Origin of the sequence: Mesorhizobium sp. B3-1-7 (genome assembly GCF_006439385.1) — a bacterium.
GTDB lineage: Bacteria > Pseudomonadota > Alphaproteobacteria > Rhizobiales > Rhizobiaceae > Mesorhizobium.
The window spans coordinates 55705-111382 of record NZ_VFTL01000016.1; the positions used below are offsets into that span (position 1 = coordinate 55705).

Here is a 55678-nt window from a genome sequence, read left to right on the forward strand (position 1 = left end):
GCACCGGCGAGCGGCGGCTGAAATCCGACCTGCGCGTCGATGCCTACGGCACCGTCGACGAGGCCAATGCCTGCATCGGCATGGCCCGCCTTCACACCGGCGCGGCGCATCCCGCGATCGACGCCATGCTGTCGCGCATCCAGAACGATCTGTTCGATCTGGGAGCCGACCTCGCCGTGCCGGACGACGGCAAGCCCTTGGAATACGAGCCGCTGCGCATCGTCGCCGCCCAGACCGACCGCGTCGAACAGGACATTGACGCGCTCAACAAAAGCCTGCAGCCGCTGAAGTCCTTCGTGCTGAACGGCGGCACGCCGGCGGCCGCCGCGCTCCATCTGGCCCGCACCGTGGCGCGCCGCGCCGAGCGCCTGATGGTGGCGCTGGCGCAGGATCCGGCCGAGCATGTCAACCGCGAGGCGCTCAAATACATCAACCGTGTCTCGGATTTCCTGTTCGTCGCCGCCCGCGCGGTCAATGACAATGGAGAGGCCGACGTGCTATGGGTGCCAGGCAAGAACCGCTGAATTTGGGGGCGGGAGGGTCCGATGTTCATCCCGCTTTACGACACCAACAGGCTGCGTCACATCCGCCTGCAATATGTGACGATCGGCCTGATCGTGGCGAACGTGCTCGTCTATCTGGCGACCACGCTTGGCGGTGAAAATTTCACCAATGCCGCGGTTCTCGGTCTCGGCTTCATCCCGTCGGTGGTTCACGACAAGGTCGAGCTCTCGCCCGAATTCGTCGTCATCCCCGAGAGCCTGAGCTACCTTACCTATTCCTTCCTGCATGCCGACATCTTCCATCTCGGCGGCAACATGCTGTTCCTCTGGGTGTTCGGCGACAATGTCGAGGATGCGCTCGGCCACATACGCTACCTGATCTTCTATCTCGCCTGCGCCGTCGCCGGCGCCTTCTTCCAGGGGTTGGTGGCCTGGGATTCGCAGGTGCCGTTGATCGGCGCCTCGGGCGCCATCGCCGGCGTCGTCGCCGCCTATCTGATTCTCTACCCCCGGGTGAAAGTCTGGGTGTTGGCCTTTGCCCGCATTCCGCTGCGCATCCCGGCCTTCATTCCGCTGATCCTGTGGATCCTGTTCCAGATCGTGATGTTTGCCGCGGGCGGCGAGGACCAGATCTCCTGGGCCTGCCATATCGGCGGCATCATCGCCGGATCGATCCTGGTGCTGGTGCTGCGCAGCCGCGGCGTGCCGCTGCTGGCCGGCGCCGACGGCGAGCCGGATCCGACGCCCAACGTCCAGCAGCCGCCTGTTCCTGTCGAACCGGCCGCTGGCGACCCGGCCCGGCCGGCGTCGCAATGGGGCCGTGGAGCAGCGACGTCCCGCGACTGAACCGATTTGGGTGTGTCGTGGGATATTGACGCGCCGATTTGCCGCCACTACGGAAACGGCACCGTTGGGCGGATATTCCGCCCGTAATGTCGGCTTTCGACAACTCTGACAGGGCGCACGCTGGTATAGCGCCCCGACTATCTCAGGAGAGGTGACAGGAAAATGAAGATCCTTGTGCCCGTGAAGCGGGTTGTGGACGCCAACGTCAAGGTCCGGGTGAAAGCCGATGGACTGGGCGTTGAGCTTGCCAACGTCAAGATGGCGATGAACCCGTTCGACGAGATCGCGGTCGAGGAAGCCATCCGCATCAAGGAAGCCGGCAAGGCGGAAGAGATCATCGTCGTCTCGGTCGGCCCGCAGCAGGCGCAGGAGACGCTGCGCACCGCGCTCGCCATGGGCGCCGACCGCGCCATCCTGGTCAAGACCGACGAGCAGACCGAGCCGCTGGGCGTCGCCAAGGTACTGAAGGGCGTGGTCGAGGCGGAGGCGCCCGGTCTCGTCATCCTCGGCAAGCAGGCGATCGACGACGATTCGAACCAGACCGGCCAGATGCTGGCGGCACTGCTTGGTTGGTCGCAGGGTACCTTCGCGTCCAAGATCGTGCTCGAAGGCGATCATGCCAAGGTGACGCGCGAAGTCGATGGCGGCCTGCAGACGGTGGAATTGAAGATGCCGGCCATCGTCACCGCCGACCTGCGCCTCAACCAGCCGCGCTATGCCTCGCTGCCCAACATCATGAAGGCAAAGAAGAAGCCGCTCGACGAGAAGAGCCCGGCCGACTACGGCGCCGACGTCAAGCCGCGCCTCAAGGTGGTCAAGACCGAGGAACCGAGCGGCCGCAAGGCGGGCGTCAAGGTGAAGTCGGTGGCCGAGCTCGTCGAGAAGCTCAAGAACGAAGCCGGCGTGCTCTGAGCGGTCAGGAAAGGATAAAGAAAATGGCAATTCTCCTCATCGCCGAACACGACAACGCAAGTCTTTCCGACCAGACGGCAAAGGCGCTGTCGGCCGCGCTGCAGATCGGCTCCGATGTCGACGTGCTGGTGGCCGGCAAGGGCGCCAAGGCTGCCGCCGACGCCGCCGCCAAGCTGAAGGGCGTCCGCAAGGTGCTGCTCGCCGAGGCCGACGAGCTTTCGGAACGCCTCGCCGAGCCGACCGCGGCTCTCGTCGTCTCGCTGGCTGGCGGCTACGACACGATCGTCGCGCCCGCCACCTCGTCGGGCAAGAACGTCGCGCCGCGCGTGGCGGCACTGCTCGACGTTGCCCAGGTGTCCGAGATCATCGAGGTCGTCTCGCCCGACACCTTCAAGCGGCCGATCTATGCCGGCAACGCCATCCAGACCGTGCAGTCGACCGACGCCAAGAAGGTCATCACGGTGCGCACCGCATCCTTCTCGGCGGCGCCGGAAGGCGGCTCGGCCTCGGTCGAAACGGCCAACGCCGCCGCCAATCCGGGCCTCTCCTGCTTCGTCGAGAACAAGCTCTCCGAGAACGATCGGCCGGAACTGACTTCGGCCAAGATTATCATCTCGGGTGGCCGCGCGCTCGGCTCCTCGGAGAAGTTCCAGGAAGTCATCCTGCCGGTCGCCGACAAGCTCGGCGCCGCCGTCGGCGCCTCGCGTGCCGCGGTCGACGCCGGCTACGCGCCGAACGACTGGCAGGTCGGCCAGACCGGCAAGGTGGTCGCGCCCGACCTCTACATCGCCGTCGGCATCTCCGGCGCCATCCAGCACCTGGCCGGCATGAAGGATTCGAAGGTGATCGTCGCCATCAACAAGGACGAGGAAGCCCCGATCTTCCAGGTTGCCGACTACGGCCTGGTCGGCGATCTCTTCGTCATCCTGCCGGAGCTGCAAAAGGCGCTTTGACGCAGCCGGTTCCGGCATATTAAAATCCGAAGGGTGGGGTAGACGAAGTCGCCCCGCCCTTTTAGTTTGCACTGCACAAAAAGCGGGCCATCAAGGCCTGAAGCCAATCCGGCGGTTTTGCGTCCGGATTGCAGGAAATAAACAAATAGGAGCGTTTCCGCGCTTCAAAGAAGCGGAAATGCTCAGGACGGGATCGGGGTAATGAGCAAGATCGAGACGATCGGCATTGTCGGCGCGGGTCAGATGGGTGGCGGTATCGCCCATGTCTCGGCGCTCGGGGGCTACAAGGTCCTGATCCACGACGTGTCGCCCGACCGGATCGAGAAGGGCATCGCCACCGTCAGCGGCAACATGGCGCGCCAGGTCGGTTCCGGCAAGCTGGAGGAGACGGCGCGCAACGAAGCGATGGCGCGCATCTCCGCCGCCCCGGCCATGGCCGACCTCGCCACCGCCGACCTTGTGATCGAAGCGGCGACCGAGGACGAGACGGTCAAGCGCAAGATCTACGCGCAGCTCTGCCCGCAGCTCAATCCGGAAGCGATCCTGGCGACAAACACCTCGTCGATTTCGATTACCCGGCTTGCCGCCCAGACCGACCGTCCGGAACGCTTCATCGGCATACATTTCATGAACCCGGTGCCGGTGATGAAGCTGGTCGAGCTGGTGCGCGGCATCGCCACCGAGGACCAGACCTTCGAGGCCGCCAAGACCTATGTGAAGCACCTCGACAAGACGATCACCGTTTCCGAGGATTTCCCCGCCTTCATCGTCAACCGCATTCTGCTGCCGATGATCAACGAGGCGATCTACACGCTGTACGAAGGCGTCGGCACGGTCGATGCCATCGACACCGCCATGCGGCTCGGCGCCAACCACCCGATGGGACCGCTGCAGCTCGCCGACTTCATCGGCCTCGACACCTGCCTGTCGATCATGCAGGTGCTGCATGAGGGCCTTTCGGATTCGAAATACCGCCCCTGCCCGCTGCTGGTGAAATATGTCGAGGCCGGCTGGCTCGGCCGCAAGACCGGCCGCGGCTTCTACGACTATCGCGGCGACCATCCGGTGCCGACGCGCTGATCTTCGCCGGCTGAACCCTTTCGGCGCGGCTCAGGAGGCCGCGGCAAGCGGCGGAGGTCGCACGACGCCTTTCGAAACATCCTCGGTCGAAACTTCGTCGGGTGCCGCCGAAACGCAGCCGCGTCCTGCCGCCTTGGCGGCATAGCAGGCGGCGTCGGCGCGGGCGATGATCTCGTCCACTTCGCCGCAACCGGCGCGGATCGGCGCGAGCCCGATGCTGGCGCCTATCGAATGCGGGCGCCCGTCCCAGCTGAAATTGAGGTTGCGGATGGCGTCGATGACAGAGCGCGCCGCGATCGGCCCGCGCGCCGCGGCGCCCGATTTGAGGATGACAGCGAACTCGTCGCCGCCGAGCCGCGCGACGATGTCTTCCGGGCCAAGCACATTGCGCAGGGTGTCGGCCACGCGCTTGAGCAGCGCATCGCCCGCGGCATGGCCGCCGGTGTCGTTGACCGCCTTGAAGTGGTCGAGGTCGACGAACATGAACTGATGCTCGCCGCCATTGAGACGGCACTGGTCGACCAGTTCCTCCATAGTGCGGATGAAGCTCGAGCGGTTGGCGAGCCCGGTCAGCGCGTCATGAGCGGCGGCGTAGGCCAGCTGGCGCTGCAGGGCGCGCGCGTCGGTGAAATCCTGGAAGACGATGACGAGGCCGCAGAACTCGTCGCGGTCGTTCATCATCGGCGACACCACTTGGCGGATGCTGCAGCGCGTGTCGTCGCGCCGGACAAGGACAGCCCGCGTGTTCTGGTCGCAGTGCGGCCGCTCGCTCGTCGAAGGGCGCGTCAGCCCGATCCTCTGCCCGCTTTCCTCGTCGACCGCCCAATAAACATGGCCGAGCACCTTGCCCATAGCCTCGCCAACGTCAACTCCGGTGAGCTTTTCGGCAACCGGGTTCATGAAGGTGACGCGATTGGCGGCATCGGTGCAGATCACCGCGTCGCCGATCGACTGCAGCGTCACCCTGAGACGTTCCTTCTCGTCGGCCAGCATCGCCGCCGAGACCATCAGCCGCGCCTCGGCCTCTTTGCGCTCGGTGATATCGGTCAGGCTGCCGATGGCCTGGACCAGCCGGCCCTCGCCGTCACGCTCGATCACCTTGCCGCGGTCGAGGATCCAGACCCAGTGGCCGTCCTTGTGCCGCATCCGGAACTCCGCCTCGAAAAAGGCCGTCTCGCCGGCAAGGTGCGCGCGATCCGCCTCGGCGACGCGCTCGCGATCGTCGGGGTGGATCATGGTCAGCCAGCGGTCGGGGTCGCCGTCGAGCTCGCCGTCGGCATAGCCCAGCATCTTCACCCAGGTTTCGGAATAGGTTGTGCCGCCCTTGCGCATATCGAGGCTCCAGATGCCCTGCCCGGCACTGGTGAGCGCGAAATTCCATCGAGTCTCGGCCTCGGCGATGCGCGCCTCGGCCTGCCTGCGGGCGTCGATGTCCTCGATCTGCGACACCAGATAAAGCGGCTTGCCTGTGTCCTCGTCGCGGATGACCGAGCCGGCAAGTTGCGCCCAGACCGGGGTCCCGTCTTTCCTGAGGTAGCGCTTTTCGAAATGGTAGGAACTGATCCGGCCTTCCCGCACGTTCATCATCGTCTCGCGGCCGATCGAAAGATCGTCCGGATGCGTGATCTGCGGGAAGGTCAGCGCCTCGATCTCGGCGCGGCTGTAGCCGAGCATAGCTGCGAAGGCAGGGTTGGCCTGCTGGATGCGACCGTCGAGGCCGACAATGGCGACGCCGATCGCCGAATCCTCCATGGCACGGCGGAAGCGCTGCTCGCTCTCGGCTATCTGCCGGCGATCGTCGACGATGCGGTGAATGAACAGCGCCGACAAAAACAGCGTCGCGGCGGTGATGGCGACCGATATCTGCAGGCAGGGCCTCAGCGCATCGGCGCCCAGTTCAAGGCGCGGCAGCAGGATCGACACGGCGGCGGCAACCAGGCCGACCGCCAGCAGACCCTGCGCAGCGTGCCTGTCGGCACGGAGGCCTTTCCAGTTCAACCACGCCACGATGCGATCCCACCCAACACGCAACTGCACGTTGCCACAACCCTGGCGGATCGGTTTTAAGGAATGGTTGCGTGGACGTTGGCGATCACTCCGCTAACCGGCAAACAATTGCCGGCATGCTTAAGGTACTGTTTCCAAACTGTACCGAAGAATCGGTGTGTGGCGGCTACCAGCGCACGAAGAGCCGGCCGCCGATGGCTCCGAGCAGCGTCAGGAAGGCGATCGCGACCGTATACCAGGTAGCGACGAAGAGCGGTGAATCGTCGAAGCAATGCGCGGCATAGAAGGTTGCCGCGAGCCCGCCCGCGAGCAGGCCGGCGACGGCGCCGGCAAGCACCGGCCGCGTCGGCGCGCCGTAACGCAGCATGCCGAGGAAGATCGCCAGCGGACCGATGCCGATCAGCGGGATGAAGCTCATGCAGATCATCATGTTCGTGCCGACGAGCCGCTTGCCCCAATCGGCCTCGGGCACGACAAATAGCTCGAGGATCACGGCCAGCACGACCAGAAGCGGCGCGGCAATCATCCAGGCCATTGCCCGCCTGGTCGAAGCACCCGGCATCGACAGCGCGCGGATCAGCGCGAAGGCGCTGACCGCAAGCACCATCGTGAACAGGAATTTCGACATGAAGCGCATCGTGTGCATGGCCAGCATGATGTCGGGGCGCGGCCCGATGGTCCCAAAGAAAACCACCGCCGCGATCACCACGGCCACGCCGACCGCCAGCCACCAGGCCTTGCCCATCGGCATCGCCTTGTCGCGGGCATCGGCGTCGAGCGCCTTGATGAGATCCTCGGTCCTCATGTCACTGTCGTCCAAATCTTTTTGCGATCGCGGCGAGGCCGCGATGCAGCGAGACCCGCACCGCCGTCTCGCTGATGCCGAGCTTGGCCGCCGTCTCGCCGATCGACTGCCCGTCGACCGAGATCGAGGAGACGACCGAGCGTTGCGCGGGCGGCAACCCGTCGAGCGCCCGGTTGATATCGCGCTCGCTCACCGTCTCCGTCTCCGGCTCGGCGAAGGTTTCGGCGATCTCGTCGATCTCGACCTCGATGCGCCGCCCGCGCCTGCGGAACGCGTCGATCAGCTTGAAGCGGGCGATCGCATAGATCCAGGGCAACACCGGCGCATCCGGCCGCCAAGTGTGGCGTTTCACATGAATGGCCAGCAAGGTTTCCTGCACGACATCCTCGGGGTCGACCCCGCCTTGAACGATTTTGCGCCGGACAAAGCCGCGAACGAGGGTGGCGACCCGGTGCAGAAAGTCGGCATAAGCCCTTTCGTCTCCACCGATCGCGGCCCTGAGCAGCCGGGAAAGCTCGGCCTCGTCCTTGCCGGTCACAAGAGTTTACCCCCAGATGTTCGCGTCTCGGCCTTGGTTTGTTACGTGGCCGGCGAAATAATGTCCAAGCCAAACTACCGCAAAATCACGAAAGTTTGCGGCACGGCGACCGATTGAAGCAGGGTCACAATGTTGACTACAATAATCAGGTATTGATAGGTGCAGCCGTGCCCGAACCCCTGTCTCCAGATTTGAGGATGATGCCCATGAAGATTGCCCTTTCCACGCTCGCCACCGCGCTGGCGCTCGGCCTGATCGCCGCCCCGGCCATGGCCGAGGATCAAGGCATCATCGTCTACAATGCCCAGCATGAGAGCCTCGCCAAGGAATGGGCGGCGGGCTTCACCAGGGAAACCGGCATCAAGGTCACGTTGCGCAACGGCGGCGACAGCGATTTCTCCAACCAGATCGTCGCCGAGGGCGCGGCCTCGCCGGCCGATGTGTTCCTGACCGAGAATTCGCCGGCCATGGCGCTGGTCGAGGCGGCCGGCCTGTTCGCGCCGGTCGACGCCGATACGCTGGCGCAGGTTCCGCAGGAATACCAGCCGTCGAGCGGCAAGTGGGTCGGCGTCGCCGCCCGCAGCACCGTCTTTGCCTACAACAAGGACAAGCTCAAGGAAGACCAGTTGCCCAAGTCGCTGCTCGATCTTGCCGATCCGAGCTGGAAGGGCCGCTGGGCCGCTTCGCCGTCCGGCGCCGACTTCCAGGCCATCGTCAGCGCGCTGCTGCAGATCAAGGGCGAAGCCGCCACCTCCGACTGGCTGAAGGCGATGAAGGCGAACTTCACCGCCTACAAGGGCAACTCGACGGTGATGAAGGCGGTCAATGCCGGCGAGATCGATGGCGGCGTGATCTACCACTATTACTATTTCGGCGATCAGGCCAAGACGGGCGAAAACAGCGGGAATGTCGCCCTGCACTATTTCAAGAACCAGGACCCGGGCGCCTTCGTTTCGGTGTCGGGCGGCGGCGTGCTGGCTTCCAGCAAGCATCCGAAGGAAGCCCAGGCATTCCTGAAGTGGGTGACCGGCAAGGGCGGCCAGGACGTGCTGAAGACCGGCACGTCCTATGAATATGCGGTCGGCAAGGGTGCCGAATCCAACCCTAAGCTGGTGCCGCTCCCCGACCTGCAGGCGCCGAAAGTCGATCCGGCGACGCTGAATTCCAAGAAGGTCATCGACCTGATGACGCAAGCCGGCTTGCTTTAGTTCGCGTTGGTCCTAAAAGGGCAAACGACCGTGCTCCCGCGGCAATTCGCCTTCCGCGGGAGCGCTTTTGTTTGGAGATGGCTTCGTCGATGACGATCGACTGCGCTTCGATCCGCCTGAGTGGCACATCGCACCGCTTCCGCCGGCAGGCGGAGGCGATCCGGCGGCCTGCCTGATGCAGTCGGCGATCGACATGACGCCGGCAAGACTGCCGGCGGCCGGGATGAAGAAGCACCGGTCCATCTCGTGGATCACGCTCGCCGCCGCTCTGATCGCGCTTATCGCGCTGCTGCCACTCGCCTTCATCGTCTGGGTGGCGATCCAGACCGGCTGGGATACCGTGGCGGCGCTGATCTTCCGCCCGCGCGTCGGCGAATTGCTGGTCAACACCGTGCTCCTCGTCGTTGTCGCCGTGCCGATCGCCATCGTGCTGTCGGTGGCGCTGGCCTGGCTGACCGAGCGCAGCGACCTGCCAGGTAACCGCTGGTGGTCGTGGCTTTCGGTCGCGCCGCTCGCCATTCCCGCTTTCGTGCACAGCTATGCCTGGATCAGCTTCGTTCCGGGCCTGCACGGGCTGTGGGCCGGCGTGCTGGTCTCCGTCATCGCCTATTTCCCTTTCCTCTACTTGCCGATCGCCGCCGCGCTGCGCCGGCTCGATCCGGCGCTGGAGGACGCGGCCGCGGCACTTGGTCTTGATCCTTGGCGGGTTTTCGCGCGCGTCGTGCTGCCGCAGCTCAGGCTCGCCATCTGCGGCGGCTCGCTGCTGGTCGGCCTGCATCTGCTGGCCGAATACGGCCTCTATGTCTTCATCCGCTTCGACACCTTCACCACCGCGATCGTCGACCAGTTCCAGTCGACCTTCAACGGTCCGGCGGCCAACATGCTGGCCGCCGTGCTGGTGGTCTGCTGCCTTTTCCTGCTCGCTCTCGAGGTGATGATACGCGGCGAGGAGCGCTATGCCCGCGTCGGTTCCGGCGCCGCGCGCCAGCAGCAGCGCGCTCGCCTCGGCCGCGCCACCTTGCCCTGCCTGCTTTTGCCGGCGGGCGTCGCGCTGCTGTCGCTCGGCGTGCCCTTCGTCACGGTCAGCCGCTGGTTGATCGCCGGCGGCACGGAAGTCTGGCGTTGGGACGAGATCGGCCTGGCGCTCGGCCAGACGTTGTTCCTCGCCATCGCCGGCGCGGTGCTTGCAACGATTGCCGCCATGCCGATGGCCTGGATCTCGATCCGCGCGCCGGGACGGCTGCAGCGACTGCTCGAGAGCTGCAACTATATCGTCGGCGCGTTGCCGGGCGTGGTCATCGCGCTGGCGTTGGTGACCATCACCGTGCGCGTCGCGCTGCCGCTCTACCAGACGCTGTTCACCATCCTGTTCGGTTACGCGCTGATGTTCCTGCCGCGCGCGCTGATAAGCTTGCGCGCCTCGATCGCACAGGCGCCGGTGGAGCTGGAGCGCGCCGCTTCCAGCCTCGGCCGTCCGCCGGTCAAGGCGCTGTGGTCGACGACAATCCGTCTGTCGGCGCCGGGTGCGGCGGCCGGCATGGCGATGGTGGCGCTCGGCATCACCAACGAGCTCACCGCCACCCAGATGCTGGCGCCCAACGGCACCCGCACGCTGGCGATGGCCTTCTGGTCCTACAGCGGCGAGATCGACTACGCCTCCGCCGCCCCTTATGCGCTGATCATGGTGGCGATGTCGTTGCCGATGACCTGGTGGCTCTACGTCCAATCGAAGCGGATGGCCGGACGATGAGCTTTCTCGAACTCAGTGGCGTCGCGAAGAATTATGGCCCGGTGGCGGCGCTCGCCGGCGTCGACCTGACTGTCGAGAGCGGCAGCCGCACCGCGATCGTCGGGCCGTCCGGCTGCGGCAAGACGACCTTGCTCAGGCTGATCGCCGGCTTCGAGGCGCCGGACCGCGGTCGCATCGCGCTCGACGGCAAGGTGCTCGCCAATGGCGGCGCGGCCGTGCCGGCGCATCGCCGCGGCATCGGCGTCGTCGCGCAGGACGGCGCTCTGTTCCCACATCTCACCATTGCCGACAATATCGGTTTCGGCATCGCTCGGAATGCCGATAGACGAGCCGAGCATATCGTCGAGCTCGCCTACATCGTCGGACTGGACAAGGCGATCCTGAAGCGGCGGCCGCACGAGCTTTCCGGCGGCCAGCAGCAGCGCGTGGCGCTTGCCCGCGCCATGGCCATGAAGCCCAGGCTGATGCTGCTCGACGAGCCGTTCTCGGCGCTCGACACCGGGCTTCGCGCGTCGATGCGCAAGGCGGTGGCCGAGCTTCTGGAAGAGGCGGGCATCACCACCATACTGGTCACGCACGACCAGGCCGAGGCGCTCTCCTTCGCTAGCCAGGTGGCGGTGATGCGCGACGGCCTGTTCTCGCAGGTCGGCACGCCGCGCGAGCTCTATTTCCAACCCAGGGACAGGATGGTCGCCGAGTTCCTCGGCGACGCCATCATCGTGCCGGCGAGGATCGCGGACGGTTTTGCCGTGTCGCGGCTCGGCCGCATCGCGGTCGACACAAAGGAACGGCGCGATGTCGCGCGCATCATGCTACGGCCCGAGCAGGTCCTGCTCAAGCGGACCTCGCGCGAGGGCATGTCCGGCACGCCGGACATGCTATTCGGCGAAGTGACGGACTGCGAGTTCGCCGGCTCGGTCTGCACCGTCGCGGTGCGGCTGCTCAACAGCCCGGATCCGCCCGATGCCGCCGCCATCGGCAACACGCCGCTCATCCTGCGCAGGACAGGCATGGACGCGCCGGCTGTAGGCGAGATCGTGCGCCTCACCTTCACCGGCAAGGCGCATGTCTTTGCTTGATCTCCGTCTTGAGAATAATGCAATATTGCATTATTTTTAGCGCTTGAGCAATTCCAGGAAAAGTGTGAGCGGTTTTCCGTCAGGAATTGCGACAAAAGAAGGAGATAGAGCGGTTCGCCGTTTCCGTGAAACGGTGAACCACTCTAGCAGGCCACATCATGACGACATTGACGGTTACCGCACGGGGCCAGGTCACATTCCGGAAGGACGTGCTCAAGCACCTTGGCATCCAGCCCGGCGACAAGATCAGGCTTGATCTTCTGCCTGGTGGACGAGCGGAGCTGAAAGCTGACCAGGGCAAGGGCTCCTGGCAAGAGCTGAGCGGGATGCTCAAGGGCAAAACGAACGGCGCACGGCTTTCGATCGAGGAGATCAACGATGCGATCGCCGGCGCCGGTGCATCGAGCGGGATGCGCGGAATCGAGCGCAAGTGAAGATCAACCTCGACACCAACGTGCTGTTGCGCCTTGTTGTCGGAGACGACGAAGCGCAGCAACGGACAGCAGCCGAGACCCTGGAAGGGGCCGAGTTGGTCGCGATCAGCGTTCAATCGCTCTGCGAGTTTGTTTGGGTGCTGGATAGAAGTTACCGGGTTGCGCGGCCGGATATATCCGCTTCGATCCGCCGCATCCTCGATATGCGCAACGTCGTAGCCAACCGACCAACGATCGAAGCGGGCCTGGCTGTGCTCGACGCTGGTGGAGATTTCGCGGATGGCGTGATCGCGTTCGACGGTCAGTGGCTCGGTGGCGAAACCTTCGTGTCCTTCGATAGGAAAGCGGTAAAGCTGGTCGATGGGCAGGGAACGCCCACACTGTTGCTCGGGTGATTTCTACCGCACGCGCTGTCCCGTCGCCGGCGACCATAGCGGCCATTGCTCGAGGAAATCGCAGCTGTGGATGACGACGCGCTGGCTATCGATCAGGATGAGCGAATAGGCGGGCGGCGCCTGCTCGACAACCTCGTCGCCGACGAGATCGAGCATGAAGCGGGCATGCAGGCCGCGCTGCACCGAGAAGGGGATACCGGCGACGGTGCCGGCGATGTCGCGGTGGACATGGCCGAAGAAGATGTAGCGGACATTGCCGTGGCGGGTCAGCACATCGAGTAGCCGCTGCGGCTGTTCGAGCCGAGCGGGTCGAGCAGCGTGAGCCCGAGTTCTACCGGCGGATGATGCAGGAAGATATAGGCCGCCTTGCCTGCGGCCTCGCCAAGCCGTGCATCGAGCCAGGCAAGCCGGTTGTCGCACAACTCGCCGGTGACACGGCCTTCCGCCAGGCTGTCGAGAAAAACCAGCCGCCCTTCCGGCGTGTCGAAAACCGACTGCGCGAAGCCGTTGCCGTCGGTTCCATTCTCGGGAAAGGCGGCGATGAGATTGGCGCGCCGGTCGTGGTTTCCAGGTAATAGACGGTAAGGCACGGTGAGCCGGCTCAGCGCCGCCTTCAGGTCGGCATAGCTCTCGGCCTCTCCGTCATCGGTCAGGTCGCCGGTGAAGATGCAGAGCGTCGCATCGCTGTGACGTTGATTGATATGACCGATGCATCGATCGAGTCGTTCATTCAGGTTCGCGCCGTAGCGTATCTCGCGCCGACGGCCGAGATGGACGTCGGTGACCTGGATGATTTTCATTGCATGAACCCTCAAATCAAATTCACAACGTCGCCGGAGCCGGTTCCGGCACCGAGGCCTTGAACACGTCGAGCCTGCCACCCGTCTCCGAGGAGAAGAAGTGCAGGTCCGATTCGGCGAACTGCACGCCGATCGTGCTGCCCGGTTCGAGGTGGACGGTCTCCGACGTCACGATGGAGAACGGCGCGCCGTCGAGATCGACATAGACGACGCGGCCGGCGCCCAACTCTTCGATGAGATCGACAGTCGCCGCGAGCGCTCCCGGCATGCCCGGCGCCACCATGCGCACCGCCTCCGGCCGAATCCCGACCGCGACTTTCGCGCCCACGGGAACGCCCGTGCGCGAGACATTGAGCTTGCGGCTGCCGCCGAGCAATGACAGCCCGTCGAGCGTGACGGTGCCTTCGAGCATGTTCATCGCCGGCGCGCCGACGAAGGTGGCGACGAAGCGGCTTGCCGGGCGGCTGTAGACTTCCGCCGGCGTGCCGACCTGCTCGACGCGGCCGCCATTCATCACCACCAGCCGGTCGGCCAGCGTCATCGCCTCGACCTGGTCATGCGTGACGAAGACCGAGGTGGCGCTGAGGCGCCGGTGCAGCTTGCGGATCTCGGAGCGCATCTGCACGCGCAACTTGGCGTCGAGGTTGGAGAGCGGCTCGTCGAAGAGGAACACCTTCGGCTCGCGGATCATGGCGCGGCCCATGGCGACGCGCTGGCGCTGGCCGCCGGAGAGCGCCATCGGCTTGCGGTCGAGCAGGTGTTCCAGTTCCAGGACGCGGGCCACCGCCTGGACGCGCTGGGCGCGCTCGGCCGACGCAACGCCGGCTACCTTCAGCGAATAGCCGATATTCTGTGCCACGCTCATATGCGGGTAGAGCGCGTAGTTCTGGAACACCATGGCGCAGCCGCGCTCGCGCGGCTCGAGCCTGTTGACAACCGTGCCGTCGATCGCGATCGTGCCGTCGGAAATCTCTTCCAGCCCGGCGATCATCCTGAGCAGCGTGGACTTGCCGCAACCCGACGGCCCCAGGATGACGACGAATTCGCCCGAAGCGAAGTCGAGGTCGACGCCGTGCACGACCTGCGTCTTGGCGTAGTTCTTCTTGACGCCGCGAATGGTGATGGAGGCCATTTTTGTCTCCCTATTTTTCGGTGGCGATCAGGCCGCGCACGAACCAGCGCTGCATCAAGACCACGACGATCAGCGGCGGCAGCATGACGATCAGCGTGCCGGCCATTGCGATATGCCATTCCGGCGCGCCGCCGACATTGGGTATGAGCTGCTTCAGCTCGGTCACCGCCATCGCATGCGACTGGTCCGTGGTGATGAGCAACGGCCACAGATACTGGTTCCAGGCCCACAGGAACATGATGGTGCCGAGTGCCGCCATGTTGTTGCGCGACAGCGGCAGAAGGATATCGACGAAGAAGCGCAGCGCGCCGGCGCCGTCCATGCGCGCCGCCTCGGTCAACTCGTCCGGCACGGTCAGGAAGAACTGGCGGTAGAGGAAGGTGCCGGTGGCGGTCGCGACCAGCGGCAGGATCAGGCCGCTGTAGGAATTGAGCAGTCCCAGGCTGAGCGAAACCTGCACGCCCGAGACCTTTTCGATCAGCCAGGAGAGGCCGGTCAGGTCCATGATCGCCTGATAGGGCTCGAGCACGTTGGCGACCACCGCGTAGGTCGGCACGATGCGCACCTCGAGCGGCAGCATCAGCGTGATGAAGATCAGCCAGAACATCAGCATGCGGCCGGGATAGCGGAAATAGACGATCGAGAAGGCGGTCAGCGCCGAGATGATCACTTTGCCGGCGGCGACGCCAAACGCCATGATGAAGGAGTTGAGCAGCTTCGGACCGAGATCGGCGGTCGTCCACGCCGTCTTGATGTTGACCCAGAAATCGCTGCCCGGCAGCAGCGACATCGGCACGTCGTTGACGTCCTTCAGATTGTGCGAGGCGGCGATCGCGACGATAGCAAACGGCGCCACGCAGAATACGAAGCCCGCGAACAGGATCAGATGCGTGAAGAAATTGAGGATCGGGGTGCGCTCGACCATGGCCGCCTCACCGGTAATGCACGCGCCGCTCGATGAAGCGGAACTGAACGATGGTAAGGGCGATGATCAGCAGCATCAGGATGATGCTCTGCGCGGCGGCGCCTGAATAATCCAAACCTTTGAAGCCGTCGGAATAGATCTTGTAGACCATCAGATTGGTGGCGTTGGCCGGGCCGCCGGCGGTCATGATGTCGACGATGCCGAAGGAGTCCTGGAAGCTCTCGGTGATGTTGATGACCAGCAGGAAGAAGATCGTCGGCGTGATCAGCGGGAACTGGATATCCCAGAAGCGCCTGATGACGCCGGAGCCGTCCATCGCCGCCGCCTCGATCAGCGAGCGCGGAATCGCCTGAAAAGCGGCGAGGAAGAAGATGAAATTATAGCCGACATATTTCCAGGAAAAGGCGATGATGATCGAGGCCATGGCGTCGGCGCCGTCGAGGCCCGGGTCCCAGAAGCCGGGCCAGGCTCGGTTGACGACGGCCATGAAGCCGGCTTCCGGCGCCAGGATGAAGCGAAATGCCAGCGCAAGCGCCGGCGCGGCGATGCCGTAGGGCCAGATCAGCACCACGCGATACAGCCATGAGCCGGCAAGTTGCCGGTCGGTCAAGGCGGCGAGCACCAGCGCGATTGTCATCGCCAGACCCGTGCTGATGCCGGCGAAGATCATGCTGGCGGTGATCGAGTCCCAGTAGCTGGCGTTGGACAGGATCGAGCGGAAATTGTCGAGCCCGACCCAGATATTGCCGCCGCCCCAAGGCTGCTGCAACGTCAGCGACCAGTACACGGCCTGCCCGGCCGGCCAGTAGAAGAAGGTGAAGATCAGGAAAAGCTGCGGCACGGCGAACAGGATGCCGATCGTCCATTTGCTGAAAGTGACGCGTTTTTCCATCGATCCGCCGATGTCGTTGAACCGCCAACCCGCTCTCGCGGCACAAGACTAAAGCATGTCTCCCGAAAGTGGGAACCGGTTTCGGGACAAAGACATGCGTAAATCAAAACCCATAGGAAATGGCCGCCCGTCGATGCTCGGCGGGCGGCCGTTCCAGTATCCGGGATCAGGGCAGGGTCTTACCCGGATAGGTCTGCTGGAAGCGATCGAGGATCGCGTCGCCATTCTTGACCAGCGCGTCGAGGCCTTCCTGCACGCTGACCTTGTTGGCGAAGATCGCCTGCATCTGCGTGCCGAACTCGGCGCGGATCTGGGTGAAGTTGCCGAGGCGAACGCCGCGGGTGATGTCGGTCGGCTCCGACGCGGTCAGGCTGGCGATAGCCACTTCGCGGCCCTTATAGGGCGCCTTGTCGTAGAAGCCGTTGGACTTCATGAAATCGAAGCCCGACTTCGTCACCGGAATGTAGCCGGTGTTGGTCGACCAGAACAAAGCGGTCTTGGGGTCGTGGACGAAGTTGAGGAACGCGGCCGCGCCCTTATATTCGCCGTCCGACTTGCCCGACAGCACCCACAGCGAAGCACCGCCGACCAGCGAATTCTTGCGCTCGGTGCCGGCATAGACCGGCAGCTCGGCGACGTCCCAGTTCATGCCTTCCTTCTGCGTGCGGCCGACCGTGCCGTGGTCGCCGACCGAGGTCAGGATGAGCTGGCAGGTGCCGGTGGCGAAAGCCTGAACCATATCCTGGCCGAGATCCTTCGATTTGATCTTGACCAAGCCGGCGTCATACCACTTCTTGAGGTCGGTGACGTACTGGACGAACTTGGTCTTGTTGACTTCGAGGCGGGCGTCGAGGCCGTCATAGCCGTTGTTCTTGGTGGCGACCGGCTGGTTGTGCAGCGCCGAGAACTGCTCCATCAGCTGCCAGCTTTCATTGGCCGAGATGTTGATCGCCATCGGGCAATCATAGCCGGCGTCCTTCAAGGCCTGGAGGTCGGCGGCGACATCTTCCCAGGTCTTCGGCGCCTCGGTCTTGCCGATTTTGGCGAAGGCGTCCTTGTTCCAGTACATCAGCGCGGTCGACGAGTTGAACGGGAAGGACAGCATCTCGCCCTTCGACGTCGCGTAATAGCGCGCGATGCCTGGGAAATAGTCGCTGTAGTCGATCTTGTAGCCGTTTTCTTCCATCAGCTTGTCGGCGGGCTTGTAGGCGCCCGACAACATCATGGTGGCGGTGCCGACGTCATAGACCTGGACGACGGTGGGCTGCTTGCCGGCGCGGAAGGCGGCGATCGTGTTCTGCAGCGTGGCGTCGTAATTGCCCTGGCTGGTGCAGACGACCTCGTAGTCCTTCTGGGATTCGTTGAAGTTCTTGCACAGCGTATCGACGACGCGGGCGAGATCGCCCGAAAGACCGAACCAGAAATCGAATTTGACCGGCTCCGCAAAAGCAGGAACCGCGAGCGCGCTGCTGAGCGCGCCGGCGGCAAGGGCGGCAAAGCCCCGCTTGATGATCGTCATGGTTTTTCCCTCTTGATTGGCAGTGTGACAAGGGTTTTGCGCAAGTCCTTGCCCGCTCTCATAGAGAAGGTATGTGACAGTTCTGTTGTGGCCCCTGGACCGGTAAGCGGTTCCTGTGGACAGCCAGTCTCTCCTCCCCTGGCAGCGGTCGCCGGCATGAAAACGTCACATCGGCGCTCTAGGAAGCTAGGGCGCCTCGAAGCGCCGAAAAGGCCTTCCGTGATTAACCGGCTAACTGGATGAGAAGAGACATGCTGGTCCCGCAGCTCACGCACGTGCCTGTCGCCGCCCGCAACGCGATGCGGAACGGACCGCGCGACAGCGCCACCCATCTGCGCCACGCCGCCGCCGTTCCCGCCCTGGGCGAGATCGAGATCGGCGGCCAGGCGTCGCGCGGGAGCGTCGGCGGGAGCCTGACCGTCATGGCCTGGAACGTCGAGCGGCTGCGCCATGTCGATGCCATCGCCGCAACGATCGCCGGCCGGGCACCGGACGTCGTGCTGCTGTCCGAGGTCGACAAAGGCATGGCCCGCTCCGGCAACGGCCATCTGTTGAGCCGGCTTGCCGATCGTCTGGGCCACTCCTACGCCTATGGCGTCGAGTTCCTGGAACTCGGCACCGGCAATGAGACGGAGCAGGCGGCAAATGGCGACGCCGAGAACACGGAGGGCTTCCATGGCAACGCCGTAACCAGTGCCGTTCCGCTGCTGCGGCCTTTTCTCATTCGCCTGGACGCGGCCGGCGCCTGGTTCCTGCCGGAGCACGGCCAGCCGCGCATTGGCGGCCGCATGGCGCTTGGCGGGCAGGTGATGGTCGGCGACCATCGGGTCACCGTCGTTTCGGTGCATCTCGAAAACCGCACCACGCCTGCCGGCCGCGCCGACCAGACGCGCCATCTCCTCGACGCCATCGACAGGTATGACGCGGAGGCGCCGGTCCTGATCGGCGGCGACTTCAACACGCTGACCGCCACATACCCGGAACGCAATGACGATCCTGCGGCGTGGCTAAAGCGCGTTGCCGCCGAACCGGACCGGCTGATGTATCCGGAGCGCCATGAGTCTTTGTTCGCGGTGTTTGCCGAGCATGGCTACAACTGGAAGACGGCCAATGCTTTCGACAAGCCCACCCAGCGGCGCGCGGTCGGCGACTTGACGCCGGCCGGCCATATCGACTGGTTCTTCACCCGCGGCCTCACGGCAAGCGCGCCGGCGACGCTGCCGGCGGTATTGCCGGACGGCAGCCCGAGCGCCGATCACGAGGCGCTGGTGGTCACGGTGCGGGTGAAGTAACGGCCTGCCGGATCGACACAATCGATCCCGAGATCGTTCCGGCGCATCAATACAACCTGGAAAGCACGCAATGGTTGCGGGCAGCATAATCGATTCTTCAGCCGTCCGGCCCTAATCAATCATGTTGCCTTGATTGATGGGGGAAGATCAGGTGAAGCAAGATGCTGACCGTCTATAATTGCATCGTGAACGAGCACGACCTGAGACTGGTGGCACTGGCCGCGCTCATTTGCGGAATCTCCTGTTTCTCCGCCGTCAACCTGCTTCGCCATGTCGACCAATCGACGAACCGAAACCGTCATGTGTGGTTGCTGATTGCAGCCGCGTCGACCGGCTTCGGCATATGGGCGACGCACTTCATCGCCATGATCGCCTTCACGCCGGGAATACCCAACGCCTACAACGCCGAGCTTTCGGTGGCTTCGCTGGCGATGTCCGTCATCCTGACCGCGGCCGGTATGTGGATCGCGACGGTGCGCCGTAGCATCGACCACTACCTCGTCGGCGGCGCCGTGCTCGGCATCGGCATTGCGGCGATGCATTATACCGGCATGGCGGCTTTCGAGGTCGAAGGCCGGATCGTCTGGAACCGGCTGCTGGTCGCCGCGTCGTTGGCCTCGGGCGTAACGCTTGCCGCGCTCTCCATGCTTGTCGTGCTTCGCCGGCCGTCCACACAGGCGACGGTCGCCGGCGCTGTCCTGCTCACGCTGGCGATCTGCACGCTGCATTTCATCGCCATGGCCGCCGTCTCGATCTATCCGGATTCCTCGATCGAGATCTCGAAATTCACGATTGCGCCGATGTCGCAGGCCTTTGCCGCCGCGGCGGCAAGCCTCGTCATCCTGGTGCTGTCGGCCACGGCGCTGTGGATCGACCTGCGCTTCCGCCGCCACAGGACAGAGGCGGAGCGTATGCACGGTCTCGCCAATGCCGCCGTCGAAGGCCTCATCGTCTGCGACGGCAGCCGCATCGTCAGCGCCAATGACAGCATCGCTGCGCTGAGCGGCATCGCCGCCGGCACGCTGAACGCGATGACGCTAGGCGACCTGTTCGGCGAGCGGATTGCTTCCGCCGTCGCCGCCGGCAACGGGCAGGCGCAGGAGGTCGACCTGCGCGGCCAGGACGACAGCCGGATTCCGGTGGAACTGATCGCCAGGAGCATCGATTATTGCGGCAAGCCGCACCTGGTCGTTGCCGTCCGCGATATTCGCGAGCGCAGGAAGGCCGAGCAGGAGATCATGCGCCTCGCGCATTACGACCCGCTCACCGGGCTTGCCAATCGCCGCAGCTTCACCGGCCGCCTGGAAGCCGAGATCGCCGCGTCCGCGGAAGGCGGCAAAGACGGCCAGTTGGCGCTCATGCTTCTCGATCTCGACCGGTTCAAGGAAGTGAACGACCTCTTCGGCCACGCCGCCGGCGACGCCGTGTTGCAAAAGGTGGCTCACTGCGCCTCCGGCGTGCTGCGCCACGGCCAGATGCTGGCCCGGCTCGGCGGCGACGAATTCGCCATCATAGCCCCCAGCCTTCCCGACCCGCAGGCGGCCGGCCGCATTGCCGAAGCGGTGCTTTCGGCGCTGCGTCAGGAAAACCGGCTGTCGCCCGGCGGCATGATTTCGGCCAGCATCGGCATCGCGCTCTACCCGCTCGACGCCGACGAACAGGCGGCGCTGATCAGCCATGCCGACACCGCGCTCTATCGCGCCAAGGCCGAGGGCAAGGATACGTTCCGCTACTTCGAGGCCTCGATGGGCGCCGAGGCGCGAGACCGGCGCATCATGGAGCAGGACCTGCGCCAGGCCGTGGCGCGCGGCGAATTCCGGCTCGTCTACCAGCCGCAGAAGGAAATCAGCAGCGGCAGGATGGTCGGCTTCGAGGCCTTGCTCCGCTGGCAGCATCCCGAACGCGGAGAGGTTCCGCCCTCGGTGTTCATCCCGGTGGCCGAGGATAGCGGCTCGATCGCCCAGATCGGCGAGTGGGTGCTGGCGACGGCCTGCAACGAGGCCGCGACATGGAAGAACCCGTTGACGGTCGCGGTCAACGTCTCGGCGGTGCAGCTTCACAACCTCGATTTCAGCCGCCGGGTGCATGAGGTGCTGCTTCGTTCAGGCCTGGCGGCGGGCAGGCTCGAGCTCGAGATCACCGAGACGGCGCTGGTGAAGGACATGCCGCGGGCGCTGGCCACCTTGCGCCAGATCAAGGCGCTCGGCGTGCGTGTGGCGATGGACGATTTCGGCACCGGCTATTCGTCGCTGTCCAACCTGCGCGCCTTCCCTTTCGACAAGATCAAGATCGACGGATCCTTCATCAAGTCTGTCGATCGCAACGACCAGGTCGCGACCATCGTGCGCGCCGTGCTGGGTTTGGGGCGCGGCCTCGGCCTGCCGGTCCTGGCCGAAGGCGTCGAGACGCTGGACGAGCTGCGCTTTCTCGATGCCGAGGATTGCGACATCGGCCAGGGATATTATCTCGGCAGGCCTGGCCCGATCGAGGCGTTCGGCGAGCTGACCGGCGTTTCGGCCGCCGATGACGGCGTCAAGCCTGCCGGCAGGAGCGGCGGCAGCATCCTGATGCTCGAGCCTGCCGCGGCGGCGCGCTCGGCCTGATACGATCAGGGTTCGAGCGCCGCCTCCACCAGCCGCTTGGCATCGGGGCTCGACCACTCGGCCGGGCCGTTCATATGCGCGATCAGGCAGCCATCCGCGTCGATCAGCATGGTGACCGGAAGCCCGAGCGCCAGCCCGCGCGTCTTGACCTCGTTGAACAGCGCGATCGTCGGGTCCCGGTAGAAGCCGAGCGTTTGAACGCCGATCTCGTTGAGGAACTTCTTCGGCTTCGTGTCATCGCCAGTGTCGACATTGACCGCGACCACCTCGAAAGCATTGCTGCCTTTTTCCTTCTGCAGCGCATCGAGCGCCGGCATCTCGGCGCGGCACGGCGCGCACCATGTCGCCCATAGATTGAGCAGCACCGTCTTGCCGGCATGGTCGGCCAGCGTCATCGGCTTTCCGTCGGGGCCGTTGAAGGCAAGGCTCTTCAGCGACTGCGGCGGGTCGGCCGGCTGCAGCGCGGCCACCTGGCCGACGGCCTTGGCGGCGATCTGCTTGGCGCGCCCGGCCTTGGCCGCGCAGGCGGCGTCGTCCTTGCCGGCGGCAACAGCGACCTTCTCGGGAGCGTTGTTGCCAGAACCGCTCTCGCTGACATATACCGCGACCGCGCCCGCCAGCACGCCCGCCAGCAAGGCGGCCAGGATGAGGCGCGTAGCCGGAAAAAAGAATCTCTTGCCGTCTGCCATTTTCAAAACTGCTCCGGAGCACGGGTTATAGCGATGAGCGACAAGAAGGCCAGCAACCAGATGTGGGGCGGACGTTTTGCCTCGGGTCCGGCCGCGATCATGGAAGCGATCAACGCGTCGATCGGCTTCGACCGCAAGCTCTATGCGCAGGACATAAGCGGATCGATCGCCCATAGCGAGATGTTGGCCGAAACGGGCATTATTTCGGCGGCAGATCAAGAAAAAATCGCTCACGGGCTGAACACGATCCTGAAAGAGATCGAGGCCGGCACGTTCGAATTCTCGACCAAGCTGGAAGACATCCACATGAATGTCGAGGCCCGCCTTGCCGACCTGATCGGCCCGACGGCGGGACGCCTGCACACCGCCCGCTCGCGCAACGACCAGGTGGCGGTCGACCTCAGGCTCTGGGTCAAGCAGGAATGCCAGCGCGTCGCCCGGGCGTTGAAGGACCTGATCGCCGCGTTGCTCGAACGCGCCGAGGAACATGCGGCGACCGTCATGCCCGGCTTCACCCATATGCAGGCGGCGCAGCCGGTGACTTTCGGCCACCATTGCATGGCCTATGTCGAGATGTTCGGCCGCGACCTCGCGCGCGTCCGCGACGCCATCGAGCGCATGGACGAAAGCCCGCTCGGCGCGGCGGCCCTTGCCGGCACAAGTTTCGGCATCGACCGCCACATGACCGCGAAGGCGCTGGGTTTCCGCGAGCCGACGCGCAATTCGCTGGACAGCGTTTCGGATCGCGATTTCGCGCTCGAATTCCTGAGCCTCGCCGCGATCTGCGCGACGCATTTGTCCAGGCTCGCCGAGGAGATCATCATCTGGTCGACGCCGCAATTCGGCTTCGTCCGCCTGTCGGATTCCTTCTCCACCGGCTCCTCGATCATGCCGCAGAAGAAGAACCCGGACGCCGCCGAACTGGTGCGCGGCAAGACCGGCCGCGTCAACGGCCATCTCGTCGGCCTGCTGACCGTGATGAAGGGCATGCCGCTGACCTATGGCAAGGACATGCAGGAAGACAAGGAAGCGGTCTTCGACGCTGCCGAGACGCTCGACCTGATGCTGGCGGCGACCGCCGGCATGGTGCGCGACATGACCGTCAGCGCCGCCGCCATGAAGAAGGCCGCCGGCGCCGGTCACGCCACCGCGACCGACCTTGCCGACTGGCTGGTGCGCAATCTGGGCCTCCCCTTCCGCGAGGCCCATCATGTCACCGGCCGCGCCGTGGCGCTTGCCGAGGAGAAGAAGGTCGGGCTGGAAAAGCTATCGCTGGACGACCTGCGCTCGATCCATCCAGGCATCACCGACGACATCTTTTCGGTGCTTGCCGTGCAGAATTCGGTGAAGAGCCGCACAAGCTTCGGCGGCACCGCGCCGTCGGAAGTGCGAAAGCAGATCCGCTATTGGAAAAAGCGGCTCGCCAAGGCTTAATGCATGTCGCCCAGACGTGTGCAGCGGTTCTGGAACAACGACATGCATCAAAGCAATTGCCGGGATGCAAAGCGCTGAAAACTCGGCTAAAAGCGGCGTCACAAGAAACAGTTTCGAACGGATGGATCGATGACCCGTAGCAGGATTTTGGTGACGCTGGCGCTGCTGGCGGCGGTTGTCACCGTCACGGCCTGCGGCAGGAAGACCGGCCTAGACACGCCCTATGAGGCGGCGGAACAGGCGCGCAAGGATGCGGAAAAGGCCAAGCAGCCGGTGCCGCCCGAGCCGGAAAAACCGGTCAAGGACAGGAAGTTCATCCTCGATCCCCTGCTCTAGAGCCGATGAGATCAACCCGATCTCATCGAGCTTCAACCTTCCGGAACCGAACCCCGTGAACCATTTCGACTACCGCGACGGCGTGCTCCATGCCGAGGACGTCGCCATCCCCGACATCGCAGCCGAGGTCGGCACGCCCTTCTATTGCTATTCGACGGCGACGCTGACCCGGCATTTCCGCGTCTTCAAGGAAGCCTTTTCCGGCCTCGACGCGCTGGTCTGCTACGCCATGAAGGCGAACTCCAACCAGGCCGTGCTGAGGACGCTGGCCAGGCAGGGCGCAGGCGCCGACGTGGTCTCCGAAGGCGAATTGCGCCGCGCCCTGGCCGCCGGCGTCCCGGCCAGCAAGATCCTGTTTTCCGGCGTCGGCAAGACCGCGCGCGAGATGGACTTCGCGCTTTCCGCCGGCATTCTCTGCTTCAACGTCGAATCCGAGCCGGAGCTGGAATTGCTGTCGGCGCGTGCCGTGGCCCTCGGCAAGGTGGCGCCCATCTCGCTGCGCATCAATCCGGATGTCGATGCCAGGACCCACAAGAAGATCTCGACCGGCAAGGCCGAGAACAAGTTCGGCATTCCGTGGCAGCGCGCGCGGCAGGTCTATGCCCGCGCGGCTGAACTGCCCGGGATCAGGGTGACCGGCATCGACACCCATATCGGCAGCCAGATCACCGAATTGCAGCCGTTCGACGATGCCTTCGCATTGCTGGTCGAACTGGTCGGGGCGCTGCGCGCCGACGGACATTCGATCGAGCATGTCGATCTCGGCGGCGGCCTCGGCATTCCCTACCGCGTCGACAACAGCCCGCCGCCCCTGCCCGACGCCTATGCCGAGATCGTCAGGAAGCACGTCACCAGTCTTGGCCTGAAAGTGATGTTCGAGCCCGGCCGCCTGATCGTCGGCAATGCCGGCATCCTGGTGTCTGAGGTCATCTATGTGAAGGAAGGCGACGCCAAGAACTTCCTCGTTATCGACGCCGCCATGAACGACCTGATCCGGCCGACGCTCTATGACGCCTTCCACGACATCAGGCCGGTGGTGCAGCCGCCTGTCTCCACGCCGCGCATGAAGGTCGACGTCGTCGGCCCGGTCTGCGAGACCGGCGATTTCATCGGCCTCGACCGCGACCTGCCAAGATTGAAGGCAGGCGATCTGATCGCGGTTTCCACCGCCGGCGCCTATGGCGCGGTGCAGGCCGGCACCTACAACACCAGGCTCCTGGTGCCCGAGGTGCTGGTCGACGGCGACCGTTTTCACGTCGTGCGGCCGCGCCAGACCTATGAGGACCTGATCGGACTGGATTCGGTCCCCGACTGGCTGAAATAACCGAGCGGCGCGCCTTAAGGAGCTGGCCATGCTGGAAAAAAAGACGATCACGCGCGAGCGCATCGCCGCTGTCGAACCGCGCATCCGCCCCTATGTCCGCCACACGCCGGTGATGCGCGTCGACCTGGCGGATTTCGGCCGTCCCGCCTTTCCGGTCGATCTCAAGCTCGAATGCCTGCAGCATTCCGGCTCGTTCAAGGCGCGTGGCGCCTTCACCAATCTGCTCGAGCGCCAGGTGCCCGAGGCCGGCGTGGTCGCCGCGTCCGGCGGCAATCATGGCGCCGCCGTCGCTTATGCCGCCATGAAGCTCGGCCACAAGGCGACCATCTTCCTGCCCGAGGTCAGCCCGCCGGCGAAGCTCGCGCGCATTCGCGGCTACGGCGCCGAGTTGGTGGTCGTCGGCGCGCGTTATGCAGAGGCGCTCGCCGCCAGCGAGGATTTTGCGGCCAGGACCGGCGCCCTGCAGATCCATGCCTTCAACCAGGAGGAAACGCTGCTCGGCCAGGGCACGCTCGGCCTGGAGATCGAAGCCGACTTGCCCGAAATCGACACGCTGCTGGTCGCCGTGGGCGGCGGCGGCCTGATCGGCGGCATCGCCGCCTGGTTCTCGGGACGCATCCGCATCGTCGCCATCGAGCCCGAGGGGGCGCCGACGCTTTACCGCGCCTTGGAGGCCGGCCAGCCGGTCGATGCGCCCGCCGAAGGCATTGCCGCCGATTCGCTGGCGCCGAAGCGCGTCGGCGAAATGATGTTCCCGATCGCCGAGGCCTTCGTCGAACGCTCGATCCTGGTCAGCGACGACGACATCGTCGCGGCGCAGAAAGCGCTGTGGGACCGCGTGCGAATCATCGCCGAGCCCGGTGGCGCCACGGCCTTCGCCGCCATGCTTTCCGGGCGCTATGTGCCGGCGGAGGGCGAGCGCGTGGCGATCCTCGTCTGCGGTTCCAACACGAATCCCGCCAATTTCTGATCATAACCCGGCCAAACCGCTTCACGTTTTTGGAACCCGCCTCGCCTTTGCCGTGTTTGCTGGTATCCTTCTGGTGATGACGTCCGGGTTATTGTGCCCGGGCAGGAAGGGCCGATGACCGAACGACCCATTTCCAGCGGCGAACGCGGCCGGGCCGGCGATGGACGCGGCCTGGCGGGGCGCTTGGCGCTCAGCCGGTTGGCGACGCGGGCCTCGATGACCTTCGAGCGCGCCTGGCCGCTCGTGCTGCCGCTGCTGGTCGTCGCCAGCCTGTTTTTCAGCTTTTCGTGGTTCGGCCTTTTCCCGCGCCTGCCGGACTCGGCGCGCATCGGCCTTCTGATCCTGTTCGCGCTGGCGGCGGTCGCGGCGCTCTATCCGCTGCGTTTCTTCCGCATGCCTTCGGCCGCCGAGGTCGACAGGCGCATCGAGGCGGCGAACGAATTGCTGCACAGCCCGGTGCAGGTGCAGACCGACCGGGCGAGCGGCGCCGACAGCATCTTCTCGCAGGCGCTGTGGCGCGAGCACCAGAAGCGCATGGCCGAGCGGCTTTCGAGCCTCGGCGTCGACCGGCCGCGCACCGGCGTGCCGGACTATGACCGCTGGGGCCTGCGCGCCGTGGCGGGGCTGCTGTTCGTCACGGCTTTGGCCTTCTCCCTCGGACCCTTTGGCGGCAGGGTCAGCGACGCTTTTGTCGCCCGCGCCGCGCACGACGCCGTGCCGCCGCGCATCGACGCCTGGGTGACGCCGCCCGCCTATACCGGCAAGGCGCCGCTGTTCCTGACCGCCGATGCCAATCAGGCCGTCCAGACTTTTTCCGTTCCGCAAGGCAGCGACGTTTCGCTGCGCGTCACTGGCGGCTCGGGTGAGGAAACGCTGAGCTATGCCGATCAAGGCGGCAATGACCGCGCCATCGAGCCCGCGGCGCCCCCCGGAGCAGCCAAGGGGACCGCGCCCGCCGCCGCCAGCCAGACGGCGCCAAAGGTGCGACAGTTCTCCGGCAAGCTGAACACCAACGGCACGCTGACGCTGAAATCCGGCGACGGCGATCTCGGCCATTGGGCCTTTGCCGTCATTCCCGACAAGCCGCCCACGATCCGCTTCGTCGGCGAGCCGAAGCGCGCGGTCAACGGCGCCATCGAGCTGAACTACCAGATCGACGACGACTACGGCGCCGCCTCCGCCAAGGCCGTTTTCGAGCCGTCGAACCCGCCGGCCGCCAACGCCCATCCGCTCTACGGCGCGCCCGACATGCCGCTGACGCTGCCGCGCCGCGGCGGCAAGGCGAACGCGGCCAAGACGACCAAGGACCTGACCGAACATGTCTGGGCCGGCACCAACATCAAGCTGACGCTGAGCGTCACCGACGATGCCGGCCACACCGCGACCAGCGAAACCAAGACAATGGTGATGCCGGAGCGGCCTTTCGCCAATCCGCTCGCCCGCGCGGTGATCGAGCAGCGCCGGCTGCTGGCGCTCGATACCAATGCCAAGCCGCGCGTCCTCGACCTGATGGACGCGATCACGCTGCGTCCCGAGGATACGTTCGACAACATGTCGAACTATCTCGCCATCATGAGCGCGAGAAGCCGGCTGAAGCTCTCCGAGAGCGACGACCAGCTGCGCAACGTCGTGTCCTATCTGTGGGAGATCGCGCTCGGCATCGAGGAAGGCAATCTGTCGGCCGCCGAGCGGCGGCTGCGCCAGGCGCAGCAGGCGTTGCAGGATGCCATCAAGAACGGCGCCAGCGATCAGGAGATCGAGAAGGCGATGAAGGAACTGCGCGAGGCGATGAACCAGTTCCTGCAGGAATTCGCCCAGCGCGCGCAGCAGAACCCGAACGCGCCGCAGATGCAGCAGAACGGCCGCGAGCTGCGCCAGAGCGATATCGACCGCATGATGGACCAGATCGAGAATCTGGCCAAATCGGGCGATCGCGACAAGGCCCAGCAGCTTCTCTCCGAGCTGCAGGACATGATGAATAACCTGCAGGCCGGCCGCCAGCAGCAAGGCGGCGAGCAGGACAGCGAGCTGCGGCAGCAGATGGACAAGCTCGGCGACATCATGCGCCGCCAGCAGGAAATGATGAACGACACATTCCGGCTGGACCAGATGCAGCGCGGGCAGCGTGGCGAAGGCGGCGAGCAACAGCAGCTTGGCGAGGACGGCGAACAGGGCCAGTTCGACGACCAGCAGCAGCGGCCCGGCCCCGGCCAGGACCGCGATCCGCTCGGACGTCCGAAAATGTCGCCGAAGGATTTGGCCGATGCGCTGAAGCAGTTGCAGGAAGGCCAGGGCCAGCTGCAGAGCGAGCTCGACCGGCTGAAGAAGGGGCTCGAGGGCATGGGCATGGAGCCCAATGAGGGCTTCGGCGAGGCCGGCAAATCGATGGGCAATGCCGAACAATCGCTGGGCCAGGGCGACGGCGACCAGGCCGTCGGCCACCAGGGCCGCGCGCTGGAAGCGCTGCGCCGTGGCGCCAAGGACATGATGAAACAGATGCAGGCCATGCAGGGCGATCAGGGCGGCAGCGAACAGGGCGGCCGCCAGCAGGACGCCGACCGCGATCCGCTGGGTCGGCCGCGCGCCACCAACGGCCCCGATGACGGCACCTCGGTCAAGGTTCCCGATGAGATCGACGTGCAGCGCGCGCGCCAGATCCTCGATGCGATCCGCAAGCGGCTCGGCAATGCGCTCAGCCCCGATATCGAGCGCAGCTATCTCGAGCGGCTGCTAGAGCTGAAGTAAGCTCGCCTACGCCTTTCGGATTTCCGTCACCTACGCCGAAACTTGGACCCGTCACCCCGATCCTGCGCATGTTTCGACATCGCCAAGGCGCGCGAATTCTATCGGCAAACCGCTCCAAACCGGACACAGTTGCAGAATTCAAAGACCGGCCGCAACCGGTGCCTGCCGGGTCAGCATGAAGGCCTCGCGGATCGCATTCTCCATGCCGTCGATCGCCTCGCCGGTCGCCAGCGGATTGCGGTGCAGGACGACATTGGAGGAATCGATGTCGCCGAAGCCGTCGGCTACCGTCAGTTCGCGGCAATCGTCCGGGATGTTGCTGCGCGAGATCGGCGCGATCGCCAGGCCGGAAGTGACGGCGAGCGTCAGGCCGCCATTGGTGTCGCTCGTATAAGCGACCCGGTAGTCGAGGCCGCGCTGCTGCAGCGACTTGATGGCGAAGTCGCGGCACCAGCCGTTGCGGCTGTAAAGCGCGATCGGCACCGGCTTTTCCTCATGCATGTGGTGCAGCGTCGACGTCACCCACACCGTGGGGTCGTGCATCAGCACCTCGCCGCCGGAAGAGCCCTCCCATTCGAACACCACCGCGAGATCGAGCTCGCCGGCCGCGAGCGCCCTCACCTGCGAATCAGAATGCGCGTAGCGCACCGTGACCTCGACGCGCGGATGGCGCTTGGCGAATTCGCCGAGTGCCCGCGACAGGATCGACCGGCCATATTCGGCCGGGATGCCGATGCGCACCAGCCCGCCGAGCGGCGGCGCCACCAGCGAGGCGGCCGTCTCGTCGAGCAGCGAGACGATCCGCCGCGCGTTCGAGATCAATTCGCTGCCGCGGCGCGTCAACGCCACGCCGCGCGAGCCACGCTCGAACAGATCGTCGCCGACCATGTCCTCCAGCTTCTTCATCTGCATCGACACGGCTGATTGCGTGCGCCCGGCTTTCTCCGCCGCGCGGGTGAAATTGCCGGTTTCGGCCACCGCCACGAAGGTGCGCAGGAGGTCGCTGTCGAGCATGGGCTTCATCGATTTCCGCCATAAGAAAATTTGATTGCTGGCATCATTCCAATTCGTTTGCAAGATGTCAAACGCCGCAGGATAGTCACCACACCCATTGGATATGCGACCGCGAAATCGGCCGCGGACCAATCGAAGAGTCCTCACTCGTACCCGCTGCCTGAAAATGGTAGCGGGTTCTTTTTACGAGCATGATGCCGAAAAGTGGGAACCGGTTTTCGGACAAGATCATGCTCAAACGACAACAGTTGGAGCAGGATGACGGTTCAGCGAAGCGTCATCCTGCTCTACGGGCAATTCCAGGAAAAGTGCCCAGCGGTTTTCCGTCCGGAATTGTGTGAATTGAATAACCAACGGCTCGCGGGGGGCCGACATTGATGCAGAACCGGATGGTGCTAGGCATTCTGAGCCTCTGCCTCGGCGTGCTGGTCTTTTCGCTGCAGGATCCGCTGGTGAAGGCGGTGTCGAGCGGCTATCCGGTGACCGAGGTGATGGCGATCCGCGCCATCGTCGCGCTACCGATCCTGATCGTGCTCGTCCACGCCGATGTCGGCCTGAAGGCGGTGCTTTCGAAGCGCTTCGGCATGCTGACGCTGCGCGCCTTCATCCAGTTCTCGTCCTACACGGTCTATTATCTGGCGATCGCCGCCCTGCCTCTGGCCGACGCGGTGGCGCTCTATTTCATGGCGCCGCTGTTCATCATGGCGATGGCCGGTCCGTATCTCGGCGAGCGCGTCTCGTGGAAGACGCTGGCGACCGTGCTGATCGGCTTGGTCGGCGTGCTGGTAATGGTGCGTCCAGGCGCCGGCGTGTTCGACTGGGCGGCGCTGCTGTCGCTGGGCTCGGCCTTCCTCTACGGCTTTTCGCAGTTGATGGCGCGCCGCATCGGCGACACCGAATCATCGACTGTGATGGCCTTCTACCAGAACGGCGCCTACCTCAGCGGCGCCGTTGCCGTCGCGGCCGTCTTTCATCTCGCCGGCATCACCCACGCGGCGCATCCGAGCATCGAATTCCTGGTGCGGCCATGGGTGTGGCCGACGATGCCGGATTTCCTCAAGATGGCCGCCTGCGGCTTCGTCGCTTCCGCCGGCATGATCCTGCTGTCGCAGGCCTACCGCATGGCGCCGGCCAACCGCGTCGCCACGTTCGAATACACCGGCATTCTCTGGTCGCCGCTGTGGGGTTTCCTGTTCTTCGCCGAGGTGCCGCGCGAAACGACCGTGCTGGGCGCGGCGCTGATCATCGGCGCCGGCCTGCTTGCGCTCAGCGGCGGGCGTCGGCGAAGGGCCGCGCCGGCGGCCGGCGCGGTCTCAAGCGAAGCAGCTTAATGCCTTGCCGACACGGGCGCGGATCTCGGCAAGCGTGAAAGGCTTTTGCACGACATCGAGGATGATGCCGTTGAGTTCCTCGGCGCGCTCGCGCTGATCGGCATAGCCGGTCATCAGCATGATCCTCATCGTCGGGAATTCTCTCGCGGCCACCGTCGCCATCTCGATGCCGTCCATCTCTGGCATGCGGATGTCGGACACCACCAGATCGTAGCCGCCACGGGCCCGCCGGATCATGTCCAGGCCCTGCGCACCGTCGGTGGCAATGGTGACATTGTGGCCGTCGCGCTCCAGCGCGCGGGCGGCGAGGGTGCGGACGGACTCATCGTCCTCGACGATCAGAAGCTTTGCCATCCCGAGATAGATGCCGCCGAAACGTTGACGTTTTCTGAAAATTCTAACGAACGGCGGCTTTTCGGAACGACTCCTGCGCCTCCTCAGGCGTCGCCCTTGACCATCCCGACAAACGGCAGTTCGCGGAAGGCATGGGCGACATCCATGCCGTAGCCGACGACGAAATAGTCCGGGCAGTCGAAGCCGACATAGTCGGCGTTGAGCGAGGTCTGGCGGCGCATGCGCTTGTCGAGCAGCACGGCAATGGCGCAGCTCTTGGCGCCGCGCGAAAGCATCAGGTCGCGGGTGAAGGAAAGCGTCTTGCCGGATTCCAGTATGTCGTCGATCAACAGCACATCGCGGCCGGCGACCTCATTGTCGATGTCGCGCAGCACCCTGACCTCGCCGCTCGTGGTGCCGGCGCCGTAGCTGGAAATGAAGATGAACTCGACTTCCGGCGACAGGCCGACATCATGCATGGCGCGGATGAGATCGGCGGCGAAGACGAACGAGCCCTTGAGGATCGAGATCACCAGCAGGTCGTGATAGTCGCGCCCGGCGATTTCCTTGGCAAGCTCGAGATTGCGGCGCGCGATCGCCGACGCCGAAAACAGGACCTCAATGTCCTTGCCACGCACAACTGGCATAGTTTTTCCTTCAAAAATCGGCGCACGTGAGCACCGGCCTACGCCGGCCGTAGCCTCAATTTAACTGCCACGCCACTCCTAAGTGCTTCGGCCGGCGAAGGCCGGAAGCCGCTATTTGCAGGCCGGCCTCACCTGAATATCGACCCGTCTAGCCGGCGAAGATGACTGCGACGGTTCTTACGCCGTCTTTAGGCACATCGAAGCGGCTGGAAAAGCCGAATCTTTCGCCGGGCGCCAGCGAGCGGTTGGATGTCCCCAGCCTGTAGCGGATGATGTTGGAATTGTTGTCGGTGACGCGGATTTCGAGCGGCGGCAGCGTTTGCGACCTCGTCCCGTCATTGGCCGCCTCGCCATCCACGAACAGCACCGGCTTCAAGCCCGATTCATCGATGCGCGACGTTACGCCGGAAATGGTGAGCGCGCTCGCCGGCGCCGCGGCTGCCCAAAAGGGGCTCTGTCGGACCAGCGCATGACCGCCCGACACCCAGAAGGAGATCAGCGCTATGCCGACGCCGGCAATCCAGAACGTCGGGCCGCCGCGCGAGGATCGCGACGGCGCCGCCTCCGGTTTGCGCAGCATGCCCATGCCTTCGATCGAAGGCGTCGGAGGGATCTGCGGCGGGGGCGCCGACGGCGTCGCGGCAAATCGCGGCAGCACCACATAATCGGCATCGACGATATCGGCTGCATCGAACATGACGCGATCCGGCGCGGCATTTGTTGCCGTGCCGGTCATGATTTCGCCGGAAACAGGGCGCGCGGTTCTCTCGTCAGCCATTACGGCACCAGTGCAGTCTTCGTTTCTTTTGCGTAAACGGAATAGGTTAACGCTTCCCCACCGGAATGGCTTTGATGCGCGCTGAACGTTGCAAAATTAACCGCCGGTTAACCATGCCGGCCGATGGTCTGTTAAAGTAGATTGTGGCGCGTCGCCGCCGAAAGTTTCAGGTCGCCGAACGTGATCCGCTTCGAAAATGTCGGCCTCCGCTATGGCATGGGTCCGGAGATCCTCCGCGACATCTCCCTGCACATTCCGGAGCGCTCCTTTCAGTTCCTGAGCGGCCCCTCGGGTGCCGGCAAGACGACCTTGCTGCGCCTTTTGTTCATGTCGCTGAAGCCGACGCGCGGCCTGATCACCATCTTCGGCAAGGACCGCTCGCGCATCTCGCGCGGCGAACTGCCGCTGCTGCGCCGCCGCATCGGCGTGGTGTTCCAGGATTTCCGCCTGCTCGACCACATGACCACCTACGAGAATGTCGCGCTGCCGTTGCGCGTGCGCGGGCGCGAGGAAGCGAGCTATCGCACCGACGTGACCGAGCTTCTGAAATGGGTCGGCCTCGGCGACCGCATGCATGTCCTGCCGCCGGTGCTTTCGGGCGGCGAGAAGCAGCGCGCCGCGATTGCCCGGGCCTTGATCGAGCAGCCGGAGATCCTGCTTGCCGACGAGCCTACCGGCAATGTCGATCCGCCGCTGGCGCGCCGGCTGCTCAGGCTGTTCATCGAATTGAACCGGCTGGGCACAGCCGTGGTCATCGCCACCCACGACCTCGGCCTGATGGAGCAGGTCGATGCGCGCCGCATGATTCTGGCCGGCGGAAGGCTGGACGTCTATGACTGACTTTCCGGCCGATCGTCTGCAGGATGAAGCCGACGCCGAGGCGCCGGTGACGGTCCGGCGTGTGCAGCGCAAGACGGCGCCGATCGTGCCGGCGCAAAACATCGCCGGGCGGGCACTGGTGCTGGTCATCGCCATCATGACCTTCCTGTCCTGCCTCACCTTCGGCGCGGTGACGCTGGTGCGCGATACCGCCTCCGTCTGGGAGAACCAGATCTCGCGCGAGGCGACGATCCAGATCAAGCCGGCCGACGGCCTCGACATGGAGGCGGCCCTTGCGCAGGCCTCGCAGATCGCCGGCGAGTTCCCCGGCGTGAAGGGCACCAAGATCATCGACCGCGAGGCGACGGCGCGCCTTCTGGAGCCATGGCTGGGCAGCGGCCTCAACATCGACGAGCTGCCGGTACCGCGCCTTATCATCGTCACCATCGACGAGGCCAGCCCGCCGGACTTTGCCGCCATGCGCGCCGCCATCACACCCAAGATCCCGACCGCCGCGCTCGACGATCATCGTACCTGGGTCGACCGTCTGGTCGCCATGGCGCACACGACGGTGACGATCGGCATCGCCGTGCTGGTGCTGATGCTTTCGGCGACCGTGCTGACGGTGGTGTTCGCCACACGCGGCGCCATGGCCGGCAACGGCCATATCATCGAGGTGCTGCATTTCGTCGGCGCCGAGGCGCGCTTCATCGCGCGCGAATTCCGCTGGCACTTCCTGGTCACCGGCATGAAGGGCGCGGCTGCCGGCGGCGCTCTGGCGATCGCCGTCTTCATCGTCTTTTCCTGGTGGTCGTCGCGCAACATGGCCACGCCCCAGGCCGACCAGGCCACCGCTTTGTTCGGCAATTTCGCCATCGGTTCCGCCGGCTATTTCGGCGTCGGCCTGATGGTGCTGGTGATCGGCGCGCTGACAGCGGCGACCTCGCACGCGACCGTCGTCACCTATCTCAGCGACATCGACGTTCGCCAACCGGATGCGGGCTGACCCATGAGCTCAGACCGAAAATCGCGCAAAGCGTTATATCCAAACAGGACAACGATCACAGATGAGACACTTGCCGTAACGCAATGTGCGCCGTCTTACCTACCAAAGGCCGCATTTCGGAGTTAACCATGGGATGCTTTCGGGATTAACCTGGGGATGATGGAAGCGCGGGAGTCGATCGGGACAACTGGACGGATGCCGGTGGTGCATGCCCGCGCCGCTGCTTCCGCCACGTCGGGCCGTTTGAGGTTTGCCCTGCGCGTCTGCGGTTTCATCGTTCTCGCCGCGCTGGTGCTTTTTGCCGGCGGCTTCGGCTGGTTCGCCGACAAGGTCAGCCACATGACCACCCCGCTCAACCCGGCCAGGGCCGACGCCATCATCGTGCTCACCGGCGGTCAGTCGCGGCTCGACGCGGCCATGGACCTGCTGGCCTCCGGCAAGGGCGAACGCCTGCTGATCAGCGGCGTCCATCCATCGGCCACCAAGCGCCAGTTGCAGGCGGCAATGGGCGGCGACAAGCAGCTCTTCTCCTGCTGCGTCGATATCGACCGCGCTGCGCTCGACACCATCGGCAATGCCGAGGAAAGCGCCAAATGGGTGGAGAACCACGCCTATGGCAGCATCATCATCGTCACCAACAATTACCACATGCCGCGCAGCCTGCTCGAAATGAGCCGGCTGCTGCATGGCGCGCGCCTCGAGCCCTATCCGGTGGTCAACACCAATCTCGGCAATGGCGGCTGGCTGACCAAGCCGGAGGCCCTGCGCGTGCTGCTGACCGAATACAGCAAATATGTGCTGTCGCTGGCGCGCGGCTTCCTGCCGCTCCGCGCGGCGCCCGAGGGCGTCACGCTGGCGGAAGCATCGACTGTGGCGAAGAACTAAACCTTAGCCGCCGCATTATCGCGCAGGCGCGCAATCTCCTGCTCCAGGCTTGCGATGCGCTGGTCGCGCTCGGCCAGCGCCGCCGCGACATCCGCCGCCTCGAAGCGCTGCGGGATGTGCTGCGGGCAATTGGCGTCCCAGGCCGTGACCGTGAACAGGATCGCCTGCTCCGGCCGCGCCTTGTAATCCGGCGGCATCAGCCTCGCCGTCAGCTCCGGGTCATTTTCGACGACACCCGCCCTGCCCCAGATCTTGATGCGCTGCCTGAGCATGTAGTCGATCAGGAACAGGAAAGCCTGGTCGTTGTCCTCGAGATTGCCCTGGGTGATGAACTGCCGGTTGCCGGAAAAATCGGCAAAGCCGATCCTGTGCTCGTCGAGCACCTTGAGGAAGCCGGCAGGCCCGCCGCGATGCTGGATGTAGGGCTGGCCTTCGGCGTTTGCCGTCGCCAGGAACACGCTGGTCTGCGCTTCGATGAAGGCGGCGAGGTCGGCAGTGATCGTCGCCCGCCAGCCGCCGCGCTGCTCGACGCGCGCATAGGAGTCGCGCGACCCCTTGCGGGATTGGATGGCCTTGACGGTCGGCGTGAAGGCGACGTCGCTGGTGAATTCATTCATGCTGGCGCTCCTCGGACAGGATCGCACATCAATTAGCCACTTTCGAAAATCGGATGTAGAGGGCATATTCGCAATCTATCTTTCCAGATTTCGGGAGAGTAATGGATCGCCTCGACGCCATGTCGCTGTTCGTCGCCACGGTTGAGGCCGGCAGCCTGTCCGCCGCGGCGCGCCGCGCCGGCGTGCCGCTGCCGACCATTAGCCGCAAGCTCTCCGAACTGGAGAAGCACCTAGGGACGCGCCTGCTCAACCGCTCGACGCGGCGGCTGACGCTGACCGATCCCGGCCAGTCCTATCTCATCGCCTGCCGCCGCATTCTCGACGAGGTGAGCGAGGCCGAGCGCTCTGCCGCCGGCGAATACCTCAACCCAACCGGCGAGTTGGCCATCACCGCGCCGGTCGTCTTCGGCCGCTTGCATGTGCTGCCGATAATCACCGGCTTTCTAGCCGTCTATCCGCAAGTGGACGTCCGCCTGACCTTGTCGGACCGGATCACCCAACTGGCCGAGGAGCATATCGATCTGGCGGTGCGCATCAGCGAGCTGCCGGATTCGGCCATGGTTGCAATCCGCGTCGGCTCGATCCGCCGCATCGTCTGCGCAAGCCCCGCCTATCTCGCCCTACATGGCACGCCGGAGAAACCATCTGAGCTCGCGGGCCACAACTGCGTCACCTTCGAAGGTCTCGCCGCGCCCGCGAGCTGGACTTTCGGCACGGGCAAGACGGAGATCGTGGTGCCGGTCCGCTCGCGGCTGCAGGTCAACACCGCGGAAGCAGCTCTCGATGCCGCGATTGCAGGCTTGGGCCTGACCAGGGTTCTGTCCTACCAGGCCGACACTGCCGTGCGCGCCGGCGCGCTACGGGTGGTGCTGGAGCCGTTCGAGCCGCCGCCCTGGCCGGTCAGCCTCGTTCATGCCGGCCAGGGCCGGCTGCCGGTGAAGCTGCGCGCCTTCCTCGATTTCGCCGCGCCGCGCCTGAAGGAGCGGCTGGCTAGGTCACTCTAGCGGCATTCATTCGACATGGTGGCGTTTCCTTTTTGCCGCCGCTTGGTGTAACCAACGCACACTTCCTCACGGGCCCCTTGCATGCTCATCATCCGCTCGCTGGCGTTCAACCTCGTCTTCTATCTCAACCTGATCGTCCAGATGATCTTCTGGACGCCCTATTATTTCCTGTCGCCGCGCCACCGCGCCTGGTTCGTGCCGAAATTCTGGTCGCGCACCTCGATGTGGCTCTATGACAAGATAGCCGCGACCAAGAGTGAGATCACGGGTGTCGAGAACCTGCCCGAAGGCTCCTTCATCCTGGCGCCGAAGCACCAGTCCTTCTGGGACGCGATCGCCTTCTTCCCCCATCTCGACGACGCCCTCTACATCCTGAAGCGCGAGCTGACCTGGATCCCCTTCTTCGGCTGGTACATCATGAAGATGCGCATGATCCCGGTCGATCGGGGCAGCCGCTCGAAGGCGCTGAAGGCGGTCGTTGCCGCCACCAGGCAGGAAATGGATCGCAATCCGCGCCAGCTCATCATCTACCCCGAAGGCACGCGCCGCCCGCCGGGTGCCGAGCCGTCCTACAAATACGGCATTGTCGAGATCTATTCGCAACTGGGCGTGCCCGTGGTGCCGGTCGCCCATGTCGCCGGCCTCTACTGGCCGCGCCGCAAGTTCCTGCGCTATCCCGGCACCATCAAGGCCCGCTTCCTGCCGCCGATCCCGCCCGGTCTCGGCAAGGACGAATTCATGCAGCGGCTGATCGGCGAGACCGAAGCCGCCTGCGACCAGATGCTCGTCGAGGCGGCGCAAGCGCCGAACCCGCCGCCCATGCCGCCGACGGCGCTGAAGCGGCTGGCGGAGCTCGGCGCGACCGCCAAGACCTGATCGGCTACCGCAACGCCGCCAGCGCAGTCGTCAGCACGAGCGTGGCGGCAAACGCCAGATTGATGATCCGCGAGGCCAGCGGATGGCGCAGGAAGCGCGCGAAAGCCGTTCCGGCAAGCAGCCACGCCACATGGATCGCGACGATCATCGCGGCAAGCACCATTAGCCTGGTGGAGACGCCGAGCGTATCGGCCCGCGACGCTGCGCCGGCGAACACGGCGCCGATCGCCACATAGGCTTTCGGATTGGCGATGGCGAGCATGAAGCCGCCGAGAAAATCAGGTTTCGTCGCCATGCTGCCGCGCTCGGCCAATGGCGGCGCGGTCGCGATTCTGAAAGCGAGATAAAGGATGTAGGCCGCCGAGGCGGTCGCCAGCACCGGCGCTAGAACCGGCAGCGAGGTCAGCATGCCCAAAATCCCGGCCGCCACCGCCAGAAGCACGGCGATCGTGCCCAGCGCCACGCCAGACGTGTAAGCCAGGGAAGGGCGCAGGCCGAACGCCGCGCCAATGGCGGTGACGCTGATCGTCGCCGGTCCCGGACTGCCCATGACGACCGTCGCGGCCACGATAAGCGCCAGCACTTGCTGCCAGGGCTGCGCTTCGCCCAAGATGCCGTCGGCCATGCCGTACCTCCTCCTGCCGCGATGCGACAGGATTTACGAGGGATCGTCATGGCCGTCTTGGACGATCGTGCGAATGCTATGAGCTGGCGCGGTCCAGCGCCCCGATATCGTCGGCTGAAAGCTTGAGCGACGCGGCGCGGATCAGACTGTCCATCTGGGCGGGCGTCGTGGCGCTGGCGATCGGCGCGGTGACGCCCGGTCGCGCGATGATCCAGGCCAGCGCCACTTCCGCCTGCTTGGCCGAATGGCGCTCGGCCACGGCATCGAGGGCGGAAAGGATGCGCATGCCGCGCTCGTTGAGGTAGCCGGCAACGCCCTCGCCGCGCGCGCTTTTCCCGAGATCGGCCTTGCCGCGGTATTTGCCGCTCAAAAATCCTTTGGCCAGGCCGAAATAGGTGATGACGCCGATATCCTCTGCCTTGCAGAGGTCGAGCAGCGGTCCGTCGAGCGACGAGCGGTCGTACAAATTGTATTCAGGCTGCAGCACCTCGTAGCGCGGCAGGCTGCGCAGGCTGGCGACGTCGAGCGCCGCGCGCAACTGCCCGGCATCGAGATTGGAACAGCCGGCATAGCGGATCTTGCCCTTTTCGAGCAGGCGCTGATAGGCGCCGAGCGTTTCCTCGTAAGGCGTCGCCGGATCCGGCCAATGCGACAGATAGAGGTCGATGACATCGACCTGAAGCCGCTTCAGCGAAGCGTCGACCGCCTTTTCGATATAGGCGGCGGAGAGGTCCTTCTTGCCTTGCCCCATGTCGGAGCCGACCTTGGTGATGACGACGACATGATCGCGGTTGCCGCGGCTTTTCATCCAGTTGCCGATGATGGTTTCCGATTCGCCGCCCTTGTTGCCGGGAACCCAGCGCGAATAAGCGTCGGCCGTATCGACGGCATTCAGGCCGGCGCCCACGAACCGGTCGAGCAGGTCGAAGGAGGTCTTCTCGTCGGCGGTCCAGCCGAAGACGTTGCCGCCCAGGACCAGCGGCGCGATGGAAAGGTCGGTGCGACCGAGACGGCGTTTCTGCAAGACTGATCTCCGTGATGCTGGAAAGGGCTTGATGCCCAAGGATGGGGTTGCCGCTAAGCTAGGTCGTGCCCGGCGGAGGTCAAAGGCATGGTTTTGCTTTTTGATCGGACCAGGGCAATTCCAGCAAAAGTGCGCAGCGGTTGGGCTCGGCGGTCTCGCCGTAGCCTTGCGCCCGGAATTGCGTAAAAACAAAGAGATAGAGCCCATTGAAGGCGAAATTATTTTCGCCGGAAATGCTCTTCACGAAGGCGCGATCCGGCGGCCCACCTCCTCCAGCCAGTGATCGCGGATGCCGAGCGCCTTGAGATGCTCGAGCGTGCTCAAGACATAGTCCTCGTTCCGGCCGGACTGGCCGACGGCGCCGCGAACGACCTCTGCGGCGTGATCGGCATCGAGCCCGCCGGCATATTGCTCATGCTGCCGGTCGACGGTGTAGGCGACCGCCTCGACCGAACCGCCGCCATCCAGCCGGACATCGAGCATGCGTTCGAGATAGACGCTGGTTACCAACTCACGTTCGCGCAGGTAGGAAAGCACCTCGTCGCGCAAATTGCCGGGAACACGGTATGCCAGGCCGATGCAGGAGCCGCCCCGGTCGAGGCCGAGCACCAGGCCCGGCCGGGTGCGTGTGCCGCGATGCACGAAGGAATAGACGCAAAGCGAGCGGCGATAGCCGTAAAGCCGGGCGCGGCGCGTCTCGACATGGGCAAATCCGGGCCGCCAGATCAGCGACCCATAGCCAAAAACCCAAAAATCGCCCATATCGCCAAGCCTGATCGCATTCGAGTGAACGAACCGCACCGCCAAGGTGCTTCTTCTGTTCCCCGCTTGTTTGCGTGAGAGTGGATGCCCGCTCGCTGGATGAGGGGTTAACGAGAGCCGCAGCATGACGTCAAGTGACGAGCGATCGCCCAAACCTCGCCGCCGGCTGTTCTGGCTTGCCGCGTTCATCCTCGTGCTGTTCGCCATTTACAGCGGCGGCTGGTTCTATCTCGCCGACAGGCTCAAGACCGAGGCCGACCAGGCGGTGGCGAGGCTGGGCAGCAATGGGATCGCCGCCGGCTGCGCCAACCTCGCCGTCAGCGGCTATCCGATGAGCTTCACGGTCTCCTGCGACAACCTCGCCTATGAGGACGACGCCCGGAAGGTCGCCGCCTCCACCGGAAGCTTCAATGCCGTCGCCGGGATCACCGGACCCTTGTCGCCGGTCGCCGATCTGCGCGGGCCGCTGCGGACGATGGCGCCCGGCATGCCGCCGCTCTGGATCGACTGGGACCAGTTGCAGGCCAATGTCAAAGTGTGGTGGCCGCTGCCACGGAGCGTTTCGCTGCAGGCTGAAGGCTTGAACGGTCAGACCGATCCGCAGGACGACACGGATCCGATGCAGTTGTTCAGTGCCGGCAAGGCGGCCGGCCAGTTGCAGCCGGCCGGCCAGGACATCAACTATGTCGGCAGCTTCGGCGATCTGGAGATCAATGCGGATGCCATCGACGGACGCGTGCTGCCGGCGTTGGACGGCAGTGGCGACGTAATGCTGAAGAACGGCGTGGCGCTGATCGCCGCGCCGCCGAAAAGCCTGCGCGGCCAGTCGATCGACATCGCCAAGCTCGACCTGTCGTCGGGAACCGCGCGCATCACCGTGTCCGGGCCGGTCTCCGTCGACGCGGAAGGGCTGGTCAACGCAAGCCTGACGATCAAGCTCAAGGACCCCAAGGCGGTGGCGGCCATCCTTGGCGGTGCCATGCCGGAGCACAAAAGCGAAATCGACCAGGGCTTTGCCGCCATTGCCATGCTCGGCAAGGAACCGTCCTTGCCGCTGAAGATCGTCAAGGGCAAGGCCTCGCTGGGCTTCATCCCGCTCGGCAAGATCAAGCCGTTAGAGTAACGCAGCGATGGCGCGGCCGGTCAGACTGCTCAGCGTCGGCGCCTTCACCCTCGACACGATCCTTCGCGTCGAGGCGCTGCCCGCGCATCAAGGCAAGTTCATCGCCAGCGACGGTGCCCAGATCGCCTCCGGCATGGCGACGAGCGCCGCCTGCGCCGCGCGGCGCCTCGGCGCCGAGGTCTCGCTATGGGCAAGCGCGGGCGACGATCCGGTCGGCGACCAGCTGATCGCCGACATAGAGGCCGAACGCGTCGACTGCAGCCTCGTCCGCCGCGTCGCCGGCGCGCGGTCGGCGCTGGCCGCGATCCTGGTGGATGCGCATGGCGAGCGCGTCATCGTGCCCTTCTACGACAAAAAGGCGCAAGCCGATCCCGAGGCGCTGCCGCTCGCCGACCTTTCCGCCTTCGACGCCGTGCTGGTGGATGTCCGCTGGCCGGGCGCCGCAGCGCTTGCTCTGAGCGCGGCCAGATCGATCGGCCGCCCGGCGATCCTGGATGCCGACACCGCGCCCATCGAGGTGCTGGAGCGGCTGCTGCCCTTGGCCTCGCACATCGTCGCCTCGGAGCCGGCGGCGCGCATCGTCTGCGGCCACGCGCTCGACCCCGAAAGCGCCTGCGCCGACCTTGCCTCGCGCACCGATGCCTTCGTCGCGGTGACCGGCGGCGCGGCAGGCACATGGTGGCATGACCGGGCGGTCGGACGCGTCCGCCATGTCGAGGCACCGAAGGTCAAGGCGGTGGACACACTCGCCGCCGGCGACGTCTTCCATGGCGCCTTCGCCGTCGGCCTCGCCGAGGCCATGTCCACGGAAGAGGCCCTGCGCTTCGCCAGCGCCGCCGCCGCGCTCAAATGCCTGCGCTTCGGCGGCCGCCTCGGCGCGCCGGATCGAGACGAAACGCTAGCGATGATGGCGGCGCACTGGCCACCAGCCCGAGAAGGCAAAGGGAGCTGAGATTCAGGTCAGGCCGAGTCGAAAATGGTGGGTCCCGAGAACCGGAGCGGAGCGTACTTGAAGTACGTGAGCACCGGAAGCGCAGGGAGCCGCCATTTGCAGGCCGGCCTCACCTGAACATCAGTTCCCTTTGGGATGCTCGACGGCCTGCCGACCGAAGTCCGGCACATCGATGTCTTGTCCGGCCTCGATGATCGAGCGGCGGACGGCGCGGGTGCGGGTGAAGAGATCGAAGAGCTTTTCGCCGTCGCCCCAGCGGATCGCCCGCTGCAGCGACGCCAGATCCTCCGAGAAACGCGCCAGCATCTCCAGAATGGCATCCTTGTTATGCAGGCAAACATCGCGCCACATGGTGGGATCGGAGGCTGCAAGACGCGTGAAGTCGCGAAAGCCGGAGGCGGAATATTTGATGACTTCGCTCTTGGTCACCGCTTCCAAATCGTCTGCCGTGCCAACGATGTTGTAGGCGATGATATGCGGCAGGTGCGAAACGATCGCGAGCGTCATATCGTGGTGCTGCGGGTCCATCGTATCGATGTTGGAGCCGCAACGCCGCCAGAATTCCGAAAGCTTCTCGAGCGCCGCGGGATCGGTGCCCGGCAGCGGCGTGAAGATGCACCAGCGGTTCTCGAAGAGGTCGGCGAAGCCGGCATCGGGTCCGGACTTTTCCGTGCCGGCCAGCGGATGTCCGGGGATGAAGTGCACGCCTTCCGGCACATGCGGCTGCATTTGCGCGATGACCGAGGCCTTGGTCGAGCCGACATCGGTAAGGATGGCGCCTTTCTTCAGCGTCGGCGCGATCTCGGCCGCGACCTCGCCGGACGAGCCGACCGGCACCGAGACGATGACGAGGTCGGCGTCACGCACCGCTTCCTTGGCATCCGTCGTGTAGGAATCGCCAAGACTTAGCTCCTCGGCGCGCTTCAGCGTCGATGCGCTGCGCGTCGCGATGGCGATATGGCGCGCCAGGCCCTCGCGGCGGATGACGCGGGCGAGCGACGAGCCGATCAGGCCGATGCCGACCAGCGCTATTTTCTCGAACGTCGGTGATGCCATGGTGTTCTAGCTTTTCAGGAAGGTCTTGAGCGCGTCGATGACGCCGCGATTGGCCTCTTCTGTGCCGATGCTCATGCGCAGCGCATTGGGAAAGCCGTAGCCGGTCACGCGGCGCAGGATGTAACCGCGCGCACTGAGATAATCGTCCGCCGCCGCCGCCGAATGCTTCTTGCCGTCGGGAAAATGGATCAGCACGAAATTGCCGACGCTGGGCGTGACGCGCAGGCCGAGCCCGGTCAGCTCCGCGCTGAGCCAGGCCAGCCATTTCTCGTTGTGCGTCGCGCTGCGCTCGATATGGGCGCGGTCGCGGATCGCGGCGATGCCGGCCTCGATCGCGGTGGCATTGACGTTGAACGGGCCGCGGATGCGGTTGATCGCATCGACGATATGCGCCGGCCCGTACATCCAGCCGATGCGCGCGCCGCCAAGGCCGAGCTTGGAGAAGGTGCGGGTCATCACCACGTTCTCGGAGCTGCCCGCCAGCTCGATGCCAGCTTCATAGTCGTTGCGCCGCACATATTCGGCATAGGCCGCGTCGAGCACCAGCAGCACGTCCTTCGGCAATGCCGCGTGCAGCCGGCGCACTTCCTGGAACGGCACATAGGTGCCGGTCGGATTGTTCGGATTGGCGAGGAACACGATCCGCGTGGCCGGCGTCACCGCGGCCAAAATCGCATCGATGTCGGCGCGCTCGTCGGTTTCCTTGACCGCCACCGGCTTGGCGCCCGCCGCCTGGATGTAGATCTTGTAGACCATGAAGGCGTGCTCGGTGAACACCGCCTCGTCGCCCGGCGCGAGATAGGTCTGCGCCAGAAGCCCGAGGATCTCGTCGGAGCCGTTGGAGCAGATGATGTTTGCCGGGTTCAGCCCATGCACTTCGGCGATCGCCTCGCGCAGCCGGCGGGCGGTGCCATCGGGATAGACGTCGAGCTTCGCCGCCACTTCGCGCGCGGCCTCGATCGCCTTCGGCGAGGGCCCGAGCGGATTTTCGTTCGACGACAGCTTGTAGACTTTCGTCACGCCGGCGGGCGCGGTGCTTTTTCCCGGCACATAGGCCTCGATGTCCATGATGCCCGCGCGGGGCGTCGGACGGGGCTGATCCTGCTTCATGTCACAAATCCGTCGAGAAGGCCTTCAAGGCCGCAGCGGAAATACAGGCCACGGGCTGGAATGTCGAGTGCCGGCGCCTGATGCATGCGGACCGCCCGCGAGGATCAGGGCCTTGAAATCACACCGGGTCTCGGGAGCCAGTCATGACTTCGTCGAATCGACGAGGGCGCGGAACCCCTCCAACTCCTCTTCGGCAATGGCCGCGATCTCGGCCTTGCCGGGGTAGCTGCCGCCGTCGACCTCCTTGCGGAAGGCGCTGAGCGCGTCGATCCGGGCGTCGCGTACCTGCTGGTGCAACGCGGCCAGCTTGCCCCAGGCCCGCGCGTGGCGAGGGAGACGGGTCGACTCACCGCAGATGTCCGACGTGAACAGGAAGATGACGTCCGGCTCGGCGCCCGAGCCGAGCGACACGGTCACCAGCGAGGTGCGGCGGTGGATTTCCGCCATCAACGCCGCCGGTATGATCTCGCACTCGACCGCGAAGGCGCCGGCATCCTCCAGTCGCCGGAACTGGTCCCAGAGCTCGACCGCTTCGGCCGCAGTCTTGCCGACCGCCCGGATGCCGCCGACCCAGGTCGATTTGCGCGGCACGAAACCGAGATGGCCCATGACCGGTATCCGTTCATTGGCCAGCATGCGGACCGTGTCGAAGCCGCGTCCGGTGATGACGGCGTCCGCGCCGGAGGTGATTGCCGAAAAAGCGGTGCGCAGGATCTCGTCGCCGGTCACCGCGTCGGCGAAGCCGAGCGCGGCCGTTACGAAGACGCGGCGCGACCCCTCGCGGACGCGGGCCACGTTGGCCGCCCGGCAGACGACCATCTCGATGCCGGCCGCCTCGGCCGCGGCGGCCTCGTCCGCCGTCTCGGCGGTCACCTGGGCGACGCGCCGGCCGGCCTGCCGCAATGCGCGCAGGCCGGCCACCGTGATGCTCCGCTCGACCTCGCGGCCGCCGAAATCGAAGATCTTCGGCACGCTCAGCCCTTGAGTTTCTTGGCGTAGTAGTCGGGCGCGACAACGCCGGGCTTGGAGAACCAGACCGGAACGTCAACACCGGAATAGAGCAGGATGTTGCCCCAGGGGTCGAAGGCGCCAGTGCGCACGATCACCTTGGCCTTGGCGGCCATCTCGCCGAGAATGGCCTCGTGCTTGACGGTTTCATGGTCTGCGTCCGGGAACAGGCGCTTCACCTTCGCGAGCAGCGGCGCGTTGTGCACGGGCAGCGTGTCGGCATAGGCGACGCGTTCAGCGATCAGGTTGGCCGCGATCGGCGTCAGCACGGTCTCGAGATCGGGAACGTCGGGCGCGATGGCGAGGTCGATGCGCCATGCGCTCGACGGAATGGGAAAACCGGCGTCGCAGACGATCATCAGGTCGCCATGCCCCATGGAGGCGATGGCGTGAGCGAGTTCGGCGTTAAGCAGTCGGTTGCGGTTCACGGTTGCTCCTTCCATACGGTTTTCATGGCTTCGGCATAAAGCGCGTCGGCCTGGGCGCGCTGGGGCAGGCCGGGAATGACGCCGAGCCTGGTGCAGGCGATCGCGCCGCAGGCGACGCCGAAACGCACGGCCTCGACGATGTCGCGGCCTTCGGCAAGCGCCATGGCGAAGCCCGAATTGAAGGCATCGCCCGCGCCGGTCGTGTCGGTGACCTCCACCGGCACCGCCGGCACCATGACGTCGATCTCGTCGGTCAGGATCAGCGCGCCGCTGCGGCCGAGTGTGACGACGACGTTGCGCACGCCGCGCCGCCGCAATTCCCGAGCGAGTTCGCGCGAGGACCTTGGATCGTCGGCGGGCAGGCCGAGCAGGATGCGCAGTTCGCTTTCATTCGGAGTGAGGTAATCGACCCAGGCGAAGATCGTGTCCGGCAGCTGGCGCGCCGGCGCCGGGTTGAGGATCGTCCTTGCGCCATGCTTGCGGCCAAGCTCCATCGCCCGCGTGGCGGCGGCCGTCGGCACCTCCAGCACGGTCATGACGACATCGCTTTCGGCGATGCGCGCCTCGGCCGTGTCGACCGTGGCTGCGTCCATCAACTCGTTGGCGCCCATGTCGAGGATGATGAAGTTCTCGCCCTTGTCGTTGAGGATGATGAAGCCGACGCCGGTCGCCCGCTCCGTCCGCGTGCTCACAAGGCCGGTGTCGACGCCTTCGATTGCATAGAGGTCGGTGGCGATGCTGGCGAGCTTGTCGGTGCCGAGGATGGCGAGCAGCGACGACGACGCGCCCAGACGCGCGGTCGCGACGGCCTGGTTGGACCCCTTGCCGCCCGGACCCATGTCGAAATCGGTGCCGAGCATGGTTTCGCCGAAAATGGGCAGCTTGGGCGCCCGCATGGTCAGCCCGACCGCGAAGCTGCCGACGATGGTTATCTTTGGCTTGGTCATCCGCATTCCCGTCTCAGGATGTCATGGCGCATGCAAGGATCGCCGTCTCGGTGATAGCCTGGCCGGTGAGTTCGCCCGACAGGCGGCCGTCGCGCAGCACAAGCACTCGTTCGGCATTCATGATCAACTCCGGTATCTCCGAAGAGATCATGACGATCGCCATGCCTTCGCCGGCGATGCCGCGCAGGATCGAGTAGATTTCCGCCTTGGCGCCGACATCGATGCCGCGTGTCGGCTCGTGCAGCACCAGCACGCGCGGATTGGTGACGAGGCTGCGGCCGAGGATGATCTTCTGCTGGTTGCCGCCCGAAAGCGTTCCCAGTTTCTGGCCGAGATGTGAAATCCGCGCATCGAGCCGTGCGACCTGGGCGCGGGCCTCGCGTTTCACCGCGCCGCGCCGCACGAAACCGGCCAGCGAAAAACGCGGCAGCGAGGCGGAGACGACATTGTCGGCCACGCTCATCTGCAGAAGGCCGCCGGAACCGCGCCGGTCGGCCGGAACGAAGGACATGCCGAAGCGGATCGCGGCAAGTGGATCGGCGCCGCGCAGTTCCTTGCCGTCGATGGTGACCTTGCCGCGCCGGGCGCAGAGCCCGAAAAGCGCGTCGCCAAGTCCGTCCTTGCCGGAATCGGGAAGTCCGCCGATGCCGAGGATCTCGCCGGCGCGCACGCTGAAGCTGACGTCCTCCAGCCCCGCCGCCTCGAGCTTCTCGACTGTCAGCACGGTGTCCTCGTCTTCAGGCCTGGGTTCGACCTGAAGCGACCATTGCATGGCGGCGTCGAGGTCGCGGCCGACCATGGCCCGGATGAGCTGGTCCTCCGACAGGCCCTCATTGTCCATCGTCACGATCGTGCGGCCATCGCGCATCACCGTGACGCGGTCGGCGATATCCAGCACCTCGCGCAGATGGTGCGATACGTAGATGATGGTCACGCCCTCGGCGCGGAGCTGCCTGACGACCTCGAACAGCCTTTCGCTTTCGCGTTTGGAAAGCGCCGAATTCGGCTCGTCCAGCACGAGCACGCGGGCATTCTGGCGGATGGCGCCGGCGATTTCGACCAGTTGCATCTCGGCGACCGAGAGGCGGCCGACCTTGGTGTCGGGGTCGAGGCCGCCCATGCCGAGCCGGGTGAGCGCATCGCGCGCCTCCCGCCGCATCATGTCGCGCGGCAGCAACGAAACGGCAGAGCGCGCCGCCATGTCCGACATCATGATGTTTTCGGCCACGCTCATCGTCGGGCAGAGCGCCAACTCCTGATAGACGACAGTGATGCCGTGGGCACGGCTGTCGAGCGGGGAGGAAAGTTTCACTTCCCTGCCCTCGACCAGAAGCTTGCCACCATCGGGGCGCAGGTCCCCGGCCAGGATGTTCATCAGCGTCGACTTGCCGGCGCCGTTCTCGCCGATCACGGCGTGAACCTCGCCGGCCCGGAAGCCGACGGAAATACGGTCAAGCGCGAGCACACCGGGGAACCGCTTGGTTACGCCGGCGATCTCGACGATGTTTGCGAGGGAGGGGGCGGCCGTCATCGAGCTGGCTCGACGGGCCGGCGGAACCTGCGGCCCGCCGGCCCGTCACGCTGGCATTGTTACTTCTTGGCCACCTCGGCAATGTTCTCCTTGGTGTAGACGCCGACGCCGGTGTCGAGGTTCTCGATCGTCTGGCCCTTGAGGAACTGGACGAGGAGGTCGACCGCGGCGAAGCCCTGCTTTTCCGGAGCCTGGTCGATGGTGGCCTGCACATCGCCGCTCTGCACGAGCTGCACGGTCTGGTCGAGCAGGTCGAAGCCGACCACCTTCACCTTGTCGGCCGCCTTGTTGCGTTCGACCCAGGTGCCGGCGGCGGGAGTGGAGCAACACTCCAGCGACAGGACGCCGGAGATCGAGGGATTCGCCAACATGGCGTTCTCGATCGCCGAATAGATCTTCTGCGGATCGGTGCCGGTGTTCAGCGTGCTGACCACCTCTAAGCCGGGCTCGGCCTTCAGCGCCTCGCGCGCGCCTTTTTCACGGTCGAGCGACCACTGGGCGGCGGCGTCGATGGTGGTGATCATCACCTTGCCCTTGCCGCCGAGAACCTTGGCCATCAGTTTGCCGGCCTCACGGCCCGACTGCACGAGATCCTGCCCGGCGAAAGCCAGGCGCTTGCTTTCGGGATTGTCGGTGTTGAAGGTGACGACCGGGATACCGGCGGCGATCACCTTGTCGATCAGCGGCGCCAACGCGTCGGTCGACACCGATGAAATCGCCAGGCCGTCCATCTTGCCCATCAGCGTCTCGATCTCGCTGATCTGGCCGTCGGCATCGGCGCCGACGGGGCCGATGAACTGCGCGCTGACCTTGTCCTCGGTCGCCGCCCGCTGCACGCCGGCCTTCATGAACGGCGCGAATTCGTTCGAGACGTCATGGTAGGAAACGTAGATGTCGAGCGGCTGGCCTGCGGCGATCTTGGCCTTGATGCGATCGGCGAGCGAGAAATCGGCGAGCTTGGCCTCGGCATGCGCGAGCGTGGGCAGCAGGCTGAGCGTCGCCGCGAGAATGACATGTCTGATTTTCATGGATAGTCCTCCCTTTTTTGTTTGGCTTGATTGCCCTCAGAGCATGATGCCGAAAAGTGTGCAGCGGTTTTCGGACGACATCATGCTCTATCTCCCTGATTTGGAACCGGATTCAGATTTCAGGTTGATGCGGCCTGAAACCTGTATCCGGTTCTAGGCCGCGCGGCGCGTTGTCCATTTGTCGATGCCGACGGCGATGATGATGACGAGGCCGATCATCAGTTCCTGCACGAAGGGCGACACGCCCATCAGCACAAGGCCGTTGCGCATCACGCCGATGATCAGCACGCCGAGTATGGTTCCAAGGATGGTGCCTTCGCCGCCCGACAGCGAGGCGCCGCCGACGATGGTCGCGGCGATGACGTCGAGCTCCAGCCCGAGGCCGGTGCGGCCGGCCTGCCCGCTGGGCAGGAAGGCGAGGCTGAGGATGCCGGCGAAGGCGGCGAGCAGCCCCATCAGCACGAAAGCCCAGATCTTCACGGTGTTGACGGAAATGCCCGACACGCGCGCCGCTTTGGCGCTGCCGCCCACGGCATACACCCGGAAGCCGAAGTTCAAATAGGAAAGCACCAGCCATGCCAGCACGGCGATGACGGCGAAGAACACGAGCTGCATCGGAATGACGCTGAACAGATAGCCCTGACCCATGAAGTTGAAGGTGTCGAGAACGTCGGGAAGCGCGCCGTTGCGCGCGTTGACGGTGACGGGCTGGCCGTTGGTCAGGATGAGCGCGGCGCCGCGGACGATGCTGAGCATGCCGAGCGTGGCGATGAGCGAGGGCAGGCGGCCGTAGGTGGACAGGGTACCGTTGATGACGCCGATGACGGCGCCGGCGAAGAGGCCGACCGCGAGCGCCGGCAACAACCCCCAGCCAGCGACGATCAGCATGCCGGTGGCAAGCCCCGAAAAGGCGTAGGTCGATCCGACGGACAGATCCACCTCGCCGGAGATCAGCACGAATGTCATGCCGACCGCCATGATCCCGAGCAGCGAAACCTGTCGGCCTATGTTCAAGAGGTTCAGCGACGTGAGGAAGCTGTCGGTCGCGAAGGTCAGGAACAAGCAGATCACGACCAGCGCGATGAACACGCCAGCCTCACGGACCCGCAAGAGTCGCGACAATTCAAACCGGCCTGCGGCTGCCGCGCGCGCGCCGCTCCTGACCGTATCGGCCATCCCATTCCTCCCTCGACGGCGGCGCGACGGCTGCAGCCGTCCGTCGCTGTTCTTCATCTCCCCATCGATCCGCAGCCTGGGCCCAAGCCCGGTTCGATGTCCTCAAGGCCGGGCTTCTACCCGGTCGTGCTTGCTCAGGAAGCCTGCTGGAAAGAACCGGCAGGCACCTTGCGCAATTGTTCGTAGTTGCCGTATTCGCGCACCTTCTTGAAGGGCGCGTTCTCGACCGCGTTGTAGGAGCAGATATAGCCCCAGCGATACGTGTCCGAGCGGTTCGCGTCCGAACGGTGCAGCAGGTTGCCGTCGAAGACCAGGGCGTCGCCCGCCTCCATCTCGACATAGATGTGCTCGAAGCGCTTCAGGGCAGCTTCCAGGTGCTCATGCTCGACATTGGTCTGCTCGTTCTCGCGGATATGATTGAGGCGGCCGAGCTTGTGCGTGCCCTTGAGCACCTGAAGGCAGCCGTTTTCGCGGGTCGCCTTGTCGAGCGCGACGTAGATGCTCATCATTTCCGGTGCCAGGCAGCCGTAATTGTACCAGTAGCCGAAGTCCTGGTGCCATTCCCATGCGCCGCCTTCGTTGGGCTGCTTCATCGTCATCTTGTGGCTGTAGAGGTAGATCGGCTTGCCGACGGCGTCCTCGGCCAGATCGACCATGCGCTCGTCGCGGGCCAGCAGGCCGTATTTGTCGTCTTCGGCCTTGGTCCACATCTTCAGCAGCGTGGTCTTGCCCTCCTTGTCGCCCTTGGACATCACGCCGCCCTTGCTCTGCTCCTCCGCGAGCTGCTTGCGGGCGTGGTCGCGAAAGTTGGCGACTTCACCGGCGCCCAGCAGGCCACGGCGAATGATGTAGCCGTCGCGAGCGTAAAGCTCGGCTTCATGTCTGGTCATCGCGAGCATCGGTATTCTCCCTGGAACCCCAAAGCGTCCCGCGATGCGGCACGGGCGCCCCTGAACCTTTTTGAAGGCCTGGTCCCGATCCGTTTCCGGCCGGAAATCCCAGGCTCTTGAGGAGAATTTAGCCCCTCCGCCGAGGAACAAAATGGACAAAGGGAACGTATTTTTTGTATAAAACGCGCATGCACAAAAGAACGTCCGTAATTGAGAGTTTCCACTATGTGCCAGCCCCGGCCTGGACCCGCGCCGCGTTCAGCGTGCTGCGCGCCGGAAAAGTCGCCGCCGGGCCGGATTACCGGATAGAACGCGCCATCTATCCCGGACAGGACATCATCTACTGTCTTGCCGGCGCCGGCTTTGTCGAAACGCTTGGGCAAAGGATAGACGTCGGGGCTGGTCAATTGGTCTGGATGGCGAACGAGGCTCCGCACGTCCATTCCGCCGATCCCCGGGATCCTTGGACGGTGCTTTGGTTCAGGCTGGACGGCCCGGAGCCCGCCATCCTGCGGCGCAAGCTGTTCGGAGAGGGCACGCCGCGCGCCAGCTTCGCCGAGGGAACAACTCCAGTCCCGTGGTTCGAGCGCCTGTTTGCCGCGTTGCGCCGCCGCGACGCCAGCCTCGATCTGCGCCTTTCGCAACTGGTTGCCGAATTCCTGCTCCTGATCGATCGCGCGTTGGCGGGGCCGGATAGCGACGACCTGCCGAAACCGCTCGCTTCCGGTATCGAAGCGATGCGCGGGGCGCTCGGTTTCGCATGGACCGCGTCGGCCCTGTCGGCCGTCACCGGGCTCGGGCCGTCGCAGACCCGGCGGATGTTTCAGCGCTATCTTCGCACCAGCCCGCATCAGTGGCTGATGCGCGAGCGCTTGATGCACGCGCAGTCGCTGCTGGTGCAGGACGACCAGCCGATCGCCGAGATTGCCGAGACATGCGGCTTTTGCGACGTCTATCATTTCGGCCGCGAATTCAGGCGATCCGTTGGCATTTCGCCTTCGGCCTGGCGGCGCAGCGAACTAGGTGTTGCGTCGAAGCGCTGAACAGATTCCGCGAAGGCGTCACACGGCTTTCCGGCAAGAAACTGCGACAAGACAAGCAGGCCATGTGTTGGCTTGGCAGGAAATGGCCTGCTTGGGTGCGGTGAACCGGCTGGAGCGCCGCGAGGAGGCTACCCGTTGACGAAGCGCGGCGCTGGTCCTAGAAGAACTGCCAGACTTCTCCGTGGTGATTTGGCCGGTCGGCTTGCAGCCACGTTAAACAACTCGCTAAAGGGCCGTTTGCAACCTGTAACCGGCTTTGCGACGGCAATGCCGGTTTTTTGTTGTCCGCTGCCGGCCGGACACCGCATCGGGACGAGACCGATGCGGGACAGGATGAGGATGGACATGGCCGCTCAACGCGCTGCAAGGACCAAGGACGAGGCCGACCATCCGTCGAGCCCGGTGCTGCAGTTCGGCCCCAACAAGCCGCTGAAGCTCGACGCCGGCACGCTGCTGTCGCCTTTCCAGATCGCCTACCAGACCTATGGCACGCTCAACGCCGCGCGCTCCAACGCCATCCTCGTCTGCCACGCGCTGACGGGCGACCAGCACGTGGCCAATACCAATCCGGTGACCGGCAAGCCCGGCTGGTGGGAAGTGCTGATCGGCCCAGGCAAGATCATCGACACCAACCGCTTCTTCGTCATCTGCGCAAACGTCATCGGCGGCTGTCTCGGCTCGACCGGCCCCGCCTCGACCAATCCGGCGACAGGCAAGCCTTATGGGCTCGACCTGCCGATCATCACCATCCGCGACATGGTGCGCGCGCAGGCGATGCTGGTCGATCATTTCGGCATCGAAAAGCTGTTCTGCGTGCTTGGCGGCTCGATGGGCGGCATGCAGGTGCTGGAATGGGCGGCGAGCCATTCGGAGCGTGTGTTCTGCGCCCTGCCGATCGCCAGCGGCGCCCGCCATTCCTCGCAGAACATCGCCTTCCATGAAGTCGGCCGACAGGCCGTCATGGCCGATCCGGAATGGCATGGCGGCAAATATCTCGATTTCGGCAAGCGGCCGGAAAAGGGGCTCGCCGTCGCGCGCATGGCCGCTCACATCACCTACCTTTCGGAAGCAGCGCTCCACCGCAAGTTCGGCCGCAATCTGCAGGACCGCGAGGCGCTCACCTTCGGCTTCGACGCCGATTTCCAGATCGAAAGCTATCTGCGCCATCAGGGCATGACCTTCGTCGACCGCTTCGACGCCAATTCCTACCTCTATCTGACCCGCGCGATGGACTATTTCGACCTTGCCGCCGATCACGGCGGGCGCCTCGCCGACGCCTTCGCCGGCACCAAGACGCGCTTTTGTCTGGTCTCCTTCACCAGCGACTGGCTGTTCCCGACCGAGGAGAGCCGGTCGATCGTGCATGCCTTGAACGCGGCGGGCGCTTCCGTCTCCTTCGTCGAGATCGAGACCGATCGCGGCCACGACGCCTTCCTGCTCGACGAGCCGGAGCTGTTCGCGGCCATCAACGGCTTCATCGCATCGGCCGCCCGCGCCAGGGGGCTCGGCGCATGACCCCGAACCGAAGGTCAGCGAACGCAGAAAGTTGCAGACTTTTCGGAGCGGGATCATGCGCCATGCAGGAGGCAAGCCCATGAGCGTCAATCGCGCCCAGCGTGTCGACCTCGAGGTCGTCACCGATCTCATTCCGGCCAATTCGCGCGTCCTCGATGTCGGCTCGGGCGACGGCGTGCTTCTGGAACTCCTGCAGGAGACCAAGCAGGTCGACGGCCGCGGGCTGGAACTGTCGCAGCGCGGCGTCAATGAATGCGTGGCGCGCGGGCTATCGGTTATCCAGGGTGACGCCGACACGGATCTGAAATTCTACGCCGACAAGGGCTTCGACTTCGTCGTGCTGTCGCAGACGCTGCAGGCGACGCGTAATCCGAAGGTCGTGCTCGACGAGCTGCTTCGGATCGGCAACCGCGCCATCGTCTCCTTCCCCAATTTCGGCCACTGGCGCGTGCGCTTTTCGCTGCTGATCAAGGGCAGGATGCCGGTCACCAAGGACCTGCCCTACTCCTGGTACGACACGCCCAACATCCACTTCTGCACCATCCGCGACTTCGTCAACCTGTGCGAGGAACTCGGCGCGACGGTCGAGAAAGCAACCGCGCTCGACGCCAACGGCCAGAAGATCGGCCTGTCGATGCCCTGGTGGTTCTGGAACTTCTTCGGCCAGCAGGCGGTGTTTTTGTTGAGGCGCTGACGGGAATGCGTTTCTTTCGTCGGTCACCGGCAGTGGTGGAAATCCCACCAAACATTTTGTCCGAGCTACGGGCGGGAATTCTCGTCTGCACGTCACCACGCAGCGGCAGCAATCATCTCGCGGGTCTGATGGCTTCCGCCGGGCTGGGCCATCCGCTGGAGTGGTTTGGCGGGCGACGCCTGCTGGAGTTGCCGGGTTACCCACGAGATCCCCGCGCCCAGCTTCTGCGTGCACTGACGGAGGGGCGGTCCTCTACCGGGATCTACGCAATCAAGATCTTTGCGA

Annotated in this window: 57 protein-coding genes and 1 riboswitch (2 of these 58 running past the window's edge); of the genes, 29 read left to right on the forward strand and 28 right to left on the reverse strand. The window is 65.0% G+C overall.

The features are described from left to right. The 5 genes from FJ417_RS15070 to FJ417_RS15090 form a co-directional block, all read left to right on the forward strand. A protein-coding gene (locus FJ417_RS15070) for a cob(I)yrinic acid a,c-diamide adenosyltransferase (RefSeq protein WP_140783995.1) crosses the window boundary here: on the forward strand, nucleotides 1-524 show its 3' portion. Its footprint begins 58 nt before the window's first position; only the last 524 of its 582 coding nucleotides appear in the window; its start codon lies off the left edge, out of view; it ends in the stop codon at nucleotides 522-524. A gap of 21 nt (nucleotides 525-545) precedes the next feature. Beyond that, entirely contained in the window at nucleotides 546-1349 is an 804-nt protein-coding gene (locus FJ417_RS15075; protein ID WP_140783996.1) for a rhomboid family intramembrane serine protease, read from the forward strand. Nucleotides 1350-1511: 162 nt separating this feature from the next. Continuing rightward, nucleotides 1512-2261: an electron transfer flavoprotein subunit beta/FixA family protein gene (locus FJ417_RS15080; protein ID WP_140658799.1), complete on the forward strand. Its 750-nt coding sequence runs from the start codon at nucleotides 1512-1514 to the stop codon at nucleotides 2259-2261. Between the two features lie 23 nt (nucleotides 2262-2284). Beyond that, the gene (locus FJ417_RS15085; RefSeq protein WP_140783997.1) at nucleotides 2285-3214 is read left to right on the forward strand and encodes an electron transfer flavoprotein subunit alpha/FixB family protein; all 930 of its coding nucleotides are present in this window, start codon (nucleotides 2285-2287) and stop codon (nucleotides 3212-3214) included. 201 nt (nucleotides 3215-3415) lie between these two features. Next, nucleotides 3416-4294 carry a 3-hydroxybutyryl-CoA dehydrogenase gene (locus FJ417_RS15090; RefSeq protein ID WP_140645209.1) on the forward strand — a complete coding sequence of 293 codons (879 nt, stop codon included), beginning with the start codon at nucleotides 3416-3418 and terminating at the stop codon, nucleotides 4292-4294. Between the two features lie 30 nt (nucleotides 4295-4324). Here FJ417_RS15090 and FJ417_RS15095 read toward each other — a convergent pair whose 3' ends face one another. The 3 genes from FJ417_RS15095 to FJ417_RS15105 all read right to left on the reverse strand — a co-directional run bounded on the left by FJ417_RS15095 (nucleotide 4325) and on the right by FJ417_RS15105 (nucleotide 7644). Next, complete coding sequence (locus FJ417_RS15095; RefSeq protein WP_246687464.1) at nucleotides 4325-6301, reverse strand: PAS domain S-box protein; 1977 nt, start codon at nucleotides 6299-6301, stop codon at nucleotides 4325-4327. 166 nt (nucleotides 6302-6467) lie between these two features. Further along, complete coding sequence (locus FJ417_RS15100) at nucleotides 6468-7106, reverse strand: NrsF family protein (protein WP_140783999.1); 639 nt, start codon at nucleotides 7104-7106, stop codon at nucleotides 6468-6470. A 1-nt stretch (nucleotide 7107) separates the two neighbouring features. After that, nucleotides 7108-7644: a sigma-70 family RNA polymerase sigma factor gene (locus FJ417_RS15105; RefSeq protein ID WP_140784000.1), complete on the reverse strand. Its 537-nt coding sequence runs from the start codon at nucleotides 7642-7644 to the stop codon at nucleotides 7108-7110. 206 nt (nucleotides 7645-7850) lie between these two features. On the opposite strand from FJ417_RS15105, the gene FJ417_RS15110 reads away from it, so the two are divergent. From FJ417_RS15110 to FJ417_RS15130, 5 genes are all read left to right on the forward strand, one after another. After that, nucleotides 7851-8852, forward strand: coding sequence for an iron ABC transporter substrate-binding protein (locus FJ417_RS15110; protein WP_140784001.1), 1002 nt, complete (start codon nucleotides 7851-7853; stop codon nucleotides 8850-8852). Nucleotides 8853-9045: 193 nt separating this feature from the next. Then, nucleotides 9046-10602: an iron ABC transporter permease gene (locus tag FJ417_RS15115; protein WP_246677364.1), complete on the forward strand. Its 1557-nt coding sequence runs from the start codon at nucleotides 9046-9048 to the stop codon at nucleotides 10600-10602. Then, nucleotides 10599-11681 (forward strand): ABC transporter ATP-binding protein, encoded by a 1083-nt coding sequence (locus FJ417_RS15120; protein ID WP_140784002.1) that lies wholly within the window; start codon nucleotides 10599-10601, stop codon nucleotides 11679-11681. The genes FJ417_RS15115 and FJ417_RS15120 overlap by 4 nt, the downstream gene beginning before the upstream one ends. A 158-nt stretch (nucleotides 11682-11839) precedes the next feature. Continuing rightward, nucleotides 11840-12115: an AbrB/MazE/SpoVT family DNA-binding domain-containing protein gene (locus tag FJ417_RS15125; RefSeq protein ID WP_140645203.1), complete on the forward strand. Its 276-nt coding sequence runs from the start codon at nucleotides 11840-11842 to the stop codon at nucleotides 12113-12115. After that, entirely contained in the window at nucleotides 12112-12510 is a 399-nt protein-coding gene (locus FJ417_RS15130; RefSeq protein ID WP_140784003.1) for a type II toxin-antitoxin system VapC family toxin, read from the forward strand. Before FJ417_RS15125 ends, FJ417_RS15130 begins: the two co-directional genes overlap by 4 nt. 3 nt (nucleotides 12511-12513) lie before the next feature. Here the strand turns inward: FJ417_RS15130 and FJ417_RS33520 are convergent, their stop codons facing one another. From FJ417_RS33520 to FJ417_RS15155, 6 genes are all read right to left on the reverse strand, one after another. Then, a complete protein-coding gene (locus tag FJ417_RS33520) occupies nucleotides 12514-12783 on the reverse strand; it encodes a hypothetical protein (RefSeq protein WP_246687465.1) in 270 nt (89 codons plus the stop codon). Beyond that, nucleotides 12777-13310 carry a metallophosphoesterase gene (locus tag FJ417_RS15135; RefSeq protein ID WP_246687466.1) on the reverse strand — a complete coding sequence of 178 codons (534 nt, stop codon included), beginning with the start codon at nucleotides 13308-13310 and terminating at the stop codon, nucleotides 12777-12779. The genes FJ417_RS33520 and FJ417_RS15135 overlap by 7 nt, the downstream gene beginning before the upstream one ends. A 22-nt stretch (nucleotides 13311-13332) precedes the next feature. Continuing rightward, a complete protein-coding gene (gene ugpC, locus FJ417_RS15140; protein ID WP_140784004.1) occupies nucleotides 13333-14442 on the reverse strand; it encodes a sn-glycerol-3-phosphate ABC transporter ATP-binding protein UgpC in 1110 nt (369 codons plus the stop codon). Nucleotides 14443-14452: 10 nt separating this feature from the next. Next, a complete protein-coding gene (locus FJ417_RS15145; RefSeq protein WP_140645199.1) occupies nucleotides 14453-15367 on the reverse strand; it encodes an ABC transporter permease subunit in 915 nt (304 codons plus the stop codon). 7 nt (nucleotides 15368-15374) lie between these two features. Next, nucleotides 15375-16259: an ABC transporter permease subunit gene (locus FJ417_RS15150; protein WP_140658787.1), complete on the reverse strand. Its 885-nt coding sequence runs from the start codon at nucleotides 16257-16259 to the stop codon at nucleotides 15375-15377. A 166-nt stretch (nucleotides 16260-16425) separates the two neighbouring features. After that, nucleotides 16426-17778 (reverse strand): extracellular solute-binding protein, encoded by a 1353-nt coding sequence (locus FJ417_RS15155; RefSeq protein ID WP_140645197.1) that lies wholly within the window; start codon nucleotides 17776-17778, stop codon nucleotides 16426-16428. Nucleotides 17779-18029: 251 nt separating this feature from the next. On the opposite strand from FJ417_RS15155, the gene FJ417_RS15160 reads away from it, so the two are divergent. Further along, on the forward strand, nucleotides 18030-19070 hold the full coding sequence (locus FJ417_RS15160; RefSeq protein ID WP_140784005.1) for an endonuclease/exonuclease/phosphatase family protein: 1041 nt from the start codon (nucleotides 18030-18032) through the stop codon (nucleotides 19068-19070). 161 nt (nucleotides 19071-19231) lie between these two features. Continuing rightward, nucleotides 19232-21673: an EAL domain-containing protein gene (locus tag FJ417_RS15165; RefSeq protein ID WP_140784006.1), complete on the forward strand. Its 2442-nt coding sequence runs from the start codon at nucleotides 19232-19234 to the stop codon at nucleotides 21671-21673. 5 nt (nucleotides 21674-21678) lie between these two features. On the opposite strand, the gene FJ417_RS15170 is transcribed toward FJ417_RS15165, so the two are convergent. Next, a complete protein-coding gene (locus FJ417_RS15170) occupies nucleotides 21679-22362 on the reverse strand; it encodes a TlpA disulfide reductase family protein (RefSeq protein WP_140784007.1) in 684 nt (227 codons plus the stop codon). Between the two features lie 33 nt (nucleotides 22363-22395). On the opposite strand from FJ417_RS15170, the gene argH reads away from it, so the two are divergent. The 5 genes from argH to FJ417_RS15195 all read left to right on the forward strand — a co-directional run bounded on the left by argH (nucleotide 22396) and on the right by FJ417_RS15195 (nucleotide 29171). After that, nucleotides 22396-23796 (forward strand): argininosuccinate lyase, encoded by a 1401-nt coding sequence (gene argH / locus FJ417_RS15175; protein ID WP_140784008.1) that lies wholly within the window; start codon nucleotides 22396-22398, stop codon nucleotides 23794-23796. A 129-nt stretch (nucleotides 23797-23925) separates the two neighbouring features. Continuing rightward, nucleotides 23926-24132 carry a lipoprotein gene (locus FJ417_RS15180; RefSeq protein WP_127253283.1) on the forward strand — a complete coding sequence of 69 codons (207 nt, stop codon included), beginning with the start codon at nucleotides 23926-23928 and terminating at the stop codon, nucleotides 24130-24132. 55 nt (nucleotides 24133-24187) lie between these two features. After that, nucleotides 24188-25456, forward strand: a complete 1269-nt coding sequence (gene lysA, locus FJ417_RS15185; RefSeq protein ID WP_140784009.1) for a diaminopimelate decarboxylase — start codon at nucleotides 24188-24190, stop codon at nucleotides 25454-25456. A 28-nt stretch (nucleotides 25457-25484) separates the two neighbouring features. Next, entirely contained in the window at nucleotides 25485-26426 is a 942-nt protein-coding gene (locus FJ417_RS15190) for a threonine/serine dehydratase (protein ID WP_140784010.1), read from the forward strand. 114 nt (nucleotides 26427-26540) lie between these two features. Then, nucleotides 26541-29171: a TIGR02302 family protein gene (locus FJ417_RS15195; protein WP_140784011.1), complete on the forward strand. Its 2631-nt coding sequence runs from the start codon at nucleotides 26541-26543 to the stop codon at nucleotides 29169-29171. 138 nt (nucleotides 29172-29309) lie between these two features. Here the strand turns inward: FJ417_RS15195 and FJ417_RS15200 are convergent, their stop codons facing one another. Continuing rightward, nucleotides 29310-30194: a LysR family transcriptional regulator gene (locus FJ417_RS15200; RefSeq protein ID WP_140784012.1), complete on the reverse strand. Its 885-nt coding sequence runs from the start codon at nucleotides 30192-30194 to the stop codon at nucleotides 29310-29312. A 368-nt stretch (nucleotides 30195-30562) separates the two neighbouring features. On the opposite strand from FJ417_RS15200, the gene FJ417_RS15205 reads away from it, so the two are divergent. Further along, nucleotides 30563-31516: a DMT family transporter gene (locus FJ417_RS15205; protein ID WP_140784013.1), complete on the forward strand. Its 954-nt coding sequence runs from the start codon at nucleotides 30563-30565 to the stop codon at nucleotides 31514-31516. Here the strand turns inward: FJ417_RS15205 and FJ417_RS15210 are convergent. The 3 genes from FJ417_RS15210 to FJ417_RS15220 form a co-directional block, all read right to left on the reverse strand. Next, entirely contained in the window at nucleotides 31499-31870 is a 372-nt protein-coding gene (locus tag FJ417_RS15210; protein ID WP_140784014.1) for a response regulator, read from the reverse strand. The genes FJ417_RS15205 and FJ417_RS15210 overlap by 18 nt on opposite strands. Nucleotides 31871-31953: 83 nt before the next feature. Then, nucleotides 31954-32496 (reverse strand): hypoxanthine phosphoribosyltransferase, encoded by a 543-nt coding sequence (gene hpt / locus FJ417_RS15215; RefSeq protein WP_140784015.1) that lies wholly within the window; start codon nucleotides 32494-32496, stop codon nucleotides 31954-31956. A 148-nt stretch (nucleotides 32497-32644) separates the two neighbouring features. Continuing rightward, nucleotides 32645-33274 (reverse strand): hypothetical protein, encoded by a 630-nt coding sequence (locus tag FJ417_RS15220; RefSeq protein ID WP_140784016.1) that lies wholly within the window; start codon nucleotides 33272-33274, stop codon nucleotides 32645-32647. A 180-nt stretch (nucleotides 33275-33454) separates the two neighbouring features. On the opposite strand from FJ417_RS15220, the gene ftsE reads away from it, so the two are divergent. From ftsE to FJ417_RS15235, 3 genes are all read left to right on the forward strand, one after another. Next, a complete protein-coding gene (ftsE, locus tag FJ417_RS15225) occupies nucleotides 33455-34114 on the forward strand; it encodes a cell division ATP-binding protein FtsE (protein WP_027167480.1) in 660 nt (219 codons plus the stop codon). Continuing rightward, complete coding sequence (locus FJ417_RS15230) at nucleotides 34107-35099, forward strand: ABC transporter permease (RefSeq protein ID WP_140784017.1); 993 nt, start codon at nucleotides 34107-34109, stop codon at nucleotides 35097-35099. The genes ftsE and FJ417_RS15230 overlap by 8 nt, the downstream gene beginning before the upstream one ends. A gap of 156 nt (nucleotides 35100-35255) precedes the next feature. Further along, nucleotides 35256-35984, forward strand: coding sequence for a YdcF family protein (locus tag FJ417_RS15235; protein WP_140784018.1), 729 nt, complete (start codon nucleotides 35256-35258; stop codon nucleotides 35982-35984). On the opposite strand, the gene FJ417_RS15240 is transcribed toward FJ417_RS15235, so the two are convergent. Next, nucleotides 35981-36601: a pyridoxamine 5'-phosphate oxidase family protein gene (locus tag FJ417_RS15240; protein ID WP_140784019.1), complete on the reverse strand. Its 621-nt coding sequence runs from the start codon at nucleotides 36599-36601 to the stop codon at nucleotides 35981-35983. The two genes, FJ417_RS15235 and FJ417_RS15240, sit on opposite strands and share 4 nt — an antisense overlap. 101 nt (nucleotides 36602-36702) lie before the next feature. Here FJ417_RS15240 and FJ417_RS15245 point away from each other — a divergent pair, with 101 nt between their 5' ends. Beyond that, nucleotides 36703-37605: a LysR family transcriptional regulator gene (locus FJ417_RS15245; RefSeq protein WP_140784020.1), complete on the forward strand. Its 903-nt coding sequence runs from the start codon at nucleotides 36703-36705 to the stop codon at nucleotides 37603-37605. Between the two features lie 81 nt (nucleotides 37606-37686). Next, nucleotides 37687-38481 (forward strand): 1-acyl-sn-glycerol-3-phosphate acyltransferase, encoded by a 795-nt coding sequence (locus FJ417_RS15250; RefSeq protein WP_140784021.1) that lies wholly within the window; start codon nucleotides 37687-37689, stop codon nucleotides 38479-38481. A 4-nt stretch (nucleotides 38482-38485) separates the two neighbouring features. Here FJ417_RS15250 and FJ417_RS15255 read toward each other — a convergent pair whose 3' ends face one another. From FJ417_RS15255 to FJ417_RS15265, 4 genes are all read right to left on the reverse strand, one after another. Then, nucleotides 38486-39106, reverse strand: a complete 621-nt coding sequence (locus FJ417_RS15255; protein ID WP_140784022.1) for a LysE family translocator — start codon at nucleotides 39104-39106, stop codon at nucleotides 38486-38488. A gap of 76 nt (nucleotides 39107-39182) precedes the next feature. After that, entirely contained in the window at nucleotides 39183-40130 is a 948-nt protein-coding gene (locus FJ417_RS15260) for an aldo/keto reductase (RefSeq protein WP_140658770.1), read from the reverse strand. A gap of 79 nt (nucleotides 40131-40209) precedes the next feature. Then, nucleotides 40210-40374 carry a hypothetical protein gene (locus FJ417_RS33115; protein ID WP_181183218.1) on the reverse strand — a complete coding sequence of 55 codons (165 nt, stop codon included), beginning with the start codon at nucleotides 40372-40374 and terminating at the stop codon, nucleotides 40210-40212. Next, a complete protein-coding gene (locus FJ417_RS15265; protein ID WP_140784054.1) occupies nucleotides 40371-40892 on the reverse strand; it encodes a gamma-glutamylcyclotransferase in 522 nt (173 codons plus the stop codon). Before FJ417_RS15265 ends, FJ417_RS33115 begins: the two co-directional genes overlap by 4 nt. Nucleotides 40893-41016: 124 nt before the next feature. On the opposite strand from FJ417_RS15265, the gene FJ417_RS15270 reads away from it, so the two are divergent. Beyond that, the gene (locus FJ417_RS15270) at nucleotides 41017-42015 is read left to right on the forward strand and encodes a DUF2125 domain-containing protein (protein WP_140784023.1); all 999 of its coding nucleotides are present in this window, start codon (nucleotides 41017-41019) and stop codon (nucleotides 42013-42015) included. Between the two features lie 7 nt (nucleotides 42016-42022). Beyond that, nucleotides 42023-42967, forward strand: a complete 945-nt coding sequence (locus FJ417_RS15275; protein WP_140784024.1) for a sugar kinase — start codon at nucleotides 42023-42025, stop codon at nucleotides 42965-42967. 120 nt (nucleotides 42968-43087) lie between these two features. Here FJ417_RS15275 and FJ417_RS15280 read toward each other — a convergent pair whose 3' ends face one another. The 9 genes from FJ417_RS15280 to FJ417_RS15320 all read right to left on the reverse strand — a co-directional run bounded on the left by FJ417_RS15280 (nucleotide 43088) and on the right by FJ417_RS15320 (nucleotide 52141). After that, a complete protein-coding gene (locus FJ417_RS15280) occupies nucleotides 43088-44023 on the reverse strand; it encodes a prephenate/arogenate dehydrogenase family protein (RefSeq protein WP_140784025.1) in 936 nt (311 codons plus the stop codon). A gap of 6 nt (nucleotides 44024-44029) precedes the next feature. Next, the gene (hisC, locus tag FJ417_RS15285) at nucleotides 44030-45133 is read right to left on the reverse strand and encodes a histidinol-phosphate transaminase (RefSeq protein WP_140658765.1); all 1104 of its coding nucleotides are present in this window, start codon (nucleotides 45131-45133) and stop codon (nucleotides 44030-44032) included. A 141-nt stretch (nucleotides 45134-45274) separates the two neighbouring features. Beyond that, nucleotides 45275-46105 carry a 3-methyl-2-oxobutanoate hydroxymethyltransferase gene (locus tag FJ417_RS15290; protein ID WP_140784026.1) on the reverse strand — a complete coding sequence of 277 codons (831 nt, stop codon included), beginning with the start codon at nucleotides 46103-46105 and terminating at the stop codon, nucleotides 45275-45277. 2 nt (nucleotides 46106-46107) lie between these two features. After that, nucleotides 46108-46569, reverse strand: a complete 462-nt coding sequence (rbsD, locus tag FJ417_RS15295; protein ID WP_140784027.1) for a D-ribose pyranase — start codon at nucleotides 46567-46569, stop codon at nucleotides 46108-46110. Beyond that, nucleotides 46566-47516 (reverse strand): ribokinase, encoded by a 951-nt coding sequence (locus FJ417_RS15300; RefSeq protein WP_246680831.1) that lies wholly within the window; start codon nucleotides 47514-47516, stop codon nucleotides 46566-46568. Before FJ417_RS15300 ends, rbsD begins: the two co-directional genes overlap by 4 nt. Before the next feature lie 13 nt (nucleotides 47517-47529). After that, a complete protein-coding gene (locus tag FJ417_RS15305; RefSeq protein WP_140784029.1) occupies nucleotides 47530-49047 on the reverse strand; it encodes a sugar ABC transporter ATP-binding protein in 1518 nt (505 codons plus the stop codon). A gap of 59 nt (nucleotides 49048-49106) precedes the next feature. Next, the gene (locus tag FJ417_RS15310; protein WP_140658760.1) at nucleotides 49107-50075 is read right to left on the reverse strand and encodes a sugar ABC transporter substrate-binding protein; all 969 of its coding nucleotides are present in this window, start codon (nucleotides 50073-50075) and stop codon (nucleotides 49107-49109) included. 153 nt (nucleotides 50076-50228) lie between these two features. Then, on the reverse strand, nucleotides 50229-51251 hold the full coding sequence (locus tag FJ417_RS15315; RefSeq protein WP_140704858.1) for an ABC transporter permease: 1023 nt from the start codon (nucleotides 51249-51251) through the stop codon (nucleotides 50229-50231). A gap of 134 nt (nucleotides 51252-51385) precedes the next feature. Further along, nucleotides 51386-52141, reverse strand: a complete 756-nt coding sequence (locus FJ417_RS15320) for a phytanoyl-CoA dioxygenase family protein (RefSeq protein WP_226892106.1) — start codon at nucleotides 52139-52141, stop codon at nucleotides 51386-51388. Nucleotides 52142-52329: 188 nt separating this feature from the next. Here FJ417_RS15320 and FJ417_RS15325 point away from each other — a divergent pair, with 188 nt between their 5' ends. The 4 genes from FJ417_RS15325 to FJ417_RS15340 form a co-directional block, all read left to right on the forward strand. Further along, nucleotides 52330-53184, forward strand: a complete 855-nt coding sequence (locus FJ417_RS15325) for an AraC family transcriptional regulator (protein ID WP_140784030.1) — start codon at nucleotides 52330-52332, stop codon at nucleotides 53182-53184. 171 nt (nucleotides 53185-53355) lie between these two features. Continuing rightward, nucleotides 53356-53433, forward strand: a riboswitch (SAM riboswitch). A gap of 96 nt (nucleotides 53434-53529) precedes the next feature. Continuing rightward, a complete protein-coding gene (locus FJ417_RS15330; protein WP_140784031.1) occupies nucleotides 53530-54699 on the forward strand; it encodes a homoserine O-acetyltransferase in 1170 nt (389 codons plus the stop codon). Nucleotides 54700-54778: 79 nt separating this feature from the next. Beyond that, nucleotides 54779-55393 (forward strand): methionine biosynthesis protein MetW, encoded by a 615-nt coding sequence (gene metW, locus FJ417_RS15335; protein WP_140645165.1) that lies wholly within the window; start codon nucleotides 54779-54781, stop codon nucleotides 55391-55393. Then, a protein-coding gene (locus tag FJ417_RS15340) for a Stf0 family sulfotransferase (RefSeq protein ID WP_140784032.1) crosses the window boundary here: on the forward strand, nucleotides 55342-55678 show its 5' end (the start). It continues 467 nt past the right edge of the window; 337 of the gene's 804 nt are visible here — the first part of the coding sequence; it begins with the start codon at nucleotides 55342-55344; its stop codon lies beyond the right edge, outside the window. Before metW ends, FJ417_RS15340 begins: the two co-directional genes overlap by 52 nt.

Excerpts from the sequence above, each read along its gene's own strand:
- FJ417_RS15075 (WP_140783996.1), top strand. The coding sequence starts at position 546 with ATGTTCATCCCGCTTTACGACACCAACAGGCTGCGTCACATCCGCCTG.
- FJ417_RS15080 (WP_140658799.1), top strand. The coding sequence starts at position 1,512 with ATGAAGATCCTTGTGCCCGTGAAGCGGGTTGTGGACGCCAACGTCAAG.
- FJ417_RS15085 (WP_140783997.1), top strand. The coding sequence starts at position 2,285 with ATGGCAATTCTCCTCATCGCCGAACACGACAACGCAAGTCTTTCCGAC.
- FJ417_RS15090 (WP_140645209.1), top strand. The coding sequence starts at position 3,416 with ATGAGCAAGATCGAGACGATCGGCATTGTCGGCGCGGGTCAGATGGGT.
- FJ417_RS15100 (WP_140783999.1), bottom strand. The coding sequence starts at position 7,106 with ATGAGGACCGAGGATCTCATCAAGGCGCTCGACGCCGATGCCCGCGAC.
- FJ417_RS15110 (WP_140784001.1), top strand. The coding sequence starts at position 7,851 with ATGAAGATTGCCCTTTCCACGCTCGCCACCGCGCTGGCGCTCGGCCTG.
- FJ417_RS15115 (WP_246677364.1), top strand. The coding sequence starts at position 9,046 with ATGACGCCGGCAAGACTGCCGGCGGCCGGGATGAAGAAGCACCGGTCC.
- FJ417_RS15120 (WP_140784002.1), top strand. The coding sequence starts at position 10,599 with ATGAGCTTTCTCGAACTCAGTGGCGTCGCGAAGAATTATGGCCCGGTG.
- FJ417_RS15125 (WP_140645203.1), top strand. The coding sequence starts at position 11,840 with ATGACGACATTGACGGTTACCGCACGGGGCCAGGTCACATTCCGGAAG.
- FJ417_RS15135 (WP_246687466.1), bottom strand. The coding sequence starts at position 13,310 with ATGAAAATCATCCAGGTCACCGACGTCCATCTCGGCCGTCGGCGCGAG.
- ugpC (WP_140784004.1), bottom strand. The coding sequence starts at position 14,442 with ATGGCCTCCATCACCATTCGCGGCGTCAAGAAGAACTACGCCAAGACG.
- FJ417_RS15145 (WP_140645199.1), bottom strand. The coding sequence starts at position 15,367 with ATGGTCGAGCGCACCCCGATCCTCAATTTCTTCACGCATCTGATCCTG.
- FJ417_RS15150 (WP_140658787.1), bottom strand. The coding sequence starts at position 16,259 with ATGGAAAAACGCGTCACTTTCAGCAAATGGACGATCGGCATCCTGTTC.
- FJ417_RS15155 (WP_140645197.1), bottom strand. The coding sequence starts at position 17,778 with ATGACGATCATCAAGCGGGGCTTTGCCGCCCTTGCCGCCGGCGCGCTC.
- FJ417_RS15160 (WP_140784005.1), top strand. The coding sequence starts at position 18,030 with ATGCTGGTCCCGCAGCTCACGCACGTGCCTGTCGCCGCCCGCAACGCG.
- FJ417_RS15165 (WP_140784006.1), top strand. The coding sequence starts at position 19,232 with ATGCTGACCGTCTATAATTGCATCGTGAACGAGCACGACCTGAGACTG.
- FJ417_RS15170 (WP_140784007.1), bottom strand. The coding sequence starts at position 22,362 with ATGGCAGACGGCAAGAGATTCTTTTTTCCGGCTACGCGCCTCATCCTG.
- argH (WP_140784008.1), top strand. The coding sequence starts at position 22,396 with ATGAGCGACAAGAAGGCCAGCAACCAGATGTGGGGCGGACGTTTTGCC.
- FJ417_RS15180 (WP_127253283.1), top strand. The coding sequence starts at position 23,926 with ATGACCCGTAGCAGGATTTTGGTGACGCTGGCGCTGCTGGCGGCGGTT.
- FJ417_RS15190 (WP_140784010.1), top strand. The coding sequence starts at position 25,485 with ATGCTGGAAAAAAAGACGATCACGCGCGAGCGCATCGCCGCTGTCGAA.
- FJ417_RS15195 (WP_140784011.1), top strand. The coding sequence starts at position 26,541 with ATGACCGAACGACCCATTTCCAGCGGCGAACGCGGCCGGGCCGGCGAT.
- FJ417_RS15200 (WP_140784012.1), bottom strand. The coding sequence starts at position 30,194 with ATGAAGCCCATGCTCGACAGCGACCTCCTGCGCACCTTCGTGGCGGTG.
- FJ417_RS15205 (WP_140784013.1), top strand. The coding sequence starts at position 30,563 with ATGCAGAACCGGATGGTGCTAGGCATTCTGAGCCTCTGCCTCGGCGTG.
- FJ417_RS15210 (WP_140784014.1), bottom strand. The coding sequence starts at position 31,870 with ATGGCAAAGCTTCTGATCGTCGAGGACGATGAGTCCGTCCGCACCCTC.
- hpt (WP_140784015.1), bottom strand. The coding sequence starts at position 32,496 with ATGCCAGTTGTGCGTGGCAAGGACATTGAGGTCCTGTTTTCGGCGTCG.
- FJ417_RS15220 (WP_140784016.1), bottom strand. The coding sequence starts at position 33,274 with ATGGCTGACGAGAGAACCGCGCGCCCTGTTTCCGGCGAAATCATGACC.
- FJ417_RS15230 (WP_140784017.1), top strand. The coding sequence starts at position 34,107 with ATGACTGACTTTCCGGCCGATCGTCTGCAGGATGAAGCCGACGCCGAG.
- FJ417_RS15235 (WP_140784018.1), top strand. The coding sequence starts at position 35,256 with ATGATGGAAGCGCGGGAGTCGATCGGGACAACTGGACGGATGCCGGTG.
- FJ417_RS15240 (WP_140784019.1), bottom strand. The coding sequence starts at position 36,601 with ATGAATGAATTCACCAGCGACGTCGCCTTCACGCCGACCGTCAAGGCC.
- FJ417_RS15245 (WP_140784020.1), top strand. The coding sequence starts at position 36,703 with ATGGATCGCCTCGACGCCATGTCGCTGTTCGTCGCCACGGTTGAGGCC.
- FJ417_RS15250 (WP_140784021.1), top strand. The coding sequence starts at position 37,687 with ATGCTCATCATCCGCTCGCTGGCGTTCAACCTCGTCTTCTATCTCAAC.
- FJ417_RS15255 (WP_140784022.1), bottom strand. The coding sequence starts at position 39,106 with ATGGCCGACGGCATCTTGGGCGAAGCGCAGCCCTGGCAGCAAGTGCTG.
- FJ417_RS15265 (WP_140784054.1), bottom strand. The coding sequence starts at position 40,892 with ATGGGCGATTTTTGGGTTTTTGGCTATGGGTCGCTGATCTGGCGGCCC.
- FJ417_RS15270 (WP_140784023.1), top strand. The coding sequence starts at position 41,017 with ATGACGTCAAGTGACGAGCGATCGCCCAAACCTCGCCGCCGGCTGTTC.
- FJ417_RS15275 (WP_140784024.1), top strand. The coding sequence starts at position 42,023 with ATGGCGCGGCCGGTCAGACTGCTCAGCGTCGGCGCCTTCACCCTCGAC.
- FJ417_RS15280 (WP_140784025.1), bottom strand. The coding sequence starts at position 44,023 with ATGGCATCACCGACGTTCGAGAAAATAGCGCTGGTCGGCATCGGCCTG.
- hisC (WP_140658765.1), bottom strand. The coding sequence starts at position 45,133 with ATGAAGCAGGATCAGCCCCGTCCGACGCCCCGCGCGGGCATCATGGAC.
- FJ417_RS15300 (WP_246680831.1), bottom strand. The coding sequence starts at position 47,516 with ATGACCAAGCCAAAGATAACCATCGTCGGCAGCTTCGCGGTCGGGCTG.
- FJ417_RS15305 (WP_140784029.1), bottom strand. The coding sequence starts at position 49,047 with ATGACGGCCGCCCCCTCCCTCGCAAACATCGTCGAGATCGCCGGCGTA.
- FJ417_RS15310 (WP_140658760.1), bottom strand. The coding sequence starts at position 50,075 with ATGAAAATCAGACATGTCATTCTCGCGGCGACGCTCAGCCTGCTGCCC.
- FJ417_RS15315 (WP_140704858.1), bottom strand. The coding sequence starts at position 51,251 with ATGGCCGATACGGTCAGGAGCGGCGCGCGCGCGGCAGCCGCAGGCCGG.
- FJ417_RS15320 (WP_226892106.1), bottom strand. The coding sequence starts at position 52,141 with ATGACCAGACATGAAGCCGAGCTTTACGCTCGCGACGGCTACATCATT.
- FJ417_RS15325 (WP_140784030.1), top strand. The coding sequence starts at position 52,330 with ATGCACAAAAGAACGTCCGTAATTGAGAGTTTCCACTATGTGCCAGCC.
- FJ417_RS15330 (WP_140784031.1), top strand. The coding sequence starts at position 53,530 with ATGGCCGCTCAACGCGCTGCAAGGACCAAGGACGAGGCCGACCATCCG.
- metW (WP_140645165.1), top strand. The coding sequence starts at position 54,779 with ATGAGCGTCAATCGCGCCCAGCGTGTCGACCTCGAGGTCGTCACCGAT.